This is a genomic window from Mycobacterium sp. 5-140-3-2 (genome assembly GCF_035666375.1).
GTDB lineage: Bacteria > Actinomycetota > Actinomycetes > Mycobacteriales > Mycobacteriaceae > Mycobacterium > Mycobacterium intracellulare.
This window is the reverse complement of sequence record NZ_CP142025.1, coordinates 4,512,265-4,568,622: the sequence shown is the minus strand read 5'-3', so window position 1 is coordinate 4,568,622 and position 56,358 is coordinate 4,512,265. Positions and strand designations below refer to the sequence as shown.

At 69.3% G+C, this 56,358-nt stretch carries 53 protein-coding genes, 1 pseudogene and 2 riboswitches (2 of these 56 cut by a window edge); of the genes and pseudogenes, 25 read left to right on the top strand and 29 right to left on the bottom strand.

The features are described 5' to 3' along the window. On the bottom strand, positions 1-581 hold the 5' portion of the coding sequence (locus P6281_RS21295; protein ID WP_202284488.1) for a histidine phosphatase family protein. The gene continues 133 nt to the left of window position 1, outside the view; only the first 581 of its 714 coding nucleotides appear in the window; the start codon lies at positions 579-581; the stop codon falls past the left edge of the window. 92 nt (positions 582-673) lie between these two features. Between P6281_RS21295 and P6281_RS21290 the strand changes: the two genes are divergently transcribed. Beyond that, positions 674-1,540, top strand: a complete 867-nt coding sequence (locus P6281_RS21290) for a MaoC family dehydratase (RefSeq protein ID WP_202284487.1) — start codon at positions 674-676, stop codon at positions 1,538-1,540. On the opposite strand, the gene otsB is transcribed toward P6281_RS21290, so the two are convergent. Continuing rightward, positions 1,541-2,683 carry a trehalose-phosphatase gene (otsB, locus tag P6281_RS21285; RefSeq protein ID WP_064893687.1) on the bottom strand — a complete coding sequence of 381 codons (1,143 nt, stop codon included), beginning with the start codon at positions 2,681-2,683 and terminating at the stop codon, positions 1,541-1,543. It abuts the gene before it with no gap. Positions 2,684-2,738: 55 nt separating this feature from the next. Between otsB and P6281_RS21280 the strand changes: the two genes are divergently transcribed. Together P6281_RS21280 and P6281_RS21275 are read left to right on the top strand one after the other, a co-directional pair. Beyond that, positions 2,739-6,026: an error-prone DNA polymerase gene (locus P6281_RS21280; RefSeq protein ID WP_014385740.1), complete on the top strand. Its 3,288-nt coding sequence runs from the start codon at positions 2,739-2,741 to the stop codon at positions 6,024-6,026. Positions 6,027-6,132: 106 nt separating this feature from the next. Beyond that, on the top strand, positions 6,133-6,777 hold the full coding sequence (locus tag P6281_RS21275) for a nitroreductase family protein (protein ID WP_014385739.1): 645 nt from the start codon (positions 6,133-6,135) through the stop codon (positions 6,775-6,777). A 59-nt stretch (positions 6,778-6,836) separates the two neighbouring features. Here P6281_RS21275 and P6281_RS21270 read toward each other — a convergent pair whose 3' ends face one another. Further along, complete coding sequence (locus P6281_RS21270) at positions 6,837-7,172, bottom strand: YciI family protein (RefSeq protein ID WP_008260074.1); 336 nt, start codon at positions 7,170-7,172, stop codon at positions 6,837-6,839. Between the two features lie 48 nt (positions 7,173-7,220). Continuing rightward, the gene (locus tag P6281_RS21265) at positions 7,221-7,685 is read right to left on the bottom strand and encodes a tRNA (cytidine(34)-2'-O)-methyltransferase (RefSeq protein ID WP_008260072.1); all 465 of its coding nucleotides are present in this window, start codon (positions 7,683-7,685) and stop codon (positions 7,221-7,223) included. 17 nt (positions 7,686-7,702) lie between these two features. Here P6281_RS21265 and P6281_RS21260 point away from each other — a divergent pair, with 17 nt between their 5' ends. From P6281_RS21260 to P6281_RS21235, 6 genes are all read left to right on the top strand, one after another. Beyond that, complete coding sequence (locus P6281_RS21260; protein ID WP_008260070.1) at positions 7,703-8,308, top strand: class I SAM-dependent methyltransferase; 606 nt, start codon at positions 7,703-7,705, stop codon at positions 8,306-8,308. Positions 8,309-8,558: 250 nt separating this feature from the next. Continuing rightward, positions 8,559-11,345 (top strand): sensor histidine kinase, encoded by a 2,787-nt coding sequence (locus P6281_RS21255; RefSeq protein ID WP_014385738.1) that lies wholly within the window; start codon positions 8,559-8,561, stop codon positions 11,343-11,345. Further along, complete coding sequence (locus P6281_RS21250; protein WP_009956847.1) at positions 11,342-11,743, top strand: serine protease inhibitor; 402 nt, start codon at positions 11,342-11,344, stop codon at positions 11,741-11,743. The genes P6281_RS21255 and P6281_RS21250 overlap by 4 nt, the downstream gene beginning before the upstream one ends. A 6-nt stretch (positions 11,744-11,749) precedes the next feature. Beyond that, complete coding sequence (locus tag P6281_RS21245) at positions 11,750-12,133, top strand: DUF742 domain-containing protein (protein WP_009956846.1); 384 nt, start codon at positions 11,750-11,752, stop codon at positions 12,131-12,133. Beyond that, complete coding sequence (locus tag P6281_RS21240) at positions 12,114-12,701, top strand: GTP-binding protein (RefSeq protein WP_008260062.1); 588 nt, start codon at positions 12,114-12,116, stop codon at positions 12,699-12,701. Before P6281_RS21245 ends, P6281_RS21240 begins: the two co-directional genes overlap by 20 nt. Then, a complete protein-coding gene (locus P6281_RS21235; RefSeq protein WP_014385737.1) occupies positions 12,698-13,267 on the top strand; it encodes a pentapeptide repeat-containing protein in 570 nt (189 codons plus the stop codon). Before P6281_RS21240 ends, P6281_RS21235 begins: the two co-directional genes overlap by 4 nt. Positions 13,268-13,270: 3 nt before the next feature. Here P6281_RS21235 and P6281_RS21230 read toward each other — a convergent pair whose 3' ends face one another. From P6281_RS21230 to P6281_RS21220, 3 genes are read right to left on the bottom strand one after another with little or no spacing between them, the layout of a single operon-like run. After that, positions 13,271-15,622: an ATP-binding cassette domain-containing protein gene (locus tag P6281_RS21230; RefSeq protein ID WP_324738516.1), complete on the bottom strand. Its 2,352-nt coding sequence runs from the start codon at positions 15,620-15,622 to the stop codon at positions 13,271-13,273. A 36-nt stretch (positions 15,623-15,658) separates the two neighbouring features. Next, the gene (locus P6281_RS21225) at positions 15,659-18,322 is read right to left on the bottom strand and encodes an FHA domain-containing protein (RefSeq protein ID WP_324738515.1); all 2,664 of its coding nucleotides are present in this window, start codon (positions 18,320-18,322) and stop codon (positions 15,659-15,661) included. 30 nt (positions 18,323-18,352) lie between these two features. Beyond that, positions 18,353-19,567 carry an NADH:flavin oxidoreductase gene (locus P6281_RS21220; protein WP_014383226.1) on the bottom strand — a complete coding sequence of 405 codons (1,215 nt, stop codon included), beginning with the start codon at positions 19,565-19,567 and terminating at the stop codon, positions 18,353-18,355. Between the two features lie 82 nt (positions 19,568-19,649). On the opposite strand from P6281_RS21220, the gene P6281_RS21215 reads away from it, so the two are divergent. Continuing rightward, positions 19,650-20,495 carry a bifunctional methylenetetrahydrofolate dehydrogenase/methenyltetrahydrofolate cyclohydrolase gene (locus tag P6281_RS21215; protein ID WP_014385733.1) on the top strand — a complete coding sequence of 282 codons (846 nt, stop codon included), beginning with the start codon at positions 19,650-19,652 and terminating at the stop codon, positions 20,493-20,495. Then, entirely contained in the window at positions 20,492-20,773 is a 282-nt protein-coding gene (locus tag P6281_RS21210; protein ID WP_008260053.1) for a DUF3017 domain-containing protein, read from the top strand. The genes P6281_RS21215 and P6281_RS21210 overlap by 4 nt, the downstream gene beginning before the upstream one ends. On the opposite strand, the gene P6281_RS21205 is transcribed toward P6281_RS21210, so the two are convergent. Then, positions 20,770-21,327, bottom strand: coding sequence for a DUF732 domain-containing protein (locus P6281_RS21205; protein ID WP_014942848.1), 558 nt, complete (start codon positions 21,325-21,327; stop codon positions 20,770-20,772). The genes P6281_RS21210 and P6281_RS21205 overlap by 4 nt on opposite strands. Positions 21,328-21,598: 271 nt before the next feature. On the opposite strand from P6281_RS21205, the gene P6281_RS21200 reads away from it, so the two are divergent. Then, the gene (locus tag P6281_RS21200; protein ID WP_324738514.1) at positions 21,599-22,963 is read left to right on the top strand and encodes an HNH endonuclease signature motif containing protein; all 1,365 of its coding nucleotides are present in this window, start codon (positions 21,599-21,601) and stop codon (positions 22,961-22,963) included. A gap of 26 nt (positions 22,964-22,989) precedes the next feature. Here P6281_RS21200 and P6281_RS21195 read toward each other — a convergent pair whose 3' ends face one another. The 4 genes from P6281_RS21195 to P6281_RS21180 are packed head-to-tail and all read right to left on the bottom strand — an operon-like array spanning position 22,990 to position 26,730. Next, positions 22,990-23,424 carry a VOC family protein gene (locus P6281_RS21195; RefSeq protein ID WP_014385730.1) on the bottom strand — a complete coding sequence of 145 codons (435 nt, stop codon included), beginning with the start codon at positions 23,422-23,424 and terminating at the stop codon, positions 22,990-22,992. Positions 23,425-23,447: 23 nt separating this feature from the next. Beyond that, positions 23,448-24,182 carry a class I SAM-dependent methyltransferase gene (locus tag P6281_RS21190; protein WP_009954115.1) on the bottom strand — a complete coding sequence of 245 codons (735 nt, stop codon included), beginning with the start codon at positions 24,180-24,182 and terminating at the stop codon, positions 23,448-23,450. After that, positions 24,179-25,327 (bottom strand): homoserine O-acetyltransferase MetX, encoded by a 1,149-nt coding sequence (metX, locus tag P6281_RS21185; protein WP_009954114.1) that lies wholly within the window; start codon positions 25,325-25,327, stop codon positions 24,179-24,181. Before metX ends, P6281_RS21190 begins: the two co-directional genes overlap by 4 nt. A gap of 14 nt (positions 25,328-25,341) precedes the next feature. Beyond that, a complete protein-coding gene (locus P6281_RS21180; protein WP_014385729.1) occupies positions 25,342-26,730 on the bottom strand; it encodes a bifunctional o-acetylhomoserine/o-acetylserine sulfhydrylase in 1,389 nt (462 codons plus the stop codon). A gap of 178 nt (positions 26,731-26,908) precedes the next feature. Next, a riboswitch (SAM riboswitch) is annotated at positions 26,909-27,025 on the bottom strand. A 149-nt stretch (positions 27,026-27,174) separates the two neighbouring features. On the opposite strand from P6281_RS21180, the gene P6281_RS21175 reads away from it, so the two are divergent. Beyond that, positions 27,175-29,412 (top strand): NADP-dependent isocitrate dehydrogenase, encoded by a 2,238-nt coding sequence (locus tag P6281_RS21175; RefSeq protein WP_009954111.1) that lies wholly within the window; start codon positions 27,175-27,177, stop codon positions 29,410-29,412. A 19-nt stretch (positions 29,413-29,431) separates the two neighbouring features. Beyond that, positions 29,432-30,673 (top strand): NADP-dependent isocitrate dehydrogenase, encoded by a 1,242-nt coding sequence (locus P6281_RS21170; RefSeq protein ID WP_009954109.1) that lies wholly within the window; start codon positions 29,432-29,434, stop codon positions 30,671-30,673. Here P6281_RS21170 and P6281_RS21165 read toward each other — a convergent pair. After that, positions 30,666-31,475, bottom strand: a complete 810-nt coding sequence (locus tag P6281_RS21165) for an alpha/beta fold hydrolase (RefSeq protein ID WP_014383222.1) — start codon at positions 31,473-31,475, stop codon at positions 30,666-30,668. The genes P6281_RS21170 and P6281_RS21165 overlap by 8 nt on opposite strands. Before the next feature lie 240 nt (positions 31,476-31,715). Here P6281_RS21165 and trpS point away from each other — a divergent pair, with 240 nt between their 5' ends. Both trpS and yhjD read left to right on the top strand, forming a co-directional pair. Then, on the top strand, positions 31,716-32,735 hold the full coding sequence (trpS, locus tag P6281_RS21160; protein ID WP_014383221.1) for a tryptophan--tRNA ligase: 1,020 nt from the start codon (positions 31,716-31,718) through the stop codon (positions 32,733-32,735). 11 nt (positions 32,736-32,746) lie between these two features. Beyond that, positions 32,747-33,784, top strand: a complete 1,038-nt coding sequence (yhjD, locus tag P6281_RS21155; RefSeq protein ID WP_009954105.1) for an inner membrane protein YhjD — start codon at positions 32,747-32,749, stop codon at positions 33,782-33,784. Here yhjD and P6281_RS21150 read toward each other — a convergent pair. From P6281_RS21150 to P6281_RS21135, 4 genes are all read right to left on the bottom strand, one after another. After that, positions 33,781-34,095 carry a DMT family transporter gene (locus P6281_RS21150; protein ID WP_009954104.1) on the bottom strand — a complete coding sequence of 105 codons (315 nt, stop codon included), beginning with the start codon at positions 34,093-34,095 and terminating at the stop codon, positions 33,781-33,783. The genes yhjD and P6281_RS21150 overlap by 4 nt on opposite strands. Before the next feature lie 13 nt (positions 34,096-34,108). After that, positions 34,109-34,171: riboswitch (guanidine-III (ykkC-III) riboswitch) on the bottom strand. Between the two features lie 12 nt (positions 34,172-34,183). Beyond that, the gene (gene nagA / locus P6281_RS21145; protein ID WP_014712291.1) at positions 34,184-35,311 is read right to left on the bottom strand and encodes an N-acetylglucosamine-6-phosphate deacetylase; all 1,128 of its coding nucleotides are present in this window, start codon (positions 35,309-35,311) and stop codon (positions 34,184-34,186) included. Continuing rightward, positions 35,302-36,654 carry a sugar porter family MFS transporter gene (locus P6281_RS21140; RefSeq protein ID WP_009954102.1) on the bottom strand — a complete coding sequence of 451 codons (1,353 nt, stop codon included), beginning with the start codon at positions 36,652-36,654 and terminating at the stop codon, positions 35,302-35,304. The genes nagA and P6281_RS21140 overlap by 10 nt, the downstream gene beginning before the upstream one ends. 6 nt (positions 36,655-36,660) lie before the next feature. After that, complete coding sequence (locus P6281_RS21135) at positions 36,661-37,902, bottom strand: D-alanyl-D-alanine carboxypeptidase family protein (protein WP_014381024.1); 1,242 nt, start codon at positions 37,900-37,902, stop codon at positions 36,661-36,663. 170 nt (positions 37,903-38,072) lie between these two features. Here P6281_RS21135 and P6281_RS21130 point away from each other — a divergent pair, with 170 nt between their 5' ends. Next, entirely contained in the window at positions 38,073-38,357 is a 285-nt protein-coding gene (locus tag P6281_RS21130) for a hypothetical protein (protein ID WP_324738983.1), read from the top strand. 58 nt (positions 38,358-38,415) lie between these two features. On the opposite strand, the gene P6281_RS21125 is transcribed toward P6281_RS21130, so the two are convergent. Continuing rightward, positions 38,416-39,747 carry an aspartate aminotransferase family protein gene (locus P6281_RS21125; RefSeq protein ID WP_324738513.1) on the bottom strand — a complete coding sequence of 444 codons (1,332 nt, stop codon included), beginning with the start codon at positions 39,745-39,747 and terminating at the stop codon, positions 38,416-38,418. Between the two features lie 270 nt (positions 39,748-40,017). Here P6281_RS21125 and P6281_RS21120 point away from each other — a divergent pair, with 270 nt between their 5' ends. Both P6281_RS21120 and P6281_RS21115 read left to right on the top strand, forming a co-directional pair. Further along, positions 40,018-40,950 carry a sigma-70 family RNA polymerase sigma factor gene (locus P6281_RS21120; RefSeq protein WP_008260015.1) on the top strand — a complete coding sequence of 311 codons (933 nt, stop codon included), beginning with the start codon at positions 40,018-40,020 and terminating at the stop codon, positions 40,948-40,950. A gap of 34 nt (positions 40,951-40,984) precedes the next feature. Continuing rightward, the gene (locus tag P6281_RS21115) at positions 40,985-41,479 is read left to right on the top strand and encodes a PPOX class F420-dependent oxidoreductase (protein WP_009954093.1); all 495 of its coding nucleotides are present in this window, start codon (positions 40,985-40,987) and stop codon (positions 41,477-41,479) included. Between the two features lie 20 nt (positions 41,480-41,499). Here the strand turns inward: P6281_RS21115 and P6281_RS21110 are convergent. The 5 genes and pseudogenes from P6281_RS21110 to sdhC all read right to left on the bottom strand — a co-directional run. Continuing rightward, positions 41,500-42,168, bottom strand: a pseudogene (locus P6281_RS21110) (carboxymuconolactone decarboxylase family protein); the annotation flags it as partial. A gap of 11 nt (positions 42,169-42,179) precedes the next feature. Continuing rightward, positions 42,180-42,977, bottom strand: a complete 798-nt coding sequence (locus P6281_RS21105; protein WP_009954091.1) for a succinate dehydrogenase iron-sulfur subunit — start codon at positions 42,975-42,977, stop codon at positions 42,180-42,182. After that, positions 42,977-44,731 carry a succinate dehydrogenase flavoprotein subunit gene (gene sdhA / locus P6281_RS21100; RefSeq protein ID WP_008260011.1) on the bottom strand — a complete coding sequence of 585 codons (1,755 nt, stop codon included), beginning with the start codon at positions 44,729-44,731 and terminating at the stop codon, positions 42,977-42,979. The genes P6281_RS21105 and sdhA overlap by 1 nt, the downstream gene beginning before the upstream one ends. Positions 44,732-44,748: 17 nt before the next feature. Further along, complete coding sequence (locus P6281_RS21095; protein WP_009954090.1) at positions 44,749-45,219, bottom strand: succinate dehydrogenase hydrophobic membrane anchor subunit; 471 nt, start codon at positions 45,217-45,219, stop codon at positions 44,749-44,751. Then, the gene (sdhC, locus tag P6281_RS21090) at positions 45,216-45,554 is read right to left on the bottom strand and encodes a succinate dehydrogenase, cytochrome b556 subunit (RefSeq protein WP_014385723.1); all 339 of its coding nucleotides are present in this window, start codon (positions 45,552-45,554) and stop codon (positions 45,216-45,218) included. The genes P6281_RS21095 and sdhC overlap by 4 nt, the downstream gene beginning before the upstream one ends. Positions 45,555-45,826: 272 nt before the next feature. Here sdhC and P6281_RS21085 point away from each other — a divergent pair, with 272 nt between their 5' ends. Genes P6281_RS21085 through P6281_RS21075 form a run of 3 tightly spaced genes read left to right on the top strand, consistent with a single transcriptional unit; the run spans position 45,827 to position 48,596 of the window. Then, positions 45,827-46,228 (top strand): cytidine deaminase, encoded by a 402-nt coding sequence (locus P6281_RS21085; RefSeq protein WP_014712288.1) that lies wholly within the window; start codon positions 45,827-45,829, stop codon positions 46,226-46,228. Further along, entirely contained in the window at positions 46,228-47,511 is a 1,284-nt protein-coding gene (locus P6281_RS21080) for a thymidine phosphorylase (protein ID WP_014712287.1), read from the top strand. The genes P6281_RS21085 and P6281_RS21080 overlap by 1 nt, the downstream gene beginning before the upstream one ends. Next, a complete protein-coding gene (locus P6281_RS21075) occupies positions 47,508-48,596 on the top strand; it encodes an adenosine deaminase (protein ID WP_008260006.1) in 1,089 nt (362 codons plus the stop codon). The genes P6281_RS21080 and P6281_RS21075 overlap by 4 nt, the downstream gene beginning before the upstream one ends. 18 nt (positions 48,597-48,614) lie before the next feature. Here the strand turns inward: P6281_RS21075 and P6281_RS21070 are convergent, their stop codons facing one another. Together P6281_RS21070 and P6281_RS21065 are read right to left on the bottom strand one after the other, a co-directional pair. Then, positions 48,615-49,058, bottom strand: coding sequence for a hypothetical protein (locus P6281_RS21070; protein ID WP_042792104.1), 444 nt, complete (start codon positions 49,056-49,058; stop codon positions 48,615-48,617). A gap of 88 nt (positions 49,059-49,146) precedes the next feature. After that, positions 49,147-49,857 (bottom strand): GntR family transcriptional regulator, encoded by a 711-nt coding sequence (locus tag P6281_RS21065; RefSeq protein WP_038537418.1) that lies wholly within the window; start codon positions 49,855-49,857, stop codon positions 49,147-49,149. Positions 49,858-50,001: 144 nt separating this feature from the next. On the opposite strand from P6281_RS21065, the gene P6281_RS21060 reads away from it, so the two are divergent. Together P6281_RS21060 and P6281_RS21055 are read left to right on the top strand one after the other, a co-directional pair. After that, complete coding sequence (locus tag P6281_RS21060) at positions 50,002-51,021, top strand: cupin (protein ID WP_324738512.1); 1,020 nt, start codon at positions 50,002-50,004, stop codon at positions 51,019-51,021. Positions 51,022-51,069: 48 nt separating this feature from the next. Further along, positions 51,070-52,077, top strand: coding sequence for a VWA domain-containing protein (locus P6281_RS21055; RefSeq protein WP_008259993.1), 1,008 nt, complete (start codon positions 51,070-51,072; stop codon positions 52,075-52,077). Between the two features lie 32 nt (positions 52,078-52,109). On the opposite strand, the gene P6281_RS21050 is transcribed toward P6281_RS21055, so the two are convergent. Genes P6281_RS21050 through P6281_RS21040 form a run of 3 tightly spaced genes read right to left on the bottom strand, consistent with a single transcriptional unit; the run spans position 52,110 to position 55,347 of the window. After that, on the bottom strand, positions 52,110-53,093 hold the full coding sequence (locus P6281_RS21050; protein ID WP_201407198.1) for a VWA domain-containing protein: 984 nt from the start codon (positions 53,091-53,093) through the stop codon (positions 52,110-52,112). A 26-nt stretch (positions 53,094-53,119) separates the two neighbouring features. After that, positions 53,120-54,409, bottom strand: coding sequence for a protein export chaperone SatS (gene satS / locus P6281_RS21045; protein WP_014712282.1), 1,290 nt, complete (start codon positions 54,407-54,409; stop codon positions 53,120-53,122). A 47-nt stretch (positions 54,410-54,456) separates the two neighbouring features. Then, positions 54,457-55,347, bottom strand: coding sequence for an alkaline phosphatase family protein (locus P6281_RS21040; RefSeq protein ID WP_029384548.1), 891 nt, complete (start codon positions 55,345-55,347; stop codon positions 54,457-54,459). 92 nt (positions 55,348-55,439) lie between these two features. Here P6281_RS21040 and upp point away from each other — a divergent pair, with 92 nt between their 5' ends. Beyond that, positions 55,440-56,144 carry a uracil phosphoribosyltransferase gene (gene upp, locus P6281_RS21035; protein WP_020188467.1) on the top strand — a complete coding sequence of 235 codons (705 nt, stop codon included), beginning with the start codon at positions 55,440-55,442 and terminating at the stop codon, positions 56,142-56,144. Here upp and P6281_RS21030 read toward each other — a convergent pair. Continuing rightward, positions 56,065-56,358: the 3' end of a phospho-sugar mutase gene (locus P6281_RS21030; protein WP_014385716.1), read on the bottom strand. It continues 1,290 nt past the right edge of the window; the window shows 294 of its 1,584 coding nt (coding positions 1,291-1,584); the start codon falls outside the window, past its right edge; it ends in the stop codon at positions 56,065-56,067. The two genes, upp and P6281_RS21030, sit on opposite strands and share 80 nt — an antisense overlap.

Genomic DNA, 56,358 nt, shown 5'->3' with positions numbered 1-56,358 from the left:
TTCATCAGCGTCCACACCATGATCGCGTTGGCGTGCGAGAACACCACCGGGTTGCGGTGGCCGCTGTTGTAGACCTTGTTGACGGCCGCGGTGAACTGGTCGTTGAACTCTTTGCCGCTGATCGAGCCGGGGATGCTGTAGGACACATCGCCCTTGATCCAGTTCACCGGGGCCACCAGGTAGGTCGACTTCGCCATCGACTCGGGTTTGCCGTTGTACCAGCCGGCGTTGATCTCCTGGATGCCGGGCAAAATCTCGACCTGCTTGCCGAGCTCGGCGGCCAGCGGCGCGGCGGTTTGCTGCGTCCGGGTCATGGTGGAGGCGTAGACGCTGTCGTAGTCCTTGCGGCCGAGTTGGTGCGCGATCTGTTCGGCCTGCCCCTTGCCCTCCGGGGTCAGACCCGGGCCCGGCACGTCGGTGTCGATGGTGCCGGCGGCGTTGGCCTCCGACTGGGCGTGCCGGACGAACGTCACCGTGATCGACCGCGCCTGCGGCGAGCCGCCGCAGCCGGCGACGATTACCGTTGCGGTGAGGGTGGCGACCGCAACCGAGGCCTTCCGGAACAAGCTGCGCTTGGACATGGGAGATAGCCTGCCCTGCCGACGCCTTCGGTGGGAAGGGTTTGCGATGGTTACGTGCAGAAAAGCTCTCGATTTCTGGAATAGGAGACCCCATGGCGATTGACCCGAGTGCCGTCGGCGCGGTGAGCGAACCCATGACCTTCGAATGGACCGACCGGGACACGCTGCTCTACGCGCTCGGTGTCGGCGCCGGCATCGACGACCTGGCGTTCACCACCGAGAACAGCCACGACATCGACCAGCAGGTGCTGCCCACCTACGCGGTGATCTGCTGCCCGGCCTTCGGCGCGGCGGGCCTGGTCGGAAAGTTCAACTGGGCCATGCTCTTACACGGATCGCAGAGCATCCGGCTGCACGCCCCGCTGCCGCCCGCGGGGAAGCTCTCGGTGGTCTCCGAGGTCGCCGACATCCAGGACAAGGGCGAGGGCAAGAACGCGATCCTCGTGCTGCGCGGCCGGGGCACCGACCCGCAATCGGGGCAGCTGATCGCCGAGACGCTCACCACCCTGGTCATCCGCGGCGAGGGCGGGTTCGGCGGGATGCCGGGTCAGCGGCCGGTCGCGCCCGAATTCCCGGACCGCGAGCCCGACGCGCGGATCGCGCTGCCCACCCGCGAGGACCAGGCGCTGATCTACCGGCTGTCCGGCGACCGCAACCCGCTGCACAGCGACCCGTGGTTCGCCCGCGAGCTCGCCGGGTTCCCCAAGCCGATCCTGCACGGGCTGTGCACCTACGGGGTGTCGGGTCGCGCGCTGGTGGCCGAGCTCGGTGGGGGCGTCGCGGCCAACATCACCTCGATCGCCTCGCGATTCACCTCGCCGGTGTTCCCCGGCGAGACGCTGACCACGCTGATCTGGCGCACCGGGGAGGGCAAGGCGGTGTTCCGCACCGAGGCGTCCGGCGCCGAGGGTTCCGGCGTTCGCGTGGTGCTCGACGACGGCGCGGTGGAATACGCCTGACTAGGCTTCGAGCTGATCGGCCAGCCGGTCGGTGAACGCCGCGGCCCGCGCGGGGCTGTCCAGCGCGAACAGCGCCGCGGTGGCGCGGTCGCCATCGTCGCTGTGCCGCACCAGGATCGGGACCCCGTCGTCGTGCACCGCGTCGAACGCGTCCTCGTCGGTGATGTCGTCGCCGAGGTAGACCGGCGTGAGCGATCCCGACCCGGCCCGGTGCAGGTGATCGATCACCCAGCGCAGCGTTTTTCCCTTGTCCCAGTCCAGATCCGGGCGCAGCTCGATGACCTCGCGGCCGGTGGTCACCCGGAGCGCGTCGCGGCGCCCCGCCGCGCGCACCGCGGCCAGCACCTCACCCACGCGGTCGCGTCCGGCGTTGCGGTAGTGCACGGCGACGCCGAATCGCTTGTGCTCCACCACCACTCCGGGGATTCCGCCGAGCTGGTCGCGCAGCCGGGCCGCCGCCTGCTCGAGCACCGGGATGGCCGCGGCCGCGGCGTCGTTCTGATGGTGTGTCCCGTCGGGCGCGGTCAGCTCGAAACCGTGACTGCCCGCGTACCAAATGCCAGGCACGCCAACGCGATTCGTCACATCGGCGAGATCGCGGCCCGACAGCACCGCGACCGGACAGCCGGCGGCCAGCTTCGCCAGCGCCTCGGTGGCCCCGGCGACGGGCCGCGCGGCGTCGGGGTCGTCGACGATGTCCGAGAGCGTGCCGTCGAAGTCGAAGAACACGGCCGGCCGCCGGCCGGCCAGGCCATCGGCGGCGTCGGTGAGGGCCCGCATCGCATCCGGCAGTTGCGACATCCGAAGGTCCCCGGTGCGCACGCCGACCTCGCCGAGGTCGCTGACCACGGCGTCGGCCCCGGCGTCACGCAGCGCGCCGGCGCTCCCGGCCGGCCCGACGCCGATCACCGACGCGAATCCCGCGGCGCGGGCGGCCTCGACGCCGGCCGTCGCCCCGGCGACCACGACGGCGCGGCCCGGGCGCACCTTCAGGTCCGCGGCCGCCCGCGCCGGGCCGTCGGCGGGGACGACGGCGGTGCCCACCCCGACGTCGCGCAGCCGCGCGGCCAGCGTTGAGCCGAGGTCGGTTTCCAGGTCGAACAGCACCGCGTCATGGCGGCGCGGGTCGATGATGACCGGCATGTGCCAACCCTCTCACGGCGACCTCTATCGAACATATTTTCGATAGACTGCGCGTATGGGCTGGTTCAACGGGCCGCCGAGCTGGGCGGAAATGGAGCGGGTGCTCGACAGCAAGCCACGCCGTGCCGGTGAGCCGGCGGGGCTTCCCGAGGACGCCCCCCTGTCGCGCAAGCGCGCCACGTACCGGCCGCCGGGGGACGGCCGGGCACCCCGCCCGTCCGTCGGCCGTTCCGTTCCGTATGCCGAACTGCATGCGCATTCGGCGTTCAGCTTCCTAGACGGGGCGAGCACGCCCGAGGAACTGGTCGAGGAGGCGGCCCGGCTGGGCCTGCGCGCCCTGGCGCTCACCGACCACGATGGCCTGTACGGGGCGGTGCGGTTCGCCGAGGCGGCCGCCGAGCTCGACATGCGTACCGTGTTCGGCGCCGAACTGTCGCTGGGCGGTGAGGCCCGCACCGAGCGGCCGGACCCGGCGGGCCCACACCTGCTGGTGCTGGCCCGCGGCCCCGAGGGTTACCGGCGGCTGTCGCGGCAGCTGGCCGCGGCGCACCTGGCCGGCGGCGAGAAGGGCAAGCCCCGTTACGATTTCGACGCACTGACCGAGGCCGCCGGCGGGCACTGGCACATCCTGACCGGGTGTCGCAAAGGCCATGTGCGCCAAGCGCTTTCCGACGGTGGTTCGGACGCCGCCGAGCGGGCGCTGGCCGACCTGGTGGACCGGTTCGGTGCGCAAAGGGTCAGCGTCGAGTTGACCCATCACGGGCAACCGCTCGACGACGAACGCAACGCGGTGCTGGCCGCGCTGGCCCCGCGCTTCGGGGTCGGCGTCGTCGCCACCACCGGCGCGCATTTCGCGGGGCCGTCGCGGCGCCGGCTGGCCATGGCGATGGGCGCCATCCGGGCCCGGGAGTCCCTGGATTCGGCCGCCGGGTGGCTGGCCCCGCTGGGCGGTTCGCACCTGCGCTCCGGCGCGGAGATGGCCCGGCTGTTCGCTGGGGGCCCCGACGTGGTGACCGCGGCCGCCGAACTGGGCGAGCAGTGCGCGTTCGGGCTGGCGCTCATCGCGCCCCAGCTACCGCCGTTCGACGTGCCCGACGGGCACACCGAGGACAGCTGGCTGCGGCAGCTGACCATGGCCGGCGCGCGCGACCGCTACGGTCCGAACGCACCGCGCGCCTACGCACAGATCGAGCATGAGCTCAAAGTCATTGCCCAGCTGCAATTTCCGGGCTACTTCCTGGTGGTGCACGACATCGCCCGGTTCTGCCGGGACAACAACATCCTGTGCCAGGGCAGGGGATCGGCGGCCAACTCCGCGGTCTGCTACGCCCTCGGCGTCACCGCCGTCGACCCGGTGGCCAACGAGCTGCTGTTCGAGCGCTTCCTGTCGCCGGCCCGCGACGGGCCACCCGACATCGACATGGACATCGAGTCCGACCAGCGCGAAAAGGTCATCCAGTACGTGTACGACAAATACGGCCGGGACTACGCCGCCCAGGTCGCCAACGTCATCACCTACCGGGGAAAGATCGCGGTGCGCGACATGGCCCGCGCCCTGGGCTTCTCGCAGGGCCAGCAGGACGCGTGGAGCAAGCAGATCAGCCACTGGGGCGGGCTGGCGGACTCGCCGGAGGTCGAGGACATCCCCGAGCCGGTGATCGACCTGGCGAACCAGATCCGGAACCTGCCGCGGCACATGGGCATTCACTCCGGCGGTATGGTGATCTGCGACCGCCCGATCGCCGACGTGTGCCCGGTTGAGTGGGCGCGGATGGAGAACCGCAGCGTCCTGCAATGGGACAAAGACGACTGCGCGGCAATCGGTTTGGTGAAGTTCGACCTGCTCGGGCTGGGCATGCTCTCGGCGCTGCACTACGCCATCGACCTGGTGGCCGAGCACAAGGGGATCGAGGTGGACCTGGCCCGCCTCGACCTCTCCGAGCCGGCGGTGTACGAGATGCTGGCCCGCGCCGACTCCGTCGGCGTGTTCCAGGTGGAGTCGCGCGCGCAGATGGCCACGCTGCCGCGGCTGAAGCCGCGGGTGTTCTACGACCTGGTGGTGGAGGTCGCGCTGATCCGCCCCGGCCCGATCCAGGGCGGGTCGGTGCACCCCTACATCCGGCGGCGTAACGGTGAGGACCCGGTGGTCTACGACCACCCGTCCATGGAACCGGCGCTGCGAAAGACGTTGGGGGTGCCGCTTTTTCAGGAGCAGCTGATGCAGCTCGCGGTCGACTGCGCCGGGTTTTCCGCCGCCGAGGCCGATCAGCTGCGCCGCGCCATGGGGTCCAAGCGCTCCACCGAACGCATGCGGCGGCTGCGCGGCCGGTTCTACGAGGGCATGCGCGCGCTGCACGGCGCACCCGACGAGGTGATCGACCGGACCTACGAAAAGCTGGAGGCGTTCGCCAATTTCGGTTTCCCGGAAAGCCACGCGCTGAGCTTCGCGTCGCTGGTGTTCTACTCGTCGTGGTTCAAGCTGCACCACCCGGCGGCGTTCTGCGCCGCGCTGCTGCGCGCCCAGCCGATGGGTTTCTACTCGCCGCAGTCGCTGGTGGCCGATGCGCGCCGGCACGGCGTGACCGTGCACGGCCCGGACGTCAACGCCAGCCTGGCGCACGCCACCCTGGAAAACACGGGAACCGAGGTCCGGCTCGGTCTGGGCGCGGTCCGCCATATCGGCGACGACCTGGCCGAGCAACTGGTCGAGGAGCGAAAGGCCAACGGCCCCTTCGCCTCCCTGCTGGATGTGACGTCGCGGCTGCAATTGAGCGTGCCGCAGACCGAGGCGCTGGCCACCGCCGGGGCTTTTGCCTGCTTCGGCATGTCCCGGCGCGAGGGGCTGTGGGCGGCCGGGGCGGCGGCCACCCAGCGGCCGGGCCGCCTGCCCGGGGTGGGCTCGTCCTCGCACGTCCCGGCGTTGCCGGGGATGAGTGAGCTGGAACTGGCCGCCGCCGACGTGTGGGCCACCGGCATCTCCCCGGACAGCTACCCGACGCAGTTCCTGCGGGAAGACCTGGACGCGATGGGGGTGGTGCCCGCCGAGAAGCTGGGATCGGTGCCCGACGGCGACCGCGTGCTGATCGCCGGGGCGGTGACCCACCGGCAGCGCCCCGGCACGGCCCAAGGGGTGACGTTCCTGAACCTGGAGGACGAGACCGGGATGGTCAACGTGCTCTGCGCGCCGGGGGTGTGGGCGCGGCATCGCAAGCTGGCGAACTCGGCGCCGGCGCTGCTGGTGCGCGGGCAGGTCCAGAACGCCAGCGGCGCGATCACCGTCGTCGCCGAGCGGCTGGGCCGCATCACCCTGGCCGTCGGCTCCAAGTCCCGCGATTTCCGCTGACGTGCCACGCCGAACGTGCACTCAGGGCGCAGACTCCGCCGAATCGTCGCCGTGAGTGCACGTTCGGCGTGAACCGGCCGGCCCGCCGCGTCGGTAGTCTCCACCCATGACCATCAACCTGTCCGTCGACGAAGTCCTCACCACCACCCGCTCGGTCCGCAAGCGCCTCGACTTCGACAAGCCGGTCAGCCGCGACGTGCTCAGGGAATGCCTCGAACTCGCGCTGCAGGCGCCCACCGGGTCCAACGCGCAGGGCTGGCAGTGGGTCTTCGTCGAGGACGCCGAGAAGAAGAAGGCGATCGCCGACGTCTACCTGGCCAACGCCCGCGGCTACCTCAGCGCTCCGGGGGCCGCGTACCCCGACGGGGACACCCGCGGCGAGCGGATGGGCGCGGTCCGCGATTCCGCCACCTACCTCGCCGAGCACATGCACGAGGCGCCGGTGCTGTTGATCCCCTGCCTCGAGGGCCGCCCGGACAAGTCGCCGTTGGGTGGGGTGTCGTTCTGGGCGTCGCTGTTCCCGGCGGTCTGGAGCTTCTGCCTGGCGCTGCGCTCGCGGGGACTGGGGTCGTGCTGGACGACGCTGCACCTGCTGCGCGACGGCGAGCAACAGGTCGCCGACATCGTGGGCATCCCGCGCGACCGTTACAGCCAGGGCGGCCTGTTCCCGATCGCCTACACCAAGGGCACCGACTTCCGCCCGGCCAAGCGGCTGCCCGCCGAGCAGGTCACGCACTGGAACAGCTGGTGACCGCGGCGTTCGCGCGGGCGACTTAGCCGGGCGCGGCGGGTCGCCACGATCAAAGAGAGCTAGGTCGGCCAGGACATCAGCGGCCACACCTCGACGACCCCGTGCGCGACGGCGCACGGGGTCTGGCTCACCCGCTCGATCGCCGCGTCGAGATCGTCGGCCTCCAAGACCGCGAACCCGGCAATCGGCAGCGCCGAATGCAGATAGGGCCCGGGCTCGATCCGCACGCCGGCGCCGTCCGGATTGCGCACCTGAACGGGGTGTCCGGCGGTCCCGATGAGGGCACCCGCGGCGCGCAGCGCGTCATCGCGCGCGTGCGCGGCCTGCCTGCACTCGTCGCTCACGCGGTGGTACCCGGCCGCGTCCCCGTAACCGATGGTGATGAAGGTAGCCATGCCGTGCTGACTTCCCGCGGGCGCGAAACTCACCGCGGCGATCGCGACCTAGGTCGCCCCGGCGTACTCGTGCTGCCGCCACGCCTCGTAGACGGCGACCGCCGCGGCGTTGGACAGGTTCAGCGAGCGCCGGCCCGCCAGCATCGGGATGCGGACCTGCCCGGTGATGTGCGGGTCGGCCAGCGTCGCCGCGTCCAGCCCGGTGGGCTCGGGGCCGAACATCAGCACGTCGCCCGCGCGGTAGCGCACCTGCGCGAACGAGGTGGGCGCGTGCGAGGTGAACGCGAAGACCCGCTCGGGCGACAGCGCGTCCCAGGCCGCCGCCAACGAGGCGTGCACGGTCACCGAGGCCAGGTCGTGGTAGTCCAGCCCCGCCCGTCGCAGCTTGGGTTCGGACAGGTCGAAGCCCATCGGCTCGACCAGATGCAATTCGCAACCCGTCGCCGCCGCCGTGCGGATGGCGTTGCCCGTATTGGGGGCGATGCGCGGGGAGTAGAACATCAGCTTGAACACAACGCGATAATGGTCGCATGGTCGAGCAGAGCATTTGGATGCAGAAGGTCGCTGCCGATCCCGGGCATTCGCATTGGTATATCGAGCGGTTCCGCGCCATGGCCCGCGCGGGTGACGACCTGGCCGGCGAGGCCCGCTTCGTGGACGCCATGGCCCCCCGCGGCGCCCGCATCCTCGACGCCGGCTGCGGGCCCGGCCGGTTGGGCGGCTACCTGGCCGGCGCCGGCCACCGGGTGGTCGGCGTGGACGTCGACCCCGCGCTCATCGCCGCGGCCGAACAGGACCATCCCGGCCCGCGCTGGCTGGTCGGCGACCTCGCCGAGCTCGACCTGCCCGCGCGCGGCATCGCCGACCCGTTCGACGTCATCGTCTCCGCCGGCAACGTCATGACGTTTCTGGCCCCCAGCACCCGGGTCCGAGTGCTGAGCCGGCTGCGCGCCCACGTCGCCGGCGACGGTCGCGCGGCGATCGGCTTCGGCGCCGGGCGCGACTATGACTTCGACGTGTTTCTGAACGACGCGGTCGACGCGGGATTCGCGATCGACGTGCTGCTGTCCACCTGGGATCTGCGGCCGTTCACCGACGACTCCGACTTCCTGGTCGCAATCCTTCGGCCCGCCTAGCGTTTTCGCGGGATCGGTGTTTGCCAGGACCGACCGCGGGCGCGCGGCGCCACCTTGGAGGGACCTGTCTGCTCAGTAACGATTCTGGTGGGCTGGGCCGCGGGCTGTCATACTCGTCGGATTGCCACACTTACACGCGCGCGCCTATCTGGCGCGGGGCGGGTGGAAATAAAGCAGGAAGTTTCATGAGCCTCTCGTTTTGTTCAGCGCTCAGGGTCAGCGCGGCGGCCGGTCATGCGGCCGCGATGACGTGACCATGTTCGCCCGCCCGGCCGGCGCGGCCGAGGCGGATGCCGCCCCGCCCGCACCGGTTCCCGGCGCCGACGCGGCGGCCAAACGCCCGCCCGCCTGGTCGCTGAGCAACTGGCCGGTCGGTTGGAAGGTGCTGGCGATCGTGCTGGTGCCGCTGATCTTGGTGACGGTTTTCGGTGTGCTTCGCATCGACACCGCGATGGACAGCGCGGCGCGCCTGAAACTGGCCGCCACCCGCGCCGACGTGGTCCCGGTGATCACCAAATACATGTCGGCCCTGGACGTCGCGCTGCAGGCCGGCTCCGCCGGGCGCGACGTCGAGGGCGCCAAAAAGAACTACGAGGCCCGCAAAGGCGAACTGCAGGGCCGGCTGGCCGACACCGACGTCACCGACGATGTCCGATCGGGCGTCAACACGCTGCTCGACGCCGGCCAGATGCTGGTGAGCAAGGCGTCTGACAGCGGCCTCGGTCTGCGGGAGCGGGTGACCCTGTACGCGCCGATCCTGTTGACGGCCGAAGACGTCATCAACGCCTCGGTGCGGGTCGACGACGAGCACATCCGCGCCCAGGCGCAGGGGTTGAGCCGGGCGGTCGGCGCGCGCGGGCAGATGACGATGCAGAAGATCCTCATCACCCGCGGGGCCGAACTGCCCGAGCCGCAGCTGCGCACCTCGATGGCCACCCTGGCGGGCACCGAACCGTCGACGCTGTTCGGCATGAGCGAAGTGCTCGGGGCGGGATCGCCCGAGGCCAAGACGCTGCAACAGCAGATGGTGGCCCGGATGGCGATCATGTCCGACCCGGCCAGCGTGCTCGTCGACAACGCGGACCTGCTGCGGTCCGTCCAAGCCACCGACGACATCGCCGACCAGGTCATCAAGAACGTCACCGCCTCAGTGACCAAGGCGGTGCACGCCCAGGCCGCCGACCGGCGCAGCGCCGCGATCCTCGACACCGTGTTGGTGCTGGCGGCGATCGTCATCGCTCTGGTCGTGGTGCTGCTGGTGGCGCGCGCGTTGGTGCGGCCGCTGCGCATCCTGCGCGACGGCGCGCTCAAGGTCGCCCACACCGATCTCGAGGAGGAGGTCGCCCGGGTGAAAGCCGGTGGGGCCGAACCGATTCCGACGCCGCTGCCGGTCTACACGACCGAGGAGATCGGTCAGGTCGCCCACGCCGTCGACGAACTGCACACCCAGGCCCTGCTGCTGGCCGGCGACGAGGCGCGGTTGCGGCTGCTGGTCAACGACATGTTCGAGACCATGTCGCGGCGCAGCCGGTCGCTGGTCGACCAGCAGCTGGCGCTCATCGACCGGCTGGAGCGCAACGAGGAGAACCCCGAACGCCTCGACAGCCTGTTCCGGCTGGACCACCTGGCCGCCCGGCTGCGCCGCAACAGCGCCAACCTGCTGGTGCTGGCCGGCGCGCAGCTCGCGCGCGACCAGCGCGACCCGGTGCCGCTGGCCACGGTGATCAACGCCGCGGTATCCGAGGTCGAGGACTATCGCCGCGTCGAGATCGCCGGGCTGCCCGAGTGCGCGCTGGTGGGCGCGGCCGCGGGCGGCGCCATCCACCTGTTCGCCGAGCTGATCGACAACGCCCTGCGCTACTCGCCGCCGACGACGTCGGTGCGGGTCTCGGCGTCCCGCGGCGGTGACGGCGGGGTCGTGGTGCGGATCGCCGACTCCGGTCTGGGGATGAACGACGCCGACCGCCGCATCGCCAACATGCGCCTGCAGGCCGGCGGCGACGTCAGCCCCGACAACGCGCGCCACATGGGGCTGTTCGTGGTGGGCCGGATCGCGGGCCGGCACGGCATCCGGGTGGGGCTGCGCGGCCCCGCGGCCAACGAGACGGGTACGGGCACCACCGCCGAGATCTACCTGCCGCCGACGGTCCTCACCGGCCTGGCCGCCGCGGAATCGGCTGCGCCCCGGCACATTCGGGCGGTGTCGTCTCCGAGCGCCAAACTCGCCAGCGCGATCGCCGCGCCCCCGCCCGCCGACGACGCGCGGCGGCACGACGGCACGCGCGAGCCGGCGGCCCGCAACGCCCCGCCCGCGCCCGGGCCGTCGGTCACCCTGCTGCCGCGCCGCAACCCGGGTTCCAGCGGCATCACCGACGTCCCGACCCCGCCCGCCGAACCACCGCCCCCGCGGCGGCGCCGCGAGCTCGCGACCCCCTGGTGGGAAAACGCGCCCCAGGCCGCGCCGGCCGCCAGGCCCGAGGCCGCACCGAAGCCACCACCGCAGCCCACGCCCGCGCCGGAGCCCGCGCCCGAACCGGCGCCGGCTCCGCCGGTGCGGGCGGCATCGGACACCTCGGCCTTCTTCGCCGCCCGGCCCCGCGAACCCCGGCAAGACAAGCCCGCCGACCCGGCGACCGACGATGACGTCATCTACCGGCGGATGCTCTCGGAGATGCTGGGCGACCCGCACGACCTGGTCAACAGCCCCGACCTGGACTGGCAGTCGGTATGGGACCGCGGCTGGACCCTGGCGGCGGCCGCCGAGGACAAGCCCGTCGAGTCGCACACCACCGACCACGGCCTGCCGGTGCGCACGCCCGGCGCCCGGCTGGTGCCCGGCGGCGCCAACGCAACGGGTCTGGCCGAACGGGACGAGCCCGAGCACGGCCAGAACGGCAGATCGCACCGGGAGCCGCAGCACGCGGCCGTCACCCGCGACCCCGAGGCGGTGCGCGCCTCGTTCAGCAACCATTTCGGCGGCGTGCGCAGCGGACGCTCGCATGCCCGTGACACGGAGCAAGGACCCGACGAACAATGACCTCCCCCGACAACTCACTGGACTGGCTGGTGACCAGGTTCGCCCGCGAGGTCCCCGGCGTCGCGCACGCGCTGCTGGTGTCCGTCGACGGGCTGCCCATCGCCGCCAGCGAGCACCTGCCCAGGGAACGCGCCGACCAGCTGGCCGCCGTCGCCTCCGGGCTGGCCAGCCTGGCGACCGGCGCCGCGCAGCTGTTCGAGGGCGGGCAGGTGCTGCAGTCGGTCGTCGAGATGGCCAACGGCTACCTGCTGTTGATGCGCGTCGGGGATGGCTCGCATCTCGCGACGCTCGCCGTGACGTCGTGCGACATCGGTCAGATCGGCTACGAGATGGCCGTCCTCGTCGAACGGGTCGGGGGCGTGGTGCAGTCGACCCGCCGGTCCGCCGCCCACTCGTGAGCCGCGATGGACACCCCCGAGAGCTGGCCCGCACACCGTAAGGGGAACCTGGTCCGCCCGTACACCCTGACGTCCGGCCGGACCGACACCAACGTCGAGCTCCCCCTGGAGGCGCCGCTGCAGACTCTGCAGCCCGGCGCCCCCCACCGGTATCCGCCCAACGACGCGCGGGGCAGAATCATCCAGCTGTGCGGCCAGGGCCCGCCGAGCCCGTCGGTCGCCGAAATTTCGGCCCGGCTGGACCTGCCGCTCGGCGTCGCGCGCGTCCTCGTCGGGGATCTGGTGCTGTCCGGCTACCTTCGGGTGCACAGGACGTTGTCCGAGCGTTCGACCCGAGATGAGCGTCACGAACTCATAGGAAGGACCCTGCGTGGCTTACGCGCACTCTGAGGTGCAGCAAGATTCCGGCGCGCACGCGTCGACGAAGATCGTGATCGCCGGCGGATTCGGCGCCGGCAAGACCACCTTCGTCGGGGCGGTGTCGGAGATCATGCCGCTGCGCACCGAGGCGATGCTGACCGACGCCTCGACCGGCGTCGACGCCCTCGAGGCCACCCCGGACAAGCGGACCACCACCGTCGCGATGGACTTCGGCCGGATCACCCTGGCCGAAGACCTGGTGCTCTACCTGTTCGGCACGCCGGGGCAGCGCCGCTTCTGGTTCATGTGGGACGACCTGGTCCGCGGCGCCATCGGGGCGGTGGTGCTGGTCGACTGCCGGCGCCTGCAGGACAGCTTCGCCGCCGTGGACTTCTTCGAGCACCGCAACCTGCCGTTCCTGGTCGCGGTCAACGAGTTCGACGGGGCCCCGCGCTACCCGGTCGCCGAGGTGCGCGAAGCGCTGACCCTGCCCCCGCACATCCCGGTGATCACGGTCGACGCCCGCGATCGCCGGTCGGCGACCGACGCCTTGATCGCGGTCAGCGAATACGCCCTGGCCACCCTGACGCCCAATTGAGCGAGGAGTGGGTCGACCGCGAGTTCGACGGCCACGACTTCACCGACGAAGACCTGAGCCGCTTGCGGACCGAGCGGACCGTGTTCACCGAATGCAATTTCAGCGGCGCCAACCTGGCCGAGTCGCAGCACCGCGGCTCGGCCTTCCGCAACTGCTCGTTTCACCGGACGTCGTTGTGGCACAGCTCTTTTGCCCAATGCTCGATGCTGGGGTCGGTGTTCGTGCAGTGCCGGCTGCGGCCGATCACGTTCGACGAGGTGGATTTCACGCTCGCCGTGCTCGCCGGCATCGACCTGCGGGGCGTCGACTTCAGCGGCTGCCGGCTGCGGGAGGCCAGCCTGGTGGAGGCCGACCTGCGCAAGGCCGTGCTGCGCGGCGCGGACCTGCGTGGCGCGCGGACCGCCGGCGCCCGGCTCGACGGCGCCGATCTGCGCGGCACCACCGCCGACCCCGGGTTGTGGACGACCGCGTCGCTGGCCGGCGCCCGCGTCGACGTCGACCAGGCGGTGGCCTTCGCGCTGGCGCACGGGCTTCGACTGGATGGGGGCCCGCACGACGACGGCTGAGGTTCAGCGCGCGAGCCGGATGCGCCAGCGCACCAGCGCGCCATAGCCGACCGAGAGCGCCGCGAGCATGCCCATGTCGAGCAGCCAGGCCGCCGGCGCGTGCTGGAAATGGCTGTCCCGGGGACTTTGCGGGCCGGGCGAGACCGCCCACAGGTCGACGGTCGACCCTTGCGCGGCGTATCCCCACTGCGACGGCATCAGCCAGGACGCCTGGTCCAGAAGGATCCGGTCGGTGACCGGCACCATCCCACCGCAGAGCACCATCTGCATCATCAGCGACACCACCAGCATCGGCATCACCTGCTCGCCCGTGCGGGCGAGCGCCGAGAGCAGCAGGCCCAGCATCGCCGCGGCCACACACGTCGCCGCCACGGCGACGAACAGCTCGACGGTGGCCGCCGAGCTAGAGGGACCGAGCAGCACCGCTGGTCGCGTCGGCGGCCCCTTGCCCAGCACCACGATGGCGGTGGCGATGGCCGCCTGGGCGACGGCGAACCCGCAGAACACCGCGACCTTGGCCAGCAGGTACGCGGTGGTCGACAGGCCGACGGCCTGTTCGCGCCGGAAGATCGGCCGCTCGCCGATGAGGTCGCGGATGGTCAGCGCGGTGCCCATGAACGCGGCCGCCATGGTGAGCAGGGTCAGGATCATCCCGGCCTCGCCCGCCGACTCGCCGGCCGGGTCGGCGTAGCCGAAGCCGGCGCTGCCGGGAACGGTCAGCGACAGCGCGCCCATGACGAACGGCAGCACGGCCAGGAACACGAAATAGGCGCGGTCGGACACCACCAGCCGGACCTGTCGGCGCGCGATGGTGGAGAACTGGTGGCGCTTGCTGGTGCGTGGCGGCGCGCCGAGCTCGGCCGGCGCCTGGGTCCGCCGCGGGGGCGGCGGTCTGTTCTGGGCCAGAAAGCGGCGATTGGCCTCGTCCGGGTCGGCGCCCACCTTCGCGAAGATGTGCGCCCAGTTGGTGGTTCCCATGGCGGGACCGATCCGGGCGGGCGGACCCAGGAACGCCGTCTTGCCGCCCGGCGCCATCAGCAACACCTGGTCGCAGACGTCGAGGTAGGTCAGCGAGTGCGTCACCACCAGCACGACGCGGCCGGCGTCGGCGAGTTGCCGCAGCATCGTCATGACCTGCAGATCCAGCGCGGGGTCCAGGCCCGACGTGGGTTCGTCGAGGATCAGCAGCGACGGCCCGGTGAGCAGCTCGAGCGCCACCGACGCGCGCTTGCGCTGCCCGCCGGAGAGCCTGTCGACCCGGGTGTTCGCGTGCTCGGTCAGGCCGAGCTCGTCGAGGACCTCGGCGACGACCCGGCCCCGGTCGGCTTTGCTGGTGTCCGGCGGCAGGCGCAGCTCGGCGGCGTATCCGAGGGCCTGGCTGACCGTGAGCTGCCGGTGCACGACGTCGTCTTGGGGGACCATCCCGATCCGGGTGCGCAGCGACGCGTACTCGGTGTGAATGTCGTGGCCCTCGAAGGTGACCGAGCCCGACGTCGGGGTGGCGTACCCGGCGATCAGCCGCGACAGCGTCGTCTTGCCCGCGCCGGAGCCGCCGATGAGCGCGGTCAGTGTGCCGGGGCGGGCGGTTAGCGAGATCCGTTCCAGCAGGCGCTTGTCACCGATGGCGAAGTTGACCTCGCGCACCTCGAGGCCGCCGGCGCGGGTCGCCGCCTCCTGCAGGCGAACCAGCGCGCCGCCGCGCAACACCAGGTCGACGTTGCCGATCGTCACCACGTCGCCCTCGGACAGCGCCGCCGAGGTGACCCTGACCCCGTTGACGAAGGTGCCGTTGCTGCTGTTCGCGTCGCGGATCTCGGGGCCGGCCGGTGTCGGCGTCAAGAAGGCGTGGCGGCGCGAGGCCAGCACGTCGTGGATGACGATGTCGTTGTCGAGCGCGCGGCCGATCCAGGCGGCCCGCCCGGTCACCGGCCGGCGATCGCCTTCGGGTCCCGCGACGGCGACCCGGGTGGTGGGGAACTCCCCGGCGTCGGCCGGCGGCTGCGGCGCGGTGCGCCCGGCGTCCCTGCGCCGAAAGGAGCGTGCCGGCGGGCGTCCCAGTTCGAAGGTGATCCGCGGGCCGTCGGGCTTGCCGATGTTGATGCTCTGGCCGTCGCGGATGTCGACGACCGGCACCCGCCGGCCGTCGAGGTAGACGCCGTTGAGCGTGTTGTTGTCGACCGCGAGCCACCGGCCCCGATCGAAGCGCAACAGCAGGTGCGCGCGGGCGATCAACGGGTGCGCGACCCGCAGGTCGGCGCGCAGGTCGTTGCCGACGACGACGTCGCGGCCGGCGGTGAAGCTGCCCTGCGAGTGCTCGGATCGCGCCGTCAGCAGGGGCTGGGCAGGTCGGGTCATCGCATCCCAGATTAGGGTCGCCGCCTGAGAGCCGCCTCAGCGTTTCAGCCGGATGTGCCAGCGCACGATGCCGGTGTAGGCGATCGAGAGCAGCGCGAGCATGGCCATGTCGAAGACGAAGATGTGTTTCGAGTGCTGCCAGATCGGGTCGTTGGTGGGGATCTGCTTGACCTTCACCAGCGACGGGAAGTCGATCGAGGACGCGCCCGCCGCGTAGCCCCAGCGGGCGGGCGTCAACCACGCCAGCTGTTCCAGCCCGATGCGCTGATACACCGGGATCATCCCGCTGGAGAACACCAGCTGCGACATGATCGACACCACCAGCAGCGGCATGATCTGCTCGTTGGACTGCGCCAGGGCGGACAGCAGCAGGCCGAGCATGGCCGAGGCCACACAGGTGCCCGCGACGGTGACGAACAGCGAGAAGGTGGAGTTGCCGAAGAACTGCGGGTGCGCGGTCGGCGCGCCCTTCCCCAGCCGCACGATGATGGTCGCGATCGCCGCCTGGCCCGTGGCGAAGACGCAGAACACCGCGATCTTGGCCAACAGATAGGCGGTGGTCGACAGGCCGACGGCCTGCTCCCGCTTGAAGATGGCGCGCTCGCCGATGAGATCCCGGATGGTCAGCGCGGTGCCCATGAAGACGGCGCCGATGTTGAGCAGCACCATGATGTACTGCGGCTGGGTGGGTGCGGGGCCCATCGGGTCGGCCGGCCCGAGGCCGGGGTGCGGGCCCTTAACCGTCAGCGACAACGCGCCGATGAGGAACGGCAGGATCGCCAGGAAGATCGTGTAGCCACGGTCGGACACGACGAGGCGAACCTGGCGGCGCGCGATCGTGGACAGCTGCCGCCACAGGTTGGTTTGGGGTGGTTCGCCCAGGTCCGCCGGGCTCTGCGGGGTCGGCGGCTGCGACGACTGCTGATTGCGCTCCTTGAAGCGCCGGTTGGCCTCGTCCGGGTCGGCGCCCACCTTGGCGAAGATGTCGGCCCAATTGCGGGTGCCCATGGCCGCCTCGACCTGGTCGGGTGGCCCGCAGAACGCGGTCTTGCCGCCGGGCGCGACCAGCAGGATCTGGTCGCACACGTCCAGGTAGGACACCGAGTGGGTCACCACCAGCACCACGCGGCCCGCGTCGGCGAGCTGGCGCAGCATCAGCATGACCTGGCGGTCCAGCGCCGGGTCCAGCCCGGACGTCGGCTCGTCGAGCAGCAGCAGCGACGGCTGGGTGAGCAGCTCGAGCGCGACCGAGGCGCGCTTGCGCTGGCCGCCCGAGAGCTTGTCGACCCGCGTCTCGGCGTGCTGGGTCATGTCGAGTTCCTCGAGCACCTGGGCGACGACGCGGGCGCGTTCCTCTTTGCTGGTGTCGGGCGGCAGGCGCAGTTCGGCGGCGTAGTTGAGGGCCTGGTTGACCGTGAGCTGGCGGTGCACGACGTCGTCCTGGGGGACCATCCCGATCCTGCTGCGCATGGACGCGTACTCGGTGTGGATGTTGTGGCCCTCGAAGGTCACCGTGCCCGACGTGGGGCTGGTGTAGCCGACGATCAGCCGCGACAGCGTGGTCTTCCCGGCGCCCGAACCGCCGATGATGGCCGTGAGTGTCCCGGGCCGGGCGGTCAGTGAGATGTGGTCGAGCAACTGCTTGCCGTGGTCGACGGTGTAGCAGACGGAGTTGACCTCCAGGCCGCCGGTCCGCGTCGCCGCCTCGGTGCGCCGGACCAGGCCGTCGCCCGTGAACACCAGGTCGACGTTGCCGATGGTGACCACGTCGCCCTCGGTCAACACCGCGGACCCGACCCGGACGCCGTTGACGAAGGTGCCGTTCACGCTGTGCGCGTCGCGGATCTCGGTGCCCAGCGGCGTCTGGATCAAGAACGCGTGATGGCGCGAGGCGAGCACGTCCTGGATGACGATGTCGTTGTCGGTGGCCCGCCCGATGGTTTGCGACCCGGCCGGTTTCTGGATCGCGCCGGACCGCGACGGCCGCAGCGCCTGGAACATCTTGGTCGCCAGGTTCGCCACCTCGGGCGGCTTGGCGTTGGCGGGTGCGGCCCGGGTGGGCGCGGGGATGTGCTGCGCCGGCGGGGGGCTGTGGACGGGTGCTTGCAGGGGGGAATTGTGCGGCGGGGGTGGCGCGGCGGGCGGGTAGGCGGGCGGTCGCCCACCGCCGGCGCCGTACATGGTTTGCCCCGCCGGGCCGGGCCGGGGAGCGGGCTGCGGCCGCCGCGGAGGCGCCACCCAGTTGGGCGTGCGCCCGGCTGGAGGCGGCGGCGGCCCGGGTGGAGCGGCGACGGGCGGGCCCGGTTGCGCCGACCACGCCGCCGGCTGCGGCGGGGCCGCCACCGGGATGTTCATCGATTCGGTCTTGGGCGGGCGCCCGGCCATGCCTTGGTGGCGGCCGACGTCGAACGTCAGCAGCGGCCCGTCGGGGTTGCCGATGTTGAGGGTCTGCCCGTCGTGGATCTCGACGACGGGCACGCGCCGGCCGTTAACGAAAGTTCCGTTGAGCGAACCGTTGTCGATGGCCAGCCACTTGCCCTGGTCGAAACGCAGCAACAGGTGGGCCCGCGAAATCAGCGGATGCGTGATGCGCATGTCGGCCCGCAGATCGCGCCCGACGACCACATCGTGGCCGGCTGCGAAGGTACGTTCGGACCCTTCGTGATGGACGGTTAGCGCTGGCGGGGCTGGTGCTGACATCGCCACAACTGTAGCTTGCGGCCCTGTGGATCAGCGTGGAGCGGCCGCGGCGTCGGGCGCGCCGGTCACGACGCAGTGCGTCCGGCTGTAGATCGTCGGCATGCACTGATTGCAGTGCGTGCAGGCGGAGTGCACCCGGTGCTGGGCGTCCTCGGCGGCGATCCGGTTGATCAGGTCAGGCTCGGCGAGCAGCGCGCGGGCCATCGCGACGAACTCGAAACCCTCGGCCATCGCCAGGTCCATCGTCTCGCGGTTGGTGATGCCGCCGAGCAGGATCAACGGCATCTTCAACTCGGCGCGAAACAGCTTGGCGTCGCGCAATAAATAGGCCTCGCGGTAGGGGTATTCGCGCAGGAACTTCTTGCCCGTCATGCGCATGCCCCAGCGCAGCGGCGGCTTGAACGCGCCAGCGAACTGCTTGAGCGGCGCGTCGCCGCGGAACAGGTACATCGGATTGACCAGCGAGCTGCCCGCGGTCAGTTCGATCGCGTCGAGCCCACCGTCCTCTTCCAGCCACTTGGCGGTGGTCAGCGATTCGTCGGTGCTGATGCCGCCGCGAACGCCGTCGGCCATGTTCAGCTTGGCGGTCACCGCGATCGGCGTGCCTTCCTTTTCGACCGCGCGGCGGACGGCCATCACCATCCCGCGGGCGACCTTCGCCCGGTTCTGCAGCGATCCGCCGAATTCGTCGTCGCGGCGATTGATCAGCGGGGACAGGAACGAACTCGCCAAGTAGTTGTGGCCCAGGTGGATTTCGACGGCGTCGAAGCCCGCTTCGATGGCCAGCCGGGCGGCGTTCGCGTGGCCTTCGATGACGTCGTCGATATCCTCACGGGTGGCCTTCTTGGCGAACCGCATACCGATCGGGTTGAAGAATCGGACCGGCGCCAGCGCCTTCGCCTTGTTGGACTTGGCGTTGGCGACCGGGCCGGCGTGGCCGATCTGCGCGCTGACCGCCGCGCCCTCGGCGTGGATCGCGTCGGTGAGCCGCCGGAACCCGGGCACGGCCTCGGGCCGCATCCAGATGCCGTTGCCCTCGGTGCGACCGCCGGGGGAGACGGCGCAGTAGGCGACGGTCGTCATGGCGACCCCGCCGGCGGCCGGCAGCCGGTGGTATTCGATGAGGTCGTCGGTCACCAGCGCCTCGGGCGTGCGCGCCTCGAACGTGGCTGACTTGATGGTGCGGTTACGCAGCGTTATCGGACCGAGCTTCGCGGGGCTGAAGACGTCCGGAGGGGTAGACATACCGGGAGCCTAATGGCGATCGCGAGCGCGGCGTAGCCGGGCGCGGCGGGTCGCCATCATCGAGATCTGCCAGACTGTCAGCGTGGGAGCAATCACGCTGGACGGCAAGGCCACCCGGGACGAGATCTTCGTCGACCTCAAGCAGCGCGTGGCCGTATTGACCGCATCGGGACGCACCCCCGGTTTGGGCACCATCCTGGTGGGCGACGACCCGGGCTCCCAGGCGTACGTGCGGGGTAAACACGCCGACTGCGCCAAGGTCGGGATCACCTCGATCCGCCGCGACCTGCCCGCCGACATCAGCACCGCCACGCTCAACGAGACCATCGACGAGCTCAACGCTAACCCCGACTGCACCGGCTACATCGTGCAGTTGCCGCTGCCCAAGCACCTGGACGAGAACGCGGCGCTGGAGCGCGTCGACCCGAACAAGGACGCCGACGGGCTGCACCCGACCAATCTGGGCCGGCTGGTGCTCAACAACCCTGCCCCGCTGCCGTGCACGCCGCGCGGCATCGTGCACCTGCTGCGCCGCTACGACGTCGAGATCGCCGGGGCGCACGTGGTCGTCATCGGCCGCGGTGTGACTGTCGGTCGCCCGTTGGGGCTGCTGCTGACCCGCCGTTCGGAGAACGCGACGGTGACGTTGTGCCACACCGGAACTCGCGACCTGCAGGCGTTGACCAAACAGGCCGACATCATCGTGGCCGCCGTCGGGGTCCCGCACCTGCTGACCGCCGACATGGTGCGTCCCGGCGCCGCGGTGCTCGACGTCGGGGTGAGCCGGACCGACGACGGACTCGTCGGCGACGTGCATCCCGACGTGTGGGACGTGGCCGGGCACGTATCGCCCAACCCGGGCGGCGTGGGCCCCTTGACCCGGGCGTTCCTGCTGACCAACGTCGTCGAGCTGGCCGAACGGGAATGACCGCGCGGACCGTGCTGCGAGCCCAGTGGCCGATTCTGTTGGTGGGCTTGATCTTTGCCGCGGCACTGGTATTGGTGGGAGCCAACTTCTGGCGGCGGGGCTCGCTGTTGATCGGCATCGGTGTGGGCGTGGCCGCGCTGCTGCGATTGGTGCTATCCGAGGAGCGGGCCGGCCTATTGGTGGTGCGCGGCAAGGGAATCGACTTCATCACCACCGCGGCGGTCGGGGCGGCGATGGATTACATCGCCTGGACGATCGACCCGCTGGGCACCGTCTAGTAACTCGGCAGCGCCGGAATCTGTCCCGGCATCTGGCCGGCCATGCCCGGGATTTGGCCCGTCATTCCGGGGACCTGGCCACCCATGCCCGGGATCTGGCCCCCCATGCCCGGGATCTGGCCCCCCATTCCCGGGATCTGGCCGGGCATTCCCGGAACCTGCGGCATGGCGCCGGACAGGTTGCCGCTGGCGATGTTCGCCATCTCCTGGGGGCAGTACGTCTGGATCGCGATCGTGGTGAACATGCTCGCCATCTGCGGGGACATGCCACGGCCGGAGATGCTGGACGCTGCCCCGGCGAAGCTGCCGCCCGGCTGCGCGAGCATCGGGCAGATCGACTCGCCTACGGCCATCGCGTTTCCGGGTTCGCCGAAGTCGATGCCGGCGTGATTGAGCGCGTCGATGAAGTCGTCGCCGTTGCCCTCCGCTTCGGCCGGCGCCGCAAAGGCCGAGGCCACGGTGAGCAGGCCGGCGGCCGCGGCGAGCAGGCGAATGGTGAGGGGCTGTTGGCGCAAGACCCAGATCCATTGATGAGTTCGTGCAAGTGCCTTCACGCCAGCCTCCCCGTCCGCATGGAGTGCACCGACGGCACTCGAATCACGCCTACGAACTCTGATCTATCACTGTCACGTTTACGAAACGGTGGGGTAAAGGTTCGCACAATAAGCGTTTCGTGAGGTCGTTGTGTTCGCGATGTGGCTTATTGAGCAGCCGGAGGATCGGCCTTGTTCTCGGGATGGGATTTTTCGAAACCAATTGCGCGAGTGTGAATCTAGGGCGGCCTCAGAGCCGATTTTTGTCGGTGTGTGTCGATAGTTTGGCGGTGTGAGTTCCACTGGTCTGCCCGATGTCGACGCGGTGTTCGACGCGCTCGATGCTGAGGTGGACCGCGCGTGTGCGTTGGTGCTCGACGTGTTGACCGTGCAGCAGCAGCTGGCGGTGTTGGAGCGCTGTGAGAGGCTGCGCCGGCGCATCCCGGTCATTGAGCATCCGCTGCTCAATTCGCTGGCCCGCCAAGTCCCGTCCCAGGATCTGGGCGGCGGCTTGTCCCATGCTTTGACGGAACGCACCCTGATCAGTCGCCACGAAGCCTCTCGGCGTATCAAGGAAGCCCGCGACCTGGGACCCCGCCACGGACTGACCGGTGAACCCCTGCCACCCGCCCTGCCCGCCACCGCCGCGGCCCAGCGCGCCGGAGACCTGGGCGCGGGTCAGGTGGCCGTGATCCGCAAGTTCTACCACCAACTTCCCGGCTGGGTGAGCGCTGCGGCCCGTGAGTTCGCCGAAGCCCAACTGGCCGGGTTCGGCACCCAGTTCGGCCCCGAACACCTCAAAGAATTGGCCCGCGGGCTCACCGATGCGCTTAACCCCGATGGCACGTTCACCGACGAGGACCGGGCCCGCAGCCGCGGGGTGACCCTGGGCAACCAACAAGCCGACGGCATGTCGGAGTTGCGGGGCCTGATCACCCCCGAGCTGCGCGCCACCCTCGAAGCCGTGGAGGCCAAACTCGGTGCCCCGGGCATGTGCAACCCGCTCGACGACATCCCGTGTGTCGACGGCACGCCCAGCCAGGCCGCCATCGACGGTGATACGCGCTCGAAGGCTCAGCGCGGCCATGATGCCCTGCTGGCCGGGCTGCGTGGGCTGTTGGCCTCCGGGGAGTTGGGTCAGCACAACGGGTTACCGGCCTCGATCATCGTCACCACTACCCTGGCCGAGTTGGAGGCCGCCGCCGGGCGAGCCCTGACCGGTGGGGGCACCATCCTGCCGATGAGTGAGGTGATCCGCCTCGGCCGCCACGCGCATCACTACTTGGCGATTTTCGATAAGGGCAAGGCCCTGGCGCTCTATCACACCAAGCGGCTGGCCTCCCCGGGACAACGAATCGTGTTGTACGCCAAGGACCGCGGCTGCACCGCTCCGGGCTGCACCGTGTCGGGCTACTACTGCGAAGTCCATCACGTCACCGACTACGCCACCTGCCACAGCACCGACATCAACGACCTCACCTTCGCCTGCGGCCCGCATCACCGCATGCTCGACCCCGGCGGCTGGACCACCCGCAAAAACCCCCGCGGCGACACCGAATGGAAACCACCACCCCACCTCGAGCGTAATCGGCCACGCACCAACACCTTCCACCATCCGGAGAAACTACTGCGTGACGACGACGATGACGGGTGGTAACCGGGCTGGGGTACTTGAACGACGGATCAGGCTTCCGAGAAGTCGGGCACTGTGATCGCGCCGTCGTCGGCTAGCGCGAACCCGGGGTTGTGGGCGATCTCCCATGCGTGACCATCGGGATCGCGGAACGCGCCCGCATACCCGCCGTAGAACGTTTCGGCAGCGGCGCGGGTGATGGTGGCTCCGGCATCTGTTGCCGCGGCCAGGATCTCGTCCACTTCGGCGCGCGACCGCACGTTGTGAGCCAAGGCGATGCCGCCGAAACCGTCATCGCCTTGATCGGCGATGCCGAGATCGGCCGAAAGCTTCTCTCGCGCCCACAGACTCACCGCGATGCCGCCCGCCTGAAAGAAGACGGTCTCCTGCACCACTTGACCGTGCCAGCCCAGGCGCTCATAGAAGCGGCGGGCGCGGTCCAGATCGGCAACGCCCAGGGTGATGAGACTCAGTCGCTGCTCCATGCGACGAGACACTACGCGGGCGCTCAGCCGGCCAGCGTCGCCCGGGTGCACATGGTGATATAGGGCAGCGCCAGCCCGGTCGCATTCGCCAGGGCCGGATGGGTGGCCAGCAACTGGCGCACCTCGTCGAGCGTTCTGGAGCGAACCTCGGTCGGCGAGGTGATGCAGTAGCTGCGCGACGCGACGAGGTCGATCAATGCTTGCGGCGTAAGGTAACTCGTCCACTCGACCCGATGCTGCGCGAGGTCGGTGAACGGCTCGGGCAGCTGCACCTGGGTGCGGCCGCCGTCGCCGTCGCTGCCGATGATCCGGCCCAGTTCGCGCACCCAGCCGAGCCGTTCGTCGCGGGTGTTCCACACCAGGCCCAGCCGCCCGCCCGGCCGTAGCACGCGGGCCACCTCGGGTATCGCGCGCTCGGGGTCCACCCAATGCCAGGCCTGGGCCACCAGCACCACGTCAACGCTGTTGTCTTCCAACGGAATCTCTTCGGCCGTGCCCAGCAGGGCGCGGGTCTCGGGCAGCGAGGTCCGCAGCACCTCCAGCATGTCCGGGATCGGATCGACGGCCACGACGTCCAGGCCGCGCTCCACCAGCCGGGTCGTCAGCTTGCCGGTGCCCGCCCCCAGGTCGAGCACCTGGCGCGCGCCGACCGGCAACAGCCAGTCGATCGCTTCCGGGGGATAGGACGGGCGGCCACGCTCATAGGCCGCGGCCGCCGAGCCGAATGACAAGGAGCGGTCGTGCCGCGAGCGGGTCACCGTTGCGACGTGCCTTCCCTGCTGTCCGCGCCGGCCAAAACCAGTGTCTTGCGGATCAATTCGCCCACCGCGTCGGATTCCACCAGGAAGCCGTCGTGCCCGCAGAGGGAGTCGACCACCTGCAAAGCGGTGCAGCCCGGCAGGTGCTCGGCCAACTCCTCCTGCAGACGCAGCGGGTAGAGCCGGTCGGATGTGATGCCGCCCACCACCGCCGGCACCGGGCAGCCGCGCAGCGCCTTGGCCACCCCGCCGCGGCCACGGCCGACGTCGTGAGTGTTCAGCGCCTCGGTCAATACCACGTAGCTGCCCGCGTCGAAGCGCTCGAGCAGCTTGTCGCCCTGGTACTCCAGGTAGCTCTGCACCGCGTAGCGGCCGCCGGCGGCGGGATCCTCGTCGCCCTGCGCGTCATTGGCGAACCGGGTGTCCAGGTCCACCTCGCCGCGGTAGGTCAGGTGCGCGAAGCGCCGCGCGATCGCCAGCCCGGTGTCGGGCGCCAGCCCGGTGTCGTGATAGTCGCCGCCCTGCCAGTTCGGGTCGGCCTCGATCACCGCGATCTGCGTGGACTGGGTACCGATCTGATCGGCGGTGGCGCGCGCGCCCACCGCCAGCAGCAGCCCGGACCGGACCCGGTCCGGGTGACCGACCATCCACTCCAAAGCCCTTGCGCCGCCCATGGATCCACCGACCACCGCGGCGACCTCGTCGATCCCCAGCGCGGCCAGCGCGGCGATGTCGGCCTCCACCTGGTCGCGGATCGAAATCCGCGGGAACCTTGAGCCCCAAGGCTTTCCGTCCCGGGTCCGCGAGCTGGGCCCGGTGGAGCCGCGGCAACCGCCGAGCACGTTGGTGGCCACCGCGCACCACCGGTCGGTGTCGATCGGGGCTCCCGGCCCGACCATGCCGTCCCACCAGCCGCCGGTGGGATGTCCTGGTCCGGCCGGGCCGGTGACGTGCGAGTCACCGGTCAGCGCGTGCAGCACCACCACCACGTTGTCGCGCGTGGGCGACAACTCGCCCCAGCGCTGCACGGCGATGTGCACGTCGTCGATCACCGCGCCGCTTTCGGTGGTCAGCGAGCCGATGTGGACAAAGCCGATTTCGCCTTCGTCGGGCAGCGTTTGGGTGGGCGCGTCGGGGATCGTCATCGGGGCGGTCTCCTTCAGAACGCCGCCACGGCGTGCGGATCGGTGCCCGAGGCTCCGGCGGTCGCGCCGAATTTGGCCGCCGCGGCGAAGCCGAGCTCCAGGTCGGCCAGGATGTCGTCGATCCCCTCGATGCCGACCGCCAGCCGCACCAGGCCCGGGCTGACCCCGGTGCTCAGCTGCTCCTGCGGGGACAGCTGGGCGTGCGTCGTGGAGGCCGGGTGGATCACCAGGGAACGCACGTCGCCGATGTTGGCGACGTGGCTGTGCAACTTGAGCGCGTTCACGAAGGCCTTGCCGGCCTCGATGCCGCCGGCCAGCTCGAACGACAGCACCGCCCCGGTTCCCTTGGGCGCCAGCTTCTTTGCCCGCTCGTGCCAGGGCGAGCTGGGCAGTCCCGCATAGTTCACCGAGAGCACGCCGTCGTGGCCGGACAAGAACTCGGCCACGCGCTGGGCGTTGGCGACGTGACGCTCGACGCGCAGGCTCAGCGTCTCGATGCCCTGGGCGACCAGGAACGCGTTGAACGGCGCGGCGGCCGAACCGAGGTCGCGCAGCAGCTGCACGCGCGCCTTGAGCGCGTAGGCCGGCGGACCGAGCTCGGCGAACACCACCCCGTGGTAGCTCGGGTCCGGGGTGGTGAACCCCGGGAAACGGCCCTGCGTCCAGTCGAACGTGCCGCCGTCGACGACGACCCCGGCGATCGCCGAGCCGTGGCCGCCGAGGTACTTGGTGGCCGAGTGCACGACGATGTCCGCGCCGTGCTTCAGCGGCTGGATCAGGTAGGGCGTGGCGATCGTGTTGTCGACGATCAGCGGGACGCCCGTGTCGTGGGCGACCCCGCCGACACCGGGGATGTCCAGGATGTCGATCTGCGGATTGGAGATGGTCTCGGCGAAGAACGCCTTGGTGTTCGGCCGCGCCGCGGCCCGCCACGAATCCAGATCGTCGGGGTCCTCCACGAAGCTGACCTCGATGCCGAGCTTGGCCAGCGAGTAGTGAAACAGGTTGTAGGTCCCGCCGTAGAGCCTGGGGCTCGAGACGATGTGATCTCCGGCACACGCGATGTTCAAGATGGCGAACGTGGCCGCCGCCTGGCCGGAGCTCAGGAACAGCGCCGCCACACCGCCCTCGAGCGCGGCGATGCGCTGCTCGACGACGTCGGTGGTCGGGTTGCCGATCCGGGTGTAGATGTTGCCCGGCACCTCCAGCCCGAACAGGGCGGCGGCGTGCGTGGTGTCGTCGAAGACGTACGAGGTGGTCTGGTAGATCGGCAGGGCGCGGGCGTTGGTGGCCGGGTCCGGCTGCTGCCCGGCGTGCACCTGCTTGGTCTCGAACGACCAATGCGCGGTCGGATCGGTGTTCTCGCTGGTGGTGCCGTTGGAAGAAGAACTGTCGGAACTCACGTGGGTTGGCTTTCTCCTGAAATATGGGCTCGGGTCTTCAGCGGGGCCTTACGGCCGGCCGGCTAGCAGCGGCGCACGGTCGCGCACATCAGCGGCTCCACCAAGGCGAGCCGATGATCGCAAGGAGCTGGACAGAAGCACATCACGTGTCCCCTCTAGTCAGGGGTCCGTTATGGCGGACCCGCGCTTGCCGCGCAGCCTGTGGCTACTAGACCTGGTCATCACCCGGGGCACCCCACCGCGGTTGGAGGGTTGCCGGCCAGCAAGCCGGGGCTTGTCGCTGGCGCTCATGACCAATACGAAGACTATCTTACTGTGCCGACCCGCTGCCAACTGTCGCGGTGCAGACGCAGGTCGACACCTGTCCAAACACCCTTGATAACGTGGCAGTTAGATTGCTGAGCCCCCCACAGATCTGACCATAATCACGCCGGGAGAGGGACCGTGAGCGCCGAAAAGCCGACCGTCATCTACACGCTGACCGACGAGGCGCCGCTGCTGGCGACCTACGCGTTCCTGCCGATCGTGCGTGCCTTCGCCGAACCCGCGGGCATCGAGATCAAGACCAGCGACATCTCCGTGGCCGCCCGGATCCTCGCCGAGTTCCCCGAACACCTGACCGAAGAGCAGCGGGTCCCGGACAACCTCGCGGAGTTGGGCCGGCTGACCAAGCTGGCCGACACCAACATCATCAAGCTGCCCAACATCAGCGCCTCGGTGCCCCAGCTGATCGCCGCCGTCAAGGAACTGCAGGGCAAGGGATTCAAGATTCCGGACTTTCCGCAGAGCCCGAAGACCGACGAGGACAAAGAAATTCGCGACCGCTACGCCAAGTGCCTGGGCAGCGCCGTGAATCCCGTACTGCGGCAAGGCAACTCGGACCGACGCGCACCCAAGGCCGTCAAGGAGTATGCGCGCAAGCATCCGCACAGCATGGCGCCCTGGTCGCCGGCGTCGCGCACCCATGTCGCGACCATGCGCGGCGGCGACTTCTATCACGGCGAGAAGTCGATGACGCTGGACCGCGCGCGCAACGTGAAGATGGAGCTGGAGACCGAAAGCGGCGAGACGATCGTGCTCAAGCCGATGGTGTCGCTGCGCAACGCCGACGTCATCGACTCCATGTTCATGAGCAAGAAGGCCCTCGTCGAGTTCTACGAGGAGCAGATGCAGGACGCCTACGAGACCGGCGTGATGTTCTCGCTGCACGTCAAGGCGACGATGATGAAGGTCTCCCACCCCATCGTCTTCGGCCACGCCGTGAAGATCTTCTACAAGGAGGCCTTCGCCAAGCACCAGGAGCTCTTCGACGAACTCGGCGTCGACGTCAACAACGGATTGGTCGATCTGTACAGCAAGATCGAGTCGCTGCCGGCGTCGCTGCACGAGGAGATCATCCGCGACCTGCACGCCTGCCACGAGCACCGGCCCGAGCTCGCGATGGTCGATTCGGCCAAGGGCATCACCAACTTTCATTCGCCCAGCGACGTGATCGTCGACGCGTCGATGCCGGCGATGATCCGCGCAGGCGGCAAGATGTGGGGCGCCGACGGTCGGCAGAAGGACACCAAGGCCGTCAACCCCGAGTCCACCTTTTCCCGGATCTACCAAGAGATCATCAACTTCTGCAAGACCCACGGGCAGTTCGATCCGACGACGATGGGCACGGTCCCCAACGTCGGGCTGATGGCGCAGCAGGCCGAGGAGTACGGCTCGCATGACAAGACCTTCGAGATCCCCGAGGGCGGCGTCGCCAACATCGTCGACCTCGACACCGGGGAGGTCCTGCTCACCCAGAACGTGGAGGCCGGCGACATCTGGCGCATGCCCATCGTGCGGGACGAAGCGATCCGGGACTGGGTCAAGCTGGCCGTCACCCGGGCGCGCAACTCGGGCATGACCGTGGTGTTCTGGCTCGACACCGAACGCCCGCACGAGGTCGAGCTGCGCAAGAAGGTCAAGGAGTACCTCAAGGAACACGACACCGAGGGCCTGGACATCAACATCATGCCGCAGGTGTGGGCCATGAGGTACACGCTGGAGCGCGCGATGCGCGGCCAGGACACGATCGCCGCCACCGGAAACATCCTGCGCGACTACCTCACCGACCTGTTCCCGATCCTGGAGCTGGGCACCAGCGCCAAGATGCTGTCCATCGTGCCGTTGATGGCCGGCGGCGGAATGTACGAAACCGGCGCGGGCGGTTCGGCGCCCAAGCACGTCCACCAGCTCGTCGAGGAGAACCACCTGCGCTGGGACTCCCTCGGTGAATTCCTGGCTCTGGGAGCGTGTTTCGAGGACATCGGCATCAAGACCGACAACGAGCGCGCCAAGCTCTTGGGCAAGACGCTGGATGCCGCGATCGGAAAGCTGTTGGACAACAACAAGAGTCCGTCGCGCAAGACCGGTGAACTCGACAACCGCGGCAGCCAGTTCTACCTGGCGCTGTACTGGGCCCAGGAACTCGCCGCGCAAAACGACGACGAGGATTTGCGCGAGCGCTTCGCCGCGCTGGCTGACTCGTTGGCCGAGAACGAGGACACCATCGTGGGCGAACTCGCTGAGGTGCAGGGTGAGTCGGTCGACATCGGTGGGTACTACTACCCGGACAGCGAGAAGACGACGGCGGTGATGCGGCCGAGCAAGACGTTCAACGAAGTGCTGGCCGCCGCACAAGGCTGACGCCGCAGGAAAGGCACCGATGTCGAGCCCGGGTTCCAAAGAAGCCAAGATCAAGGTCAAGGGCCGCGTGGTCGAGCTCGACGGCGACGAGATGACCCGCGTCATCTGGAAGCTGATCAAGGACCAGCTGATCCTTCCGCACCTCGACATCGATCTGGACTACTACGACCTGGGCATCGAGCACCGCGACCGCACCGACGACCAGGTGACGATCGACGCGGCCTACGCCATCAAGAAGCACGGCGTGGGCGTCAAGTGCGCGACGATCACCCCCGACGAGGCTCGCGTCTCGGAGTTCAACCTCAAGAAGATGTGGCTCTCGCCGAACGGGACGATCCGGAACATCTTGGGCGGCACCATCTTCCGCGAACCGATCGTCATCTCCAACGTGCCGCGCCTGGTTCCGGGCTGGACCAAACCGATCGTCATCGGCCGCCACGCGTTCGGCGACCAGTACCGGGCGACCAACTTCAAGGTCGACAAGCCCGGCACCGTCGCCATCACGTTCACCCCGGCCGACGGCAGCGAGCCGATGGTCCACGAGATGGTGTCCCTGCCCGACGACGGCGGCGTGGTGATGGGGATGTACAACTTCAAGGACTCCGTGCGCGACTTCGCGCGCGCGTCGTTCAAGTACGGCCTGAACGCCAAGTGGCCGGTGTACCTGTCCACCAAGAACACCATCCTCAAGGCCTACGACGGCATGTTCAAAGACGAGTTCCAGCGCATCTACGACGAGGAATTCAAGGAGCAGTTCGAGGCCGAGGGCCTGACCTACGAGCACCGGCTGATCGACGACATGGTCGCCGCCTGCCTCAAGTGGGAGGGCGGCTACGTGTGGGCGTGCAAGAACTACGACGGCGACGTGCAATCCGACGCCATCGCCCAGGGCTACGGCTCGCTGGGGCTGATGACCTCGGTGCTGATGACGGCCGACGGCAAGACGGTCGAGGCCGAGGCCGCGCACGGCACCGTCACCCGGCACTTCCGCCAGTACCAGGCCGGCAAGCCGACCTCGACCAACCCGATCGCCTCGATCTTCGCCTGGACGCGGGGACTGGCGCACCGCGGCAAGCTGGACGACACCCCCGAGGTGGTCGAGTTCGCGCAGACGCTGGAAAACGTCGTCGTCTCCACCGTCGAGAGCGGGAAGATGACCAAGGACCTCGCCATCCTGATCGGGCCCGACCAGGAGTGGCAGCAGAGCGAGGAATTCCTCGACTCGATCGCGGAGAACCTGGAAAAGGAACTGGCTAGCTAGCCGGCGGCCGGTGCCGGTCGGAAAGCCGGTCCGGGCCCGCGGTGCACTCGTCGATGAAGTCGGCGATGGCCGCGGTGATCCGCTCCGGCGCCTCGAACATCGGCACGTGCCCGACGCCGTCGAGCTTGGTGATCTTCGTTCCCTCCGGCAAAAAGTCGGTGAAATGCCGGCTGAACCTGCTGGGCGGCACCACCCGGTCCTTCTCGCACAGCACCAGCTGCACGGGCACCGCGGTCTGCGCCAGCTCCAGCAGGCCGGGCTGCAGCAGCGACTTGATCAGCAGCTGGAAGTACGCCGGGCAGTGCGCGGCGTCGTCGACCACACCGCGCAGTTGCTCGTCGCTGACCCCTTCCGGGGTGGCGCTCAGCGGCAGGGTGGCCAGGCGGCGGCTCAGCGGCAGCCGCAGCGCGCGCGGGCCCAGCAGCCGGGCCAGTCCCAGGATCGGCATCCCGGCGATGAACTTGCTGATGACCTCGAATTTGACCGGGCTCCAGCGCGTCCACCCGCCCGCGGCGCCGACGCCGGTGACGCTGCGCGCCCGCCCGCGTCGCTCGAGCTCGAAGGCCACCCAGCCGCCCAGCGAGTTGCCCACCAGGTGCGCGCTCTCCCAGCCGAGCTGGTCGAGCTGGCGTTCGACGTGGTCGGCCAGCACCGACGAGCTCAGCAGCCAGGTGCCCGCGTAGGGGCCGCCGTTGTGCCCGGCCATGGTCGGGGCGAAGACCTCGTAGCGGCCGGTGTCGGCCAGCCGCGGCGCCACCGGATCCCACACCGTCTGCGACATCAAAAACCCGTGGAGCAGCACGACCGGCTCGCCGGAACCGAGATGAATCGGGGGACGGGCCGAGTGCGACGCCGAGTGAGCGGGGCTCACGAGCGAGGAGCCAAGCAGACGAGGTTGTGCATAGCCCGACATTAAAGGCGGTACCGCCGGTATCGCAAGGCGGGCCGATCGCGAGCGGCCGGCACGCCGCGCACTCGGCATCGAGGGTGAGGCTGGCCGCACACCGGGCGGGGCGGCCGCGCGTGAAAAGATCGGTGCATCATGAGCACCGCTACCGGATCCAGCCGCATTTTCTCCGGCGTGCAGCCCACGTCCGATTCGCTTCACCTGGGTAACGCGTTGGGCGCCGTCACCCACTGGGTCGAACTGCAGGACGACCATGACGCGTTCTTCTGCGTGGTCGACCTCCATGCCATCACCGTCGCCCAGGATCCCGAGGCGCTGCGGCGGCGGACCCTAGTCACCGCCGCCCAATACCTGGCCCTGGGCATCGACCCGGCGCGCAGCACCGTGTTCGTGCAGAGCCACGTGCCCGCCCACTCCCAGTTGGCGTGGGTGCTGGGCTGCTTCACCGGCTTCGGGCAGGCGTCGCGGATGACGCAGTTCAAGGACAAGTCGCTGCGCCAGGGCGCCGACTCCACCACCGTGGGTTTGTTCACCTATCCGGTGCTGCAGGCCGCCGACGTGCTGGCCTACGACACCGACCTGGTGCCGGTGGGCGAAGACCAGCGCCAGCACCTCGAGCTGGCCCGCGACGTGGCGCAGCGGTTCAACGCCCGATTCCCGGACACGTTCGTGGTGCCCGACGTGCTCATCCCCAAGGCGACCGCGAAGATCTACGACCTACAAGACCCCACGTCGAAGATGAGCAAATCCGCGGCCACCGACGCCGGGCTGATCAACCTGCTCGGCGATCCGGCGTTGTCGGCCAAGAAGATTCGGTCGGCGGTGACCGACAGCGAGCGCGAGATCCGCTTCGACACCGACGCCAAGCCCGGCGTGTCCAACCTGCTGACCATCCAGTCGGCGGTCAGCGGCGTCGGCGTCGACAAGCTCGTCGAGGGCTATGCCGGAAAGGGTTACGGCGATCTGAAGAAGGACACCGCCGAGGCGGTGGTCGAGTTCGTCGCCCCGATCAAGGCCCGCGTCGACGAACTGATGGCCGACTTGGCCGAATTGGAGGCCGTTTTGGCGGCCGGCGCCGAACGGGCCCAGGATGTCGCCGGGAAGACGGTCCAGCGGGTTTACGATCGGCTTGGGTTCCTTCCGCAACGGAGGTAAGACGTTTCACCATGAGCGAGCCGGCCGAGGAGGGGTTTCTTGATCGGCTGCGGTCCCGGCACGGGTGGCTCGACCATGTCATCCGCGCCTACCAGCGTTTCGACGAGCGCAACGGCGGGTTCTTCGCCGCCGGCCTCACGTATTACACGATTTTCGCGTTGTTCCCGTTGCTCATGGTCGGTTTCGCGGTGTTCGGCTTCGTGCTGGCCCGGCGGCCGCACCTGCTGAGCACGATCGATGACCACATCCGGTCCCAGGTGTCGGGCACGCTGGGTAATCAGCTGCAGGAGTTGATGAACTCGGCCATCGACGCCCGGACTTCGGTCGGTGTCATCGGTCTGGTCACCGCGGTGTGGGCGGGGCTGGGCTGGATATCGCACCTGCGGCAGGCGCTGACCGAGATGTGGTGGGACTCGCACGTCGAGTCGCCGGGCTTCGTGCGGAGCAAGTTCTCCGATCTGCTGGCGATGGTGGGGACGTTCGCGGTGATCCTGGCCACCGTCGCGCTGACCACCGTCGGCCACGCCGCGCCGATGGCCGCGTTGCTGAAATGGCTTGGCGTGCCGCAATTCGCGGTGTTCGACTGGCTGTTCTGGCTTTTCTCGATCCTGATCGCGACCTTGGTGTCGTGGCTGCTGTTCACGTGGATGATCGCGCGCCTGCCCCGGGAGAAGGTCAGCTTCGTCGATTCGATGCGGGCCGGGCTGATCGCGGCCGTCGGCTTCGAAGTGTTCAAGCAGGTGGGGTCGATCTATTTGAAGACGGTGTTGCGCAGCCCCGCGGGCGCGGCGTTCGGTCCGGTGCTGGGGTTGATGGTGTTCGCCTACATCACCGCCTATCTCGTGTTGTTCTGCACCGCGTGGGGGGCGACGGCATCCACCGACCCGCGCGACCGCCCTGTGGAGCCCCCGGCCCCGGCTATCATCGCGCCGCGGGTGCACATGGACGAAGGTCTGAGCACCCGCCAGACGCTGACCGCGATGGGGCTGGGAGCCGTTGGGGCGCTGGCACTTTCGCGGATTGCCGGGTTGGCCCGCCGTGGCCGCTAGCTGACCAACTTCAAGCCCGCGATGCAGGCCACGATGCCGCCGATCAGCAACAGCTTGGTCAACGACGCCGGTTCCTCGCCGATCAGCGCCGCGTAGCCCACCGTCAGCACGGCCCCGACGCCGACCCAGACCGCGTAACTGGTTCCGACCGGCAGCGTGCGCATCGCGGTCGCCAGCCCTGCCATCGAAAGCGCCAGCGCGACAACGAAGACCAGCGAAGGGCCGAGCCGGGAGAAGCCGTCGGACTTGTTCAGGGCGGTCGCCCACACCGCCTCCAGGACGCCCGACGCGACCAAGACGAGCCATGCCATTGCGCACCTCCACGGCGCCCGTCTTGTCGCTGGCCGGGTACGGGGCCCCTCGTCCGGTGTCAGGTGCTGACGTCTCCGATGTTAACGCTCAGAGCCAGTCGCCGCGCGCCATGACGTCGCTCACCCGCAAATCACGGTCGAGCACCACAAGATTGGCGTCGTAGCCGGGCAGCAGGCTACCGACCCGTTCGAGCCCCAGCGCGCGCGCCGGCGTCGCCGACGTCACCTGAACTGCCGCGGCCAGCCCGGCGTCGCGGTTCGCGCCGAACCCGGCCACGGCGCGAAAGAGCCGATCCATGGTGGCCGTGCTGCCCGCGATCGTCGACGTCCCCTGCACCCGCGCGACGCCGGAGACCACGTCGATGCGTACCGCGCCGAGCCGATACGCGCCGTCGGCGCGGCCCGCCGCGGCGATCGCGTCGGTGATCACGGCGACGCGGTCCGCGCCGGCGGCCTCGATCACCGCGCGCGCCACGTCCGGGTGTAGGTGCACGCCGTCGGCGATGAGCTCGACGGTCACCCGTGGGTCCCGCAGCAGCGCGAGCGCCGGGCCGGGGTCGCGGTGGTGCAGCGGCGGCATCGCGTTGAACAGATGCGTGCCCACCGTGGCGCCCAGCTCGATGGCGCGGCGGGTCTGCTCGTAGGTCGCATCGGTATGGCCCACCGCCACAACTACTCCCGCGTCCAGGAAACGCCGGATGGCGGCGTCGGCGCCGCGCAGCTCCGGCGCCAGGGTGACCATCTTGATCGCGTCGCCGGCGGCGGTCAGCAGCGCGTCGATCTCGTCGGGGTCCGGGTCGCGCATCTGGGTGCGGTCGTGGGCCCCGCACCGTGCCCGGCTCAGCCAGGGGCCTTCGAGATGGATGCCCGCGATCGTGCCACTCCTGGTGGCGTCGGTGAGCGCGCGCACCCCACTGAGCAATTCCGGGGGAGCGGCGGTCACCAGGCTGGCCAGCGTCGTGGTGGTGCCGTGACGCAGGTGGAAGGCGGCGGCCTCGCCGATGCCGTCGGCGTCGGTGTAGGAAGCGCCCCCGCCGCCGTGCACGTGCATGTCGATAAATCCCGGCACCACAGTGCAATCGGGGTAGTCGCGGTCGGGCGGGCGCGGCGGCGGCCCGGGCGCGGCGGCCGCGATCCGCCCGCCAGCGGTCTCGAGCCAGCCCGGTCGGCAGAGTCGCCCGTCCACGACCATGGTTCCCGCGGCGATCAGTCCCACCGGCCGCCATTCTCCCAGAAGTGGCGGATGTCCTCGAGCTGGCGGCCCTTGGTCTCCGGCGCATACCGATAGACGAAGACGAACGCGATCAACGCGAACGCGGCGAACGCCGCGAAAGTCCCTGCGCCGCCCAAGGAATGCAGCATGGTCAGGAAGACGGCGGCGATGATGGCGTTGGCCACCAGGTTGGAGGTCAGCATGGTGCTCGACCCGATGGAGCGCAGCCGGGACGGGAAGCTTTCGCTGGCGTACACCCAGCCCAGGGAGCCGAAACCCATGGTGTAGCCGAAGATGAACAGCAACACGCCGGCGAACCCGGCGACCGCGCCGCCGATCCCACGGCCGAACACGGCCATCAGCACGACATCGGCGCCGATCATCATCGCGGTGCCGCACAACAGGATTGGCCGCCGGCCCACCCGGTCGACCAGCAGCAGCGCCGTGCCGACGGCGGCCAATCCGGCCACCTGGACCAGCGCCGGCAGACCCAGCAGCGCGAAATTTCCGGTGAAGCCCATGGCCTCGAAGATCCGGGGGCTGTAGTAGATGATCGCGTTGATGCCCGTGATCTGGATCAGGAAGCCGAGAACGACGACGAAGACAGTCGCCCGAAGATAGGGCCTGCGAACCATTTCCGGCAGCATCTCGGAGAGCCGGCCGCCACCTTCGCTGACCGCCCGGCCGATATCGGCCAGCTCGTCGTCCACCCGCGCGTCGGGCTCCACCCGCAGCAGCGCCCGCCGGGCGTCGTCGACCCGGCCTTTGAGCACGTACCACCGGGCCGTATCGGGCATCCGAATCACCAACGGCGCCAACAGCAGTGCGGGCACGCACGCCAACCCCAGCATCCACCGCCAGCTGTGCGTGCCGGCCAGCAGGTAGCCGGTCACGTATCCGACAATGAGCCCGCTGACGATCGCCAGCTGGTAAGCCGTCAGCAGCGAGCCACGCACCGCCGTCGGCGCCGATTCCGCCACGTACACCGGGACGACCACGACCGTCACGCCGATGGTCAGCCCGACGAGCAGGCGCGCCCCCAGCAGCATCGTCAGCGACACCGAGAACGCGGCCAGCAGCGCGAAAGCCGCGTAGGCGAACAGGATCAGCACGACCGAGCGTTTGCGGCCGATCACGTTGGCCAGCACACCGGCGCCGAGCGCCCCGATGATCTGGCCGATCACCACCATCGTCGTCAGCAGTTCCTGTTGCCGCGTGGACAGCCCGAAATCCTCGGTGACGAACAACTGCGCACCGGCGATGATGGACAGGTCATAGCCATAGATGACGCCCACGCTGGCGGCGGTCAGCCCGACCAGCAGGCCGCGCCGCGATCCGGTGCCCACCGGCGCTCAGCGGTGTTGGGGTCGGCGGTTCATCGAGCGTGCGGCCATGATCAAGCTAAACACGATGATGGCGCCGATGACAGCGACGCCCACCCGGACCGGCATGGCGTCCGCCGAGCCGATGATCGCGCCGGCCGCGGCGTTATTGGCGAGCCGGTCGGCGGCGGTGTCGCTCTTGGCGGGCGCCAGCGACGGGTCGGGAGCGACCAGCGAGCCGACCTGCGTGCCCTGCGGGGTGGCGAACCCGTAGTCCAGCAGATGGGCGGCCTGTTCCCACGGCGCGATCGGTTGCCGCGTCCCGTGCAGCAGCACCGCCACCAGCCGCCGCCCGTCATGGTTGGCCGCGCCCACGAACGTCTGGCCCGCGTCGTCGGTGTAGCCGGTCTTGCCGCCCAGGGCGCCGGGATACTTGTAGAGCAGCTGGTTGTCGTTCTCCAGCTCGTAGCCGGGGTGGTCGCCGTGGCCGGGGAAGTCGAACGTCCGGGTCGCGACGATGTTGGCGAACGTGGGGTTCTGCCACGCGTAGCGATAGAACAGCCCGATGTCGTAGGCCGAGGTGCTCATGCCGGGCGCGTCCAGCCCGGACGGCGTCGCCACCCGGGTGTCCTGGCCGCCGAGCTTGGCGGCCAGCACGTTGATCTTCTCCAGCGCTTGCTGCATGCCGCCGAGCTGCATGGCCAGCGCGTGGGCGGCGTCGTTGCCGGAGTGCATCAGCAGCCCGTGCAGCAGCTGGTTGACGGTGAACACGCCGCCTTCCTGGACGCCGACCTTGGTGCCCTCGGCGGCCGCGTCGTCGGCGGTTCCGGCGACCGACTTGTTCAGGTTGAGCGTGTTGATGGCGGCCATTGCCACCAACACCTTGATGATGCTGGCCGGGCGGTGCCGGCCGTGCGGGTCTTTGGCGGCGATGACCGCGCCGCTGTCCAGGTCGGCCACCAGCCAGGCCTCGGCGGACACATCGCCCGGGAGCGGCGGCGTGTTGGGTGCGGCGACAATGCCGCAACTGGCCAGGGCGTCACCCCCCACCGGCTTGGCGGGCACCGCCAGCGGGATCGGGGGATCCCCGGCCGTGGGGACCTCCGACGAGTCCACCGCCGGCGGGGTGTTCACCTTGTACGGGCAGCTCGCGGGCGCGGCGTTGGGTTCGGCGCCGGGTTCGGCCTTGGCGGGGGGCAAGGCAATCGTGGCGGGAGCCCAGGCCACGAAACCCGCTGCGACCAGGCACGACATCGAACGTAGGAAGCTCATCGTCTGTGCACATTAAGCGATCGGGGGCCCGAATTCGGGGAGCCGCGCTGTGACTGATGAGACGGAAGTTACTCAGCCGGGGCGGCGGCCCCGGGATACGCTGGGCGCGCGGTCCGCGGGAAGCGCCCGCCCGCACCGACTTCAGAGGATTCGCCATTCCCGACGACCGATTGTGGGCCAGGCTGCGGCGCCGGCGCGACGGCGCGGCCGGTGTCGCCCCGCGCGCGCTGAAGGATCTGCTCAAACAGGTGGAGAAGGCGACCCAGGTGCGGCGTTCCGGGCTCGATCAGGTGCTGGCGGAACTCACGCTGCATCGTGACGCTGCCACCGAGCCGGAGCTGCGCTCGGCGCTGGCATGGTTGTGCAATGCCGTCTCGCGGTTCGGGCGCAACCCGAGCGCCCCGCACGCCCGCGAGGTGATGCTGGCCGCCGACGCGGTCAGGCGCGCGGGCTAGTGTCTAGTGGCGATCGCAAGCGCGGCGAAGCCGGGCGCAGCGGGTCGCCACCATCCGGCTAGAGCCGCGCCGACTCCTCGTGCAGCACCTCGCGCAGGATGGCCTCGATGGTGTCGAACTCGGCCTGGCCGCTGATCAGCGGCGGCGCCAGTTGAATGACCGAATCGCCACGGTCGTCGGTGCGGCAATACAACCCGGCATCGAACAGTGCCGAGCCCACCCGCGCCAGCAGCGGCCGGCGCTCATCGTCGCTGAACGTCTGCTTGGTCGCCTTTTCCTTGACCAGTTCCACGCCGTAGAAAAACCCCTCGCCGCGAACGTCGCCGACGATCGGCAGGTCGTAGAGCTTTTCCAGGGTGGCGCGCAAGGCCGGCGCGTTGGCCCGGACGTGATCGTTGAGCCCCTCGCGCTCGAAGATGTCGAGGTTGGCCAGCCCGACGGCCGCCGAAACCGGATGGCCGCCAAAGGTATAGCCGTGCGGGAACATCGTCGCGCCGTCGTTGAACGGCTCGAACAGGCGCTCGCTGGCGATCATCGCGCCGATCGGTGAGTAGCCCGACGTCATTCCCTTGGCGCAGGTGATCATGTCGGGCACGTAGCCGAAGTCGTCACAGGCGAACATCGACCCGATGCGGCCGAACGCGCAGATCACCTCGTCGGAGACCAGCAGCACGTCGTATTCGTCGCAGATTTCCCGCACGCGCTCGAAATAGCCTGGGGGAGGCGGGATGCTGCCACCGGCGTTCTGCACCGGTTCCAGGAATACCGCCGCCACGGTGTCGGGGCCCTCGAACTCGATGGCCTCGGCGATGCGGTCCGCGGCCCACTGCCCGAAGGCTTTCGGGTCGGTGCGCAGCGGTTCCGGTGCCCGATAGAAGTTGGTGTTGGGCACCCGGAAGCCGCCGGGCGTCACCGGCTCGAAGGGCGCCTTGTACCGGGGCAGCCCGGTGATCGCCAGGGCGCCCTGGGTGGTGCCGTGGTAGGCGACCGATCGCGAAATCACCTTGTGCTTATCGGGTTTGCCGGTGAGCTTGAAGTACTGCTTGGCCAGTTTCCACGCGGTCTCGACGGCCTCGGTGCCGCCGGTGGTGAAGAAGACGCGGTTGAGGTCACCCGGGGTGTAGCCGGCGAGGCGCTCGGCGAGCTCGATCGCCGTCGGGGTGGCGTATCCCCACAGCGGAAAGAACGCCAGCGTGCCCGCCTGCCGGACGGCGGCCTCGGCGAGCTCGGCGCGGCCGTGACCGACCTGCACGGTGAACAGCCCGGATAGGCCGTCGAGGTAACTCTTGCCGCGGTCGTCGAAGATGGTGACGCCCTCACCGCGGGTGATGATCGGCGGCGTGATTCCCGGGCCGTGCCGGGAGAAGTGCAGCCACAGGTTGTCGGTCATTGGTGGTGAGCGTAGCGCCCGCTTCGGGCTCGGTTGGATTGCCCGACTCCTCACTCGCGCCGTTTCGGTGCTCGCCGTCGCCGGGCTTGGTTGGATTGCCCGGCTCCTCACTCGCGCCGTTTCGGCGCTCGCCGTCGCCGGGCTTGGTTGGATTGCCCGGCTCCTCACTCGCGCCGTTTCGGTGCTCGCCGTCGCCGGGCTTGGTTGGATTGCCCGGCTCCTCACTCGCGCCGTTTCGGCGCTCGCCGTCGCCGGGCTAGGCTCGGCGATATGACCTCAGCGCAACAGGTCAGCGAATTCGAGTCGTTGCGACCGCATCTCATGTCGGTCGCCTACCGGCTGACCGGCACGGTCGCCGACGCCGAGGACATCGTCCAAGATGCCTGGCTGCGCTGGCACCGCCAGGACCCCGACAAGGGAACGCAGATCACCGACCTGCGGGCGTGGTTGACCACGGTGGTGAGCCGGCTTGGTCTGGACAGGCTGCGCTCGGCGGCGCACCGGCGCGAGACCTACACCGGAAACTGGCTGCCCGAGCCCGTCGTCACCGGATTCGGCCCGCCTGCTTCCGAAGCCGACCCGCTGTCCGCGGTGGTGGCCGGCGAGGACGCCCGGTTCGCGGCGATGGTGGTGCTGGAGCGCCTCTCGCCTGACCAGCGGGTCGCGTTCGTCTTGCACGACGGGTTCGACGTGCCGTTCGCGGAGGTTGCCGAGGCGCTGGGTACCAGCGAGGCCGCCGCCCGGCAGCTGGCCTCGCGGGCCCGCAAGGCCGTCGCGGCCGAGCCACCGCCCGAACCCGACCCATCGCACAATGAGGTGGTGGGAAAGTTGTTGGCCGCCATGGCCGCCGGCGATCTGGAGGCGGTGGTCTCCTTGCTGCACCCGGACGTCATCTTCACCGGCGATTCAAATGGCAAGGCGCCCACCGCGGTTCACGTCATTCACGGCCCGGACAAGGTGGTCCGGTTCATGCTCGGCCTGGCAAACCGCTACGGGCCCGCCTTCTACACGTCCTATCAAGCAGGACTGGTCAACGGCGAGCTGGGCATCTACACCGCCGGCTTCCCCGCTGCCGACGGCTACCGCGAGATGTGCCCGCGGATCATGGCGATGACGGTGCGCGACGGAAAGGTTTGCGCCTTATGGGATGTCGCCAATCCCGAGAAGTTCACCGGCTCTCCGCTGCGGCGCGAGCAGCCGTAAGTCAGTCGAGTCAGGCGCAGATTGGAGAGAGCACATGGGCGGCAGCGTCACCGAAACGTTGGGCAAATTGATGTTCCGCGGTATGGACATGATGCGCCACCGCAGCGCCTTCGACGTCGGCGCTGCGACCCCGCAAGGTAAGGACTTCACCGGTTTCGACAAAACGCGGCAAATCTTGTTGGTGACGTTCAAGCGTTCCGGCGAGGCGATGCCGAGCCCGATCAACCACGGTGTCGCCGACGGAAAGATCTACGTGCGAACGGATGCGTCCACCGGAAAGGTGAAGCGGATCAACAACAATCCGCGTGTCGTGGTGGTGCCCAGCAGTCTTCGCGGCAAGCCAAAAGGGCAAGCGGTCGCCGGAAAGGCCAGGATCTTGCCCGAGTCCGAACACGCCCACGCGTACAAGGTGATTGCGGCGAACTGGAGCCTGCCGATGAAGTTATTCGAGCGCGGTCTGGACAAGGGCAGCGCGGCGCTCAGTATTCCGACCACCTACATCGAGATCGAACCCGCCCAAGAGGGCTGATCAGCCCACGCCCTGGTTTGCTAGCCAACGGGCGACGACCCGCTGCGCCCGGCTACGCCGCGCTTGCGATCGTCGCTAGCCCAGGGAATCCGGCACGCGTCACCCGAATTGAAGCCTTGCTCGGTGATGCCCAGCGCGGTGTTCACCCGCGCCCGCATGTTCTCCAACCCAATTTGATAGGTCAGCTCGAACACCCCGGCGTCGCCGAAGCGGGCCCGCAGGTCGTCGACCTGCTCGTCGGTGACGGTGTGCGGATCGGTGGTCATCGCGTCGGCATAGGCGATGGCGGCGCGCTCGTCGTCGGTATAGGCCGGCGAGGTGGCGTAGTTGTCGATCTCCTTGAGCCGCTCCACGTCCAGGCCGTCCAGGCGCTGCAGCATCGATCCGAAGTCGACGCACCACGAGCAGCCGATCTGGCGCGCGGTCCACAACACCGCCAGCTCACGCACGCTGGCCGGCAGGGTTTTCGACGCCCGCTCGACCATCGTCTCGTGCATGGCGCTCGCGGTCATCAGCTTGCGATGATGCGCGGCCACGGCGAACGGTTCGGGAACTTGGCCGTAGCGACGCTTGGCTATCCGGTACATGGCCCGGATCAGCAATCCGGCGCGCTTGGGGGGCAGGGGCTCGATGCGGGTTTTCTGTGTCATACCCCTCAGACGAGACAGCCCGGCGATGTGTGACGAGCAGACGCGGCAGATCAGCGCGAGAACATGATCGCGCGCTTGACCTCCTGGATCGCCTTGGTGATCTGGATGCCGCGCGGGCAGGCCTCGGTGCAGTTGAACGTGGTGCGGCACCGCCACACGCCGTCGACCTCGTTGAGGATGTCCAGGCGCTCGGCGGCGGCCTCGTCGCGGCTGTCGAAGATGAACCGGTGGGCGTTGACGATCGCGGCCGGGCCGTAGTAGCTGCCCTCGTGCCAGAAGATCGGGCAGCTGGTGGTGCACGCCGCGCACAGGATGCACTTGGTGGTGTCGTCGTAGCGGGCGCGGTCGGTCGGGCTCTGAATGCGTTCGCGCGTCGGCGGGTTGCCGGTGGTGATCAGGTACGGCTTGACCGCGCGGTAGGCGTCGAAGAACGGCTCCATGTCGACCACGAGGTCCTTCTCGACCGGCAGCCCGCGGATCGGCTCGACCGTGATGGTCAGCGGTTTGCCCGCCTTCTTGGGGAGCAGGTCGCGCATCAGCACCTTGCAGGCCAACCGATTGACACCGTTGATCCGCATGGCATCCGACCCGCACACCCCGTGCGCGCAGGAGCGCCGGAAGGTCAGCGTCCCGTCCAGGTAGCTCTTGATGTAGATCAGCAGGTTGAGCATCCTGTCGCTGGGCAGGCAGGGCACCCGAAAGCTTTGCCAGCCACCGGTTTCCGCGTAGGCATCGGGCTGGTCGGGGTTGAACCGGGCGATCTTGACGGTCACCATCACCGCCTCGTCGGGAACCGGCGGAAGGGGCGGTTCCAGACTTTCGGCCTGCGGCTCTGCAACGTCCGTCATCAGTACTTCCGTTCCTTGGGTTCGTAGCGCGTCTGCACCACGGGCTTGAAGTCCAGCGCGATGTCGCTCAAAAGGTCGGTGCCCTGCTTGTAGGCCATGGTGTGGCGCATGTAGTTGACGTCGTCGCGGTTCGGGTAGTCCTCGCGGGCGTGCCCGCCGCGGGACTCCTTGCGGTTCAGCGCGCCGACCACGGTGACCTCGGCCAGCTCGAGTAAGAAGCCCAGCTCGATGGCCTCCAGCAGGTCGCTGTTGAATCGCTTCCCCTTGTCGTGCACGGTGATTCGCGAATAGCGCTCCTTCAGGGCGTGGATGTCGGTCAGCGCCTGCTTGAGCGTCTCCTCGGTGCGGAACACCGCGGCGTTGTTGTCCATCGACTGCTGCAACGCGTTGCGGATGTCGGCGACGCGCTCGTTGCCGTGCTCGGAGAGGATGTCGCCCACCCAGCCGACGACCATCGCCGCCGGATCCGGCGGCATGTCCACGAAGTCGTGTCCCCGTGCGTAATTGGCGGCGGCGATGCCGGCCCGGCGGCCGAACACGTTGATGTCCAGCAGCGAGTTGGTGCCCAGCCGGTTGGCGCCATGCACCGACACGCACGCGCATTCGCCCGCCGCGTACAGGCCCGGGACCGTGGAGGTGTTGTCCCGCAACACCTGTCCGGTGACGGTGGTCGGGATGCCGCCCATCACGTAGTGACACGTCGGGTACACCGGGACCAGCTCCTTGACCGGGTCCACGCCCAGATAGGTGCGGGCGAACTCGGTGATGTCGGGCAGCTTGGCCTCGAGCACGTCCTCGCCGAGGTGGCGGACGTCGATGTAGACGTAGTCCTTGTGCGGGCCGGCACCGCGGCCCTCCAGGACTTCCAAAACCATTGAGCGGGCGACGATGTCGCGCGGTGCCAGGTCGACGATCGTCGGTGCGTAGCGTTCCATGAACCGCTCACCCTCGCCGTTGAGCAGCCGGCCACCCTCGCCCCGCACGGCCTCGGAGATCAGGATGCCCAAACCGGCCAGGCCGGTCGGATGAAATTGGTGAAACTCCATGTCCTCCAAGGGAAGTCCCTTGCGGAAGACGATGCCGATGCCGTCGCCGGTCAGCGTGTGCGCGTTGGAGGTGGTCTTGTACATGCGGCCCGAACCGCCGGTGGCGAGCACGATCGCCTTCCCGTGGAAGACGTGGATCTCGCCGGTGGCCAGTTCGTAGGCGACCACGCCGGTGGCCACCGGCCCGCTCGGCGTCTGCGTCAAAACCAGGTCCAGCGCGTAGAACTCGTTGAAGAACTGCACGTCGTGCTTTACGCAGTTCTGGTACAGCGTCTGCAGGATCATGTGGCCGGTGCGATCGGCGGCGTAACAGGACCGGCGCACCGGGGCCTTGCCGTGGTCGCGGGTGTGTCCGCCGAACCGGCGCTGGTCGATGCGGCCCTCGGGGGTGCGGTTGAACGGCATCCCCATCTTTTCCAGGTCGAGCACCGCGTCGATGGCTTCCTTGCACATGATCTCCACCGCGTCCTGGTCGGCGAGGTAGTCGCCGCCCTTGACGGTGTCGAAGGTGTGCCATTCCCAGTTGTCCTCTTCGACGTTGGCCAGCGCCGCGCACATGCCGCCCTGGGCGGCGCCGGTGTGGCTGCGGGTGGGGTAGAGCTTGGTCAGCACCGCGGTGCGCACCCGGGGACCCGCTTCCACCGCGGCGCGCATCCCTGCGCCGCCCGCGCCGACGATCACCACGTCGTACCGGTGTTGCTGGATCACGGGTCAGCCTCCCTCCGTCAGGCGTGAATGTTGGGGTCGAACGTCAGCAGCACGTAGGTGCCCAGCACCAACGTGAACCCCATCGACAGCAACAGCAGGCTGTTGAGCCAGAACCGGGTGCTGTCCTTGCGGCTGTAGTCGTCGATGATCGTGCGCAGGCCGTTGCCGCCGTGCAGCTGCGCCAGCCATAGCAGCGCGAGGTCCCAGAATTGCCAGAACGGCGACGCCCAGCGCTGCGCCACATAGTTGAAGTCGATGCGGTACACGCCGTTGTCCCACATCAGCATGATGAACAGGTGGCCGATCGCCAGCACGAACAGCGCGATGCCCGAGAACCGCATGAACAGCCAGGCGAACTTCTCGAAGTTGGGGATGCCGGCCCGGCGCCGCGGCGAGCGGGGATTGTCCAGGCTGGCGGGCCGGTCGTAGCTGCGTTGTTTGACCGGCGCCGTCTGGCCGCGGGTCAGCTGAAGGTCGGGGCTGCTCATCGGAAGTGCTCCATCATGTGGATGACGGTCACGACGCCGGCCGGGACCATCAGCAGCAGGAACACGACGCCGACGACCCAGAACATCAGGCGCTGGTAGCGCGGGCCCTCGGACCAGAAGTCGATCAGGATCACCCGGATCCCGTTCAGGCCGTGGAAGAGCACCGCGGCGATCAGGCCGTATTCCATCAGGCCGACGATGGGCATCTGATAGTCGTGGATCACCGCGTTGTAGGTCTGCGGGCTGACCCGCAGCATCGCCGCGTCCAGGACGTGCACGAACAGGAAAAAGAAGATGGTCGCGCCGCTGATGCGATGCAGCACCCACGACCACATTCCGGGATCGCCCCGGTAGAGGGTCCGCGGCGGCCTGCGTTTGCGCGAGGTCGCCGGTGCGGGTGCCGCCGGATCCGCGGTTGTCGGTTGTGTAGTCACCCCAGTCCTCACCAGCCTTCTTGCGACCTTCTTGCGACGTTGCGCGACAGTCACGCCGGGCACTTGAGCTTAGCTCGCGCACGGTGTGGCTTGCGTCAATGTCCGTCAAGCGAAATGCCGTTTTGCGGCTAGGGTGACTGTCGGAAACGGCCACCGACGAGCGGGGTTGCGCGATGCCGGAGATCGACTGGAAAACGTTGCGGGACAAGGCAATCCAGGCATCCGAAGGGGCCTATGCGCCGTACTCGCGGTTCGCAGTGGGTGCGGCCGCGCTGGTCGACGATCACCGCGTGGTCACCGGGTGCAATGTGGAGAACATCTCATATGGCCTTGGTCTCTGTGCCGAGTGCGCCGTGGTGTGCGCCCTGCATTCCACCGGCGGCGGCCGGCTGGTCGCGCTGGCGTGCGTGGACCAGCGCGGATCGGTGCTGATGCCGTGCGGGCGATGCCGGCAGGTGCTGCTCGAACACGGCGGTCCCGAGTTGCTGATCGACCATCCGCGCGGGCCGCGCCGGCTCGGCGACCTGCTGCCGGATGCCTTCGGTCCCGACGACGTGGCCGCCGGGCGTCGCTGATGCCGCCCGCCTTTGATGCGCCCACGGTGATCAGGACCAAGCGCGACGGCGGCCGGTTGTCCGACGCCGCCATCGACTGGGTCGTCGACGCCTACACCGCCGGCCGGGTGGCCGAGGAGCAGATGGCGGCCCTGCTGATGGCGATCCTGTTGCGGGGCATGGATCGCGGCGAGACGGCCCGGTGGACGTCGGCGATGCTGGCCTCGGGCGAGCGGCTCGACTTCAGCGACCTCGGCGTGCCCACGGTCGACAAGCACTCCACCGGCGGGGTGGGGGACAAGATCACCCTGCCCCTGGTGCCCGTCGTCGCCGCGTGCGGCGCCGCGGTGCCGCAGGCGTCGGGCCGCGGGCTCGGCCACACCGGCGGCACGCTGGACAAGCTGGAATCCATCGCCGGATTCACCGCCGCGCTGTCCAACCGGCGGGTGCGCGACCAACTGCGCGACCTCGGCGCGGCCATCTTCGCCGCCGGTGACTTGTCCCCGGCCGACGCCAAGCTGTACGCGCTGCGCGACATCACCGCCACCGTCGAGTCGCTGCCGCTGATCGCGAGCTCGGTGATGAGCAAGAAGCTGGCCGAGGGGGCCGGCGCGCTGGTGCTCGACGTGAAGGTCGGTTCCGGGGCGTTCACCGACTCGGAAGCGCAGTCCCGCGACCTGGCGAGCGCCATGGTCGCGCTGGGCGCCGCGCACGGGGTGCCCACCCGCGCGCTGCTGACGGACATGAACACCCCGCTGGGCGCGACCGTCGGCAACGCCCTCGAGGTCGCCGAGTCGCTCGAGGTGCTGGCCGGGGGCGGGCCGCCCGACGTCGTCGAGCTGACGCTGCGGCTGGCCTCCGAGATGCTCGAGCTGGCCGGCGTCGACGGCCGCGATCCCGCCGAGACACTGCGGGATGGCACCGCGATGGACCGGTTTCGCCAGCTCGTCGCCGCCCAGGGCGGCGATTTGTCGGTGCCGCTGCCGATCGCTCGGCATGCCGAGACCGTGACTGCCACCCGGGGCGGCACAATGGGCGATATCGACGCGATGGCAGTGGGGCTGGCGGCTTGGCGGCTCGGAGCGGGCAGATCCCGTCCGGGCGATCGCGTGCAGTTCGGCGCCGGCATCCGGCTGCATCGCCGCCCCGGCGAGCCGGTCACGGCCGGTGAGCCGCTGTTCACCCTGTACACCGACACCCCGGAGCGCTTCGGCGCGGCGCTCGCCGAGCTGGACGGCGCCTTCGGCGTCGGCGACGCCGCCCCGGCTTCGCGTCCGCTGATCATCGATCGGATCTCGCAATGACCGCGCCGCTGGGCCTCGAGCAGATCCGCAAGGCCCCCAAGGCCCTGCTGCACGACCACCTCGACGGCGGGCTGCGCCCGTCGACCGTGCTGGAGATCGCCGGGCAGACCGGCTACGACGAGCTGCCCGCCACCGACGTCGACGAGCTGGCGACGTGGTTTCGCACGCGTTCGCACAGCGGCTCGCTGGAGCGCTACCTGGAGCCGTTCTCCCACACCGTCGCGGTGATGCAGACCCCCGAGGCGCTGCACCGCGTCGCCTACGAGTGCGTCGAAGACCTGGCCGCCGACTCGGTGGTCTACGCCGAGGTGCGGTTCGCACCCGAGCTGCACATCGACCGCGGGATGTCCTTCGACGCGATCGTCGATGCCGTGCTGGCCGGATTCGCCGACGGTGAGAAGGCCTGTGCCGGCGCGGGCCGTCCGATCGTGGTGCGCCTACTGGTCACCGCGATGCGGCACGCGGCGGTGTCCCGCGAGATCGCCGAGCTGGCAATCCGGTTCCGGGACAAGGGCGTTGTCGGCTTCGACATCGCCGGCGCCGAGGCCGGCAACCCGCCGACGCGCCACCTGGATGCCTTCGAGTACATGCGAGACCACAACGCGCGCTTCACCATTCACGCCGGCGAGGCGTTCGGCCTGCCGTCCATCCACGAGGCGATCGCGTTCTGCGGTGCCGACCGGCTGGGGCACGGGGTGCGGATCGTCGACGACATCGACGTGCTGCCCGACGGACAGGTCCGGTTGGGTCAGCAGGCGGCGATCCTGCGGGACAAGCGAATTCCGCTGGAACTGTGTCCGAGCTCGAACGTGCAGACCGGCGCCGTCAAGAGCATCGCCGAGCATCCGTTCGACCTGCTGGCCCGCGCCCGGTTCCGGGTGACCGTCAACACCGACAACCGGTTGATGAGCGATACCTTCATGAGCCGCGAGATGCTCCGCCTGGTGGAGGCGTTCGGCTACGGCTGGAGCGACCTCGAACGGTTCACCATCAACGCGATGAAGTCCGCGTTCATCCCGTTCGACGAGCGGCTGGCCATCATCGACGAGGTGATCAAGCCGCGATACGCGGTGCTGATCGGCTGAGCCGCCGGTGCGACGTTCTCAGATGTGCCCGGGCATCCCCATCGACGGGTCGGCCGCCGGCATGGGTGGTGGCTCCACCATCGGCGGCGGGGCCATCGGCGGTGGTTCTACGGGGGCCGCGGCCATGGGCGCCAGCGGTTCCGGTGGCGGCGCAATGGGCGGCGGGGGTGGCGGCGGGGCGTACGGGCCACCCGCGCACGCCGGGTCGCTGGGCATGCTGATGCAGCTCAAATCCGCGGGGCCGGTGGGCGCCCCGCCCATGGCGTACGGGCCGCCCTGGCACTGCGCCAGCCCCGGCATCCCCGCACATCGGGGATCCGACGGGTTGGTGGGAAGGCCGGGATCGGGATCGTCGAGCGGCGCGGCGGGTGTGCGCGCGAAGCCGGGTGCCGCGTTCGCCGGGATCGTCGCACCCGTCGTGGCCGTCCCCAAAATCGACAGGGCCACAGCCGTTTTCGTCATCGTGCCGCGCAACCTCGAGGCCGTCACCCAGGTCATCGTTCCCCCCGATACATGCGGACCGGGAGCGCTGCGCCCCCGCGTTATTCGATCAGTCTGCTCCATCGCGGCCAAATCCGGTAGCCCAGAACGGATCCGGGTCGACGGACAGGCCGATGGCGCGGACCGTGCCGGCCAGGTGGGTCTGCACCGCGGTCGCCGCCCGCGCGCGATCGCCGTCGCGCAGGGCTTCGGCGATACCCCGATGCTCCTCGAGAATCGTGGCCACCCGGTCGGGGTCGCGCAGCGTCGATTCGCCGATCATCCGCATCTGGCGGTCGCGCAGGGACGCGTAGAAGCCGGACAGGATGGCGTTGCCCGACTCCTGCAGCGTGATGGCGTGGAAGGCGCGGTCGGCCTCCACGAATTCTCGCCAGTTTGCCGCGGCGGCCGCGTCGCGTTGCCTGGCAAGCTCGCCGGATAGGCGCCCGAACACGGCGGCGCATGCGGCGCCGCCGCGCCCGATCACCTTGCCCGCCGCGAACTGCTCGAGCACCAGCCGCGCCTCCATCACCGCGCGCACCTCGTCGGGCGACACCGGAACCACCAGGGCCCCCCGCTGGGGATACAGGCGCAGCAGCCCCTCGGCCTCCAGCCGCAAAAACGCCTCGCGCACCGGCGTGCGCGACATCCCCAGCGCGCTGGCCACGTCGCCCTCGCTGATCAGCTCGCCGCCGGGGAACTCGCCGGTGAGCACCCGCGTCTTGACGTAGTCCAGCGCGCGGTCCTTGGCCGTCCCCGTCCGCCTGTCCTTCGCCGCCACACCCGGCCCTTCTGGTAGCTAAGTCGTATCTCAACCGACCGATTGACCGTACACCGGCCGCGTCTAGCTGCGACGTTTGACACTTAGATACAAGATAAATACTATTTAGATACCAGATCCACCTGAGCGGCAAGGGGGACCGACATGCAGCAGCTAGCGAGCCCGAACCTGGACCCGACGGTCCCCGCGCCGATGGTCAACGTCGCCGAGTACGCGTTCGAGGGGCGGTTCGAAGAGTGGGCCGAGCAGGCCGAATACTTCGAGTACTCCAGGGCCGCCAACCCGATCGGCTCGGGGCTGACCCCGCGGGTGCCGATCCGGCGGTTCGGTCCCGAGCTCTACCTTGACGCGCCGACCGGCGTGATCCCGCTGGACCTGTCGGCCGAGCTGGGTGGCCCGGCCGGCGCGGCGACCAGCCCCGCGCTGCTGGCCAACTTCGTGTCCATTCGTGCGAACGAGCACGTCGACACCCACCCCAACGCCACCTCGCAGCTGTATTACGTGCTCTACGGGCGGGGGTTCGCGGCGGTCAACGGTCGCCTGATCGAGTGGGAGAAGGGCGACTTCGTGACGCTGCCCGCCGGCGCGCACTCGGTGTTCTATGCCGGCGCTCACACGGCCATGTACTGGGTGCACGACGAGCCCCTGATGCGTTACCTCGGCGCCGACGCGACCCGGCCCCGCTTCCGGGCGACCAAGTTCCGCCGCGCCGACGCCGTCGCCAAGCTGACCGAGATCGCGTCGCGCCCCGGCGCCAACGAGAAGAGCCGCGTCAGCGTCCTGCTGGCCAACGCCGAGCAGGACCAGACCCTGACCATCACGCACGTGCTGTGGGCCATGTTCGGCGTGCTTCCGCCCCATCAGGTCCAGCGCCCGCACCGGCACCAGTCGGTCGCGCTGGACCTCATCCTGGACGCGCCCGCGGCCGGCTGCTACACGCTGCTGGGCACGCGTCTCGACGAGCGGGGCGACATCGTCGATCCCATCCGGGTGGACTGGCAGGCCGGTGGCGCCTTCACCACCCCGCCGGGCATGTGGCACGCCCACTACAACGAGACCGACGAGCCGGCCCACCTGATCCCGGTCCAAGACGCCGGGCTGCAGACCCACCTGCGCAGCCTCGACATCAAGTTCACCCAGCGCCGCGATCTCGCCGCGGGCTGAGCCGGGGCCCGATGCGGGGCCCGGATTCGACGCCTAGTGTGGCTCGACATGAAGGTGCCGCTGCTGGGCCCGGTGTCGCTGACTGGATTCCAGAACCCCTGGTTCTTCCTCGCGCTGCTGGCCGTGCTGCTGGTGATCGGCCTTTATGTCGTGCAGCAATTCGCCCGCCGTCGCCGGGTGCTGCGGTTCGCCAACATGGAGGTGCTGGAGCGCGTGGCCCCGCCGCACCCGAGCCGGTGGCGGCACGTGCCGACCATCCTGCTGGCCACGTCGCTGGTGCTGCTGACCACGGCGATGGCCGGGCCGACGTCGGATGTCCGGATCCCGCTCAACCGCGCGGTCGTGATGCTCGTCATCGACGTCTCGGAATCGATGGCCTCCAACGATGTTCCGCCCAACCGCCTGGCCGCGGCGAAGGAGGCCGGCAAGCAGTTCGCCGATCAGCTGACGCCGGCCATCAACCTGGGGCTGGTGGAATTCGCGGCCAACGCCACGCTGCTGGTGCCCCCGACGACGAACCGCGGCGCGGTGAAGTCGGGCATCGACAGTCTGCAGCCCGCCCCGAAAACCGCTACGGGAGAAGGCATTTTCACCGCGCTGCAGGCGATCGCGACGGTCGGCTCGGTGATGGGCGGCGGCGAAGGCCCGCCGCCGGCGCGTATCGTGCTGGAGTCCGACGGCGCCGAGAACGTGCCGCTGGACCCCAACGCCCCGCAGGGGGCGTTCACCGCCGCCCGGGCCGCCAAGGGCCAAGGCGTGCAGATCTCGACGATCTCGTTCGGCACCCCGTACGGGACCGTCGACTATGAGGGCGCCACCATTCCGGTCCCGGTGGACGATCAGACCCTGCAGAAGATCTGCGAGATCACCGACGGCGAGGCGTTCCACGCCGACAGCCTGGACTCGCTGAAGAACGTGTACACGACGCTGCAGCGCCAGATCGGCTACGAAACCGTCAAGGGCGACGCGAGCCTGGCGTGGATGCTGCTCGGTGCGGTCGTGATGGCCGGCGCCGTGCTGGCCGGCCTGCTGCTGAACCGCAGGCTGCCCGCCTGACCCGCCGGGCGGGCTCGGTCGGTGGACGGGCGCTAGGTCGGCAGGCGCCGGTTGATCAACAGCGCCAACGCCGTCGCGATCAGCGCCGCGAGCACCCCCAGGCGCAGCCAGCCGGAACTGCCGGGTCCCGGCACGGTGCGGTAGCCGATCTCGTTCTCGATCGCGTTGTAACTCTTGTTGAGCTCGCCGATGTTGGTGGCGGTGTAGGGCTGCCCGCCGGAGAGCCGGGCGATCGTCTTCATCTGGTCGGTCGACACCGGGACCGCGACGCGCTGCCCGTCCATCTCGATCTCGCCGCCCTTGGTGCCGAACGAGATCGTCGAGATGGGCACGCCCTCGTCCTTGGCCAGGCGGGCCGCGGTGTAGACACCGTCGTGCGGATCGCTGGGGTTGGACGGCTTGTTCTCGCGGCCGTCGGAGAGCAGCACGATGCGGGCCGGCGGCGGATTGTCGCCCCCGGTGACCGCCGTGGCGCCGATCGCGTGCAGGGCGGTGAAGATGGCCTGGCCGGTGGCCGTGCTGTCGGCGAAGTCCAGCTTCTTGAGCGCGTCGATGGTCGCCTGGTGCTGCGGCGTGGGCGGCACCAGCAAATAGGGTGTGCCGGCGAAGCCGACCAGCCCGAGGTTGATGCCCGGCGTCAGCTGGCTGGCGAACTGGCTGGCCGCCTGTTCGGCAGCCTTGAGCCGGTTGGGTTCGACGTCGGTCGCCCGCATGGACTGCGACATGTCGATGACGAGCATGATGACGGCGCGGTTGCGCGGGATGCGCATGTCGTGGGTGGGGGTGGCCAGCGCGATCGTCAGCAACGCCAGGCTGAATAGCGACGCGGCGATCGGCAGGTGCCGCCACGGCGACTGCGGCACGGGGGCGTCGGTGTAGCGGTGCAGCCGTCGGTTGCGACGTGCCTGCACCACGACGTAGACGGCCAGCAGGGCCAGGGGCACCAAACCGAACAGCAACATGGCCGGGCGCTGGAACCCGTACAGCGGCAGCGGGCCGATTCCGGGAAGCGACACGTCACCAACCTAGCCCGTGAAACGCCCTACTCGCGGCGGAGCCGGCCCTCGACGAATTGCTCCAGCTTCTCCCACTCGCGCACCGCCGCGGCGTACGGCGGCGACGGCTTGGTGACCGAGCCGGGTTCGAGCACGGCGGCCACCAATTTGCCCAGCGGCCGGTTGGTTTCGAGCGCCTTGTCCACCGCGGGATCCTCGGAGTAGTCGCCGATGTCGCGGAGCACCTCGACGGCCAGTTCCAGTTGCTCCCGGTCCACGGCCTCGGGCCCGTCGGCCAGGTCGTCGGCCAGGCCGGTGAGCACGTAGATGTTGTCGTCGGTGACCTCGACCGTGAGCGATCCGTCGGTGGCGGCGGTGCGGATGTCGTCGTAGGTGCTCAGATCGGACAGGTCGTGGTCGTGCTCGTCGGCCAGGTAGCGGGCCAGCGCGCGCTCGGACGGGAACACGCTGATCCGTCCGTTGCGGCCCAGGAAGATCGGCTCGTCGTCGAGGTAGCAGCGCAGGGTGAAGAAGGTGCCCGAGCTCGTCATGATCCGGATCGGATCGATGCCGACCTGCAGCCAGAAGTCCTTGTCGCCGCCGAGCACCGCGGTGTCGCCGGCCGCCCGGGCTTCGGTGTCGTCGTCCTCGTCGTCTTCGTCAACTTCGTCGTCAACGTCGTCGTCAATGTCGTCGGCCGCGGATTCCTCGACGGCGTCTTCGGTCTCGTCCTCTTCGCGCTCCTCGGCCAGTTCGTCTTCGGCCTTGGCCGACAACTTGGCGTCGACGTCGGGGGTGGTGGCGATGTCATCGATCGCGCCCAGCACGTCGTCCCAGCTGCGCCCGATGACCTCGGCGATCGCATGCCAGCGTTTGGCGCCGGCCTTGCCGGTGAAGTGCTCGACCCCGCCCGACACCGTGCCCAGGCTGGGGTTGCCGTTGAAGAACTTCGACACCGCCGCCAGCTCGCACACCGATCCGATGGACGACACGATGGCCAGCGTGCCCGCCAGCGCGGACACCGATTCCGCGGTGGGCTTCTCGGAGACCAGCTCCTCGACCGCGACCAGATCGAACTGCTTGTCCTCGGCGGGCTCGAAGTCATGCGCGTGCGCCGACGTCAGGGCCTTCCACGCCGGGTGGTCGGTCAGGTCGTTGTCGGTGTCGGACCGCACGAACGCCACCAGGTCGGCGACGGAGGAGAAGACGAACAGGTCCTCGTCCTTGCCCAGGAAGGCCTCCCACTCGTCGCCGGAGTCACGCCAGCGGGGCGCCCACACGGTGTAGCGGTCGCCGGCGGACAGGCTCAGGCGAATGGGCACGAGGTCAGCAGCCATGCGGCACAGAATAGCGACGACCGGCCAAGGCGCCGCCGGGCAGTGGTCTAGTCCCAGATGTCGGTGATGGGCGCGGCGCTGGCGGCATAGCCCGTCTTGGGTAGCCCGTACATCTGCTCCACCGTGGAAAGCACGTTGTAGTGGTTGATCTGCTCGCTGTAGTTGCCGGGGCGGACGTGCGCGCCGTAGAACACCGTGGGGATCTGGTTGTGGCTGCCGTTGTCGTCCTCGTCGAACGTCAGGATCAGCAGGCTGTTGTTGGCCACCGCCCAATTGGCGTAACCGGACAGCTGGCGATTCAGCCAGGCGTCGGCCTGCGCGATGGACCCGTCGTGCATGTTGTTGTCGTTGTTGGGGATGACGAACGACACGGTCGGCAGGCTGGCGTAGTTGCCCATCGGGAACGCGGAGAACGGCATCGAGTTCGCCGCCGGCACGTTGGTGAAGTTGGCCCATGGCACGTGCTTGCGCGCGTACTTGCCCGCGGTGCACACCGGCGAGCCGACGGTTGGCAGGCCTTCGGCGAAGCCGACGAACGTGTGGCCCGCGGCCAGCAATTCGGATCCGAGATTGGGGGCCGCGCCGGCGTTGATCGGGCACAGGTCCTTGGTCACCCCGAAGGTGTTGCCCGCGAACAGCGCCAGGTAATTCGGTTCGCTGGGGTGGGTTTCGGCGTATGACTGCGTCATGTTGGCGCCATTGGCGGCCAGGGAGGTGATGAAGGGCGCCGACTTGTTGCCGATGATGCCGTTCTCGGAACGGTTTTCCTCCACCACGATCACGATGTGCGCCGGTTGCGGAATGGCCGCTGCCGCAAGGCCTATGCGCGGGGTCAGCGGACTTGCCGCCAGTGCCACCAATGCGACCACGCCGAGCGCCGGCAGGAGGCGATGCGCCCTGCCGAGTAGGCTTCTCGGACTTCGATTTTCGCGCGACACCCCGGGAGTATACGAACGCGCGTGCGGTGTGGCTGGGACGAACGCAAGCGTGTCAGAAGGGCTTTGCCCGATCGTTATATACCCTTCATGGGATGGACGTGCGCGTGATCGACCACCCGCTGGCCGCGGCCCGGCTGACGGTGCTGCGCGACGAACGCACCGACAATGCCGGGTTTCGGGCCGCGCTGCGCGAGCTCACGCTGATGCTGGTGTACGAGGCCAGCCGGGAGGCGCCGCGAAAGTCGGTCAGGATCCGCACCCCGGTGGCCGCGACGGCTGGGACGCGACTGGTCAACCCGCCGCTGCTGGTTCCGGTGCTGCGGGCCGGGTTGGGCATGGTCGAGGCCGCCCAGGCCGCGATACCCGAGGCGGAGGTGGGTTTCGTCGGTGTCGCCCGCGACGAGGAAACCCACCTGCCGGTCCCGTATCTCGAGGCGCTGCCCGACAAACTCGCGCGCCGGCCGGTGATGGTCCTCGACCCCATGCTGGCCACCGGCGGGTCGATGGCCCACACCATCGGCCTGTTGCAGCGCCGCGGCGCCACCGACATCACCGCGCTGTGCGTGGTGGCCGCGCCGGAAGGCCTTGCGGCCGTGCAGAAAGCGGCGCCGGACGCGCGAGTGTTCACCGCCGCGGTCGACAAGGGGCTCAACAAGTCGGCCTATATCGTGCCTGGCCTCGGCGACGCGGGGGACCGCCAGTTCGGGCCGAACCTGTTCACCAGCCCCGCATCGCAGCGACCAGCTCGGCGCGCAGGGCACCGGCGCGCCGCCGCGAAGAATCCAGATCGTCGCTAGGCGCGCAGCGAATCTCCAAGTAGCACTTCAGTTTCGGCTCGGTCCCGGAGGGCCGCACCACCACCCTGACCGACGTGTGGTCGTCACCGCCGGTGAAGATCAGCGCATCGGTGACGTCGGTGAGTTCGGCGGGGAACCCGGCCAGCGTCGCCGGCGGGGTGGTCCGTAGCCGGTGCATCAGCGCGGCCGCCTCGGCGGGGTCGGCGACCCGGCG

Excerpts from the sequence above, each read along its gene's own strand:
- yhjD (WP_009954105.1), top strand. The coding sequence starts at position 32,747 with ATGAGCGAGCCGGCCGAGGAGGGGTTTCTTGATCGGCTGCGGTCCCGG.
- P6281_RS21135 (WP_014381024.1), bottom strand. The coding sequence starts at position 37,902 with ATGAGCTTCCTACGTTCGATGTCGTGCCTGGTCGCAGCGGGTTTCGTG.
- P6281_RS21210 (WP_008260053.1), top strand. The coding sequence starts at position 20,492 with ATGACCGCGCGGACCGTGCTGCGAGCCCAGTGGCCGATTCTGTTGGTG.
- P6281_RS21230 (WP_324738516.1), bottom strand. The coding sequence starts at position 15,622 with ATGACCCGACCTGCCCAGCCCCTGCTGACGGCGCGATCCGAGCACTCG.
- P6281_RS21095 (WP_009954090.1), bottom strand. The coding sequence starts at position 45,219 with ATGAGCAGCCCCGACCTTCAGCTGACCCGCGGCCAGACGGCGCCGGTC.
- P6281_RS21275 (WP_014385739.1), top strand. The coding sequence starts at position 6,133 with ATGACCATCAACCTGTCCGTCGACGAAGTCCTCACCACCACCCGCTCG.
- P6281_RS21245 (WP_009956846.1), top strand. The coding sequence starts at position 11,750 with ATGGACACCCCCGAGAGCTGGCCCGCACACCGTAAGGGGAACCTGGTC.
- P6281_RS21280 (WP_014385740.1), top strand. The coding sequence starts at position 2,739 with ATGGGCTGGTTCAACGGGCCGCCGAGCTGGGCGGAAATGGAGCGGGTG.
- P6281_RS21075 (WP_008260006.1), top strand. The coding sequence starts at position 47,508 with ATGACCGCGCCGCTGGGCCTCGAGCAGATCCGCAAGGCCCCCAAGGCC.
- P6281_RS21270 (WP_008260074.1), bottom strand. The coding sequence starts at position 7,172 with ATGGCTACCTTCATCACCATCGGTTACGGGGACGCGGCCGGGTACCAC.
- P6281_RS21125 (WP_324738513.1), bottom strand. The coding sequence starts at position 39,747 with ATGACCGACAACCTGTGGCTGCACTTCTCCCGGCACGGCCCGGGAATC.
- P6281_RS21060 (WP_324738512.1), top strand. The coding sequence starts at position 50,002 with ATGCAGCAGCTAGCGAGCCCGAACCTGGACCCGACGGTCCCCGCGCCG.
- P6281_RS21115 (WP_009954093.1), top strand. The coding sequence starts at position 40,985 with ATGGGCGGCAGCGTCACCGAAACGTTGGGCAAATTGATGTTCCGCGGT.
- P6281_RS21195 (WP_014385730.1), bottom strand. The coding sequence starts at position 23,424 with ATGGAGCAGCGACTGAGTCTCATCACCCTGGGCGTTGCCGATCTGGAC.
- metX (WP_009954114.1), bottom strand. The coding sequence starts at position 25,327 with ATGACGATCCCCGACGCGCCCACCCAAACGCTGCCCGACGAAGGCGAA.
- trpS (WP_014383221.1), top strand. The coding sequence starts at position 31,716 with ATGAGCACCGCTACCGGATCCAGCCGCATTTTCTCCGGCGTGCAGCCC.
- P6281_RS21170 (WP_009954109.1), top strand. The coding sequence starts at position 29,432 with ATGTCGAGCCCGGGTTCCAAAGAAGCCAAGATCAAGGTCAAGGGCCGC.
- P6281_RS21070 (WP_042792104.1), bottom strand. The coding sequence starts at position 49,058 with ATGACGAAAACGGCTGTGGCCCTGTCGATTTTGGGGACGGCCACGACG.
- satS (WP_014712282.1), bottom strand. The coding sequence starts at position 54,409 with ATGGCTGCTGACCTCGTGCCCATTCGCCTGAGCCTGTCCGCCGGCGAC.
- sdhC (WP_014385723.1), bottom strand. The coding sequence starts at position 45,554 with ATGTGGTCGTGGGTGCTGCATCGCATCAGCGGCGCGACCATCTTCTTT.
- P6281_RS21080 (WP_014712287.1), top strand. The coding sequence starts at position 46,228 with ATGCCGCCCGCCTTTGATGCGCCCACGGTGATCAGGACCAAGCGCGAC.
- P6281_RS21150 (WP_009954104.1), bottom strand. The coding sequence starts at position 34,095 with ATGGCATGGCTCGTCTTGGTCGCGTCGGGCGTCCTGGAGGCGGTGTGG.
- P6281_RS21055 (WP_008259993.1), top strand. The coding sequence starts at position 51,070 with ATGAAGGTGCCGCTGCTGGGCCCGGTGTCGCTGACTGGATTCCAGAAC.
- P6281_RS21120 (WP_008260015.1), top strand. The coding sequence starts at position 40,018 with ATGACCTCAGCGCAACAGGTCAGCGAATTCGAGTCGTTGCGACCGCAT.
- P6281_RS21085 (WP_014712288.1), top strand. The coding sequence starts at position 45,827 with ATGCCGGAGATCGACTGGAAAACGTTGCGGGACAAGGCAATCCAGGCA.
- P6281_RS21260 (WP_008260070.1), top strand. The coding sequence starts at position 7,703 with ATGGTCGAGCAGAGCATTTGGATGCAGAAGGTCGCTGCCGATCCCGGG.
- P6281_RS21225 (WP_324738515.1), bottom strand. The coding sequence starts at position 18,322 with ATGTCAGCACCAGCCCCGCCAGCGCTAACCGTCCATCACGAAGGGTCC.
- P6281_RS21105 (WP_009954091.1), bottom strand. The coding sequence starts at position 42,977 with ATGACGGACGTTGCAGAGCCGCAGGCCGAAAGTCTGGAACCGCCCCTT.
- P6281_RS21290 (WP_202284487.1), top strand. The coding sequence starts at position 674 with ATGGCGATTGACCCGAGTGCCGTCGGCGCGGTGAGCGAACCCATGACC.
- P6281_RS21250 (WP_009956847.1), top strand. The coding sequence starts at position 11,342 with ATGACCTCCCCCGACAACTCACTGGACTGGCTGGTGACCAGGTTCGCC.
- P6281_RS21220 (WP_014383226.1), bottom strand. The coding sequence starts at position 19,567 with ATGTCTACCCCTCCGGACGTCTTCAGCCCCGCGAAGCTCGGTCCGATA.
- otsB (WP_064893687.1), bottom strand. The coding sequence starts at position 2,683 with ATGCCGGTCATCATCGACCCGCGCCGCCATGACGCGGTGCTGTTCGAC.
- upp (WP_020188467.1), top strand. The coding sequence starts at position 55,440 with ATGGACGTGCGCGTGATCGACCACCCGCTGGCCGCGGCCCGGCTGACG.